42 protein-coding genes (1 of these 42 running past the window's edge) are annotated in these 46605 nt (G+C 46.3%); 24 read left to right on the top strand and 18 right to left on the bottom strand.

All coding sequences use genetic code 11. From position 1 onward, the window contains the following. The 3 genes from IEW69_RS15225 to IEW69_RS15235 form a co-directional block, all read right to left on the bottom strand. On the bottom strand, positions 1–1028 hold the 5' end (the start) of the coding sequence (locus IEW69_RS15225; protein ID WP_188627733.1) for an ABC transporter permease. 1348 nt of this gene lie to the left of the window's left edge; only the first 1028 of its 2376 coding nucleotides appear in the window; its start codon is at positions 1026–1028; its stop codon lies off the left edge, out of view. A 168-nt stretch (positions 1029–1196) separates the two neighbouring features. Next, entirely contained in the window at positions 1197–2333 is a 1137-nt protein-coding gene (locus IEW69_RS15230) for a DEAD/DEAH box helicase (protein WP_188627734.1), read from the bottom strand. A 96-nt stretch (positions 2334–2429) separates the two neighbouring features. Continuing rightward, the gene (locus IEW69_RS15235; protein ID WP_188627735.1) at positions 2430–2654 is read right to left on the bottom strand and encodes a CDGSH iron-sulfur domain-containing protein; all 225 of its coding nucleotides are present in this window, start codon (positions 2652–2654) and stop codon (positions 2430–2432) included. Positions 2655–3015: 361 nt separating this feature from the next. Between IEW69_RS15235 and IEW69_RS15240 the strand changes: the two genes are divergently transcribed. Then, positions 3016–3660 carry a DUF6266 family protein gene (locus tag IEW69_RS15240; RefSeq protein WP_188627736.1) on the top strand — a complete coding sequence of 215 codons (645 nt, stop codon included), beginning with the start codon at positions 3016–3018 and terminating at the stop codon, positions 3658–3660. 94 nt (positions 3661–3754) lie between these two features. Here IEW69_RS15240 and IEW69_RS15245 read toward each other — a convergent pair whose 3' ends face one another. Then, positions 3755–4960, bottom strand: coding sequence for a TlpA disulfide reductase family protein (locus IEW69_RS15245; protein WP_188627737.1), 1206 nt, complete (start codon positions 4958–4960; stop codon positions 3755–3757). Between the two features lie 121 nt (positions 4961–5081). Further along, positions 5082–6263 carry a formimidoylglutamase gene (locus tag IEW69_RS15250; protein ID WP_188627738.1) on the bottom strand — a complete coding sequence of 394 codons (1182 nt, stop codon included), beginning with the start codon at positions 6261–6263 and terminating at the stop codon, positions 5082–5084. A gap of 71 nt (positions 6264–6334) precedes the next feature. On the opposite strand from IEW69_RS15250, the gene IEW69_RS15255 reads away from it, so the two are divergent. The 4 genes from IEW69_RS15255 to IEW69_RS15270 all read left to right on the top strand — a co-directional run bounded on the left by IEW69_RS15255 (position 6335) and on the right by IEW69_RS15270 (position 12242). Continuing rightward, positions 6335–7309: an NAD-dependent epimerase/dehydratase family protein gene (locus IEW69_RS15255; RefSeq protein ID WP_188627739.1), complete on the top strand. Its 975-nt coding sequence runs from the start codon at positions 6335–6337 to the stop codon at positions 7307–7309. After that, positions 7306–8601, top strand: coding sequence for an HAD-IB family phosphatase (locus IEW69_RS15260; RefSeq protein ID WP_188627740.1), 1296 nt, complete (start codon positions 7306–7308; stop codon positions 8599–8601). The genes IEW69_RS15255 and IEW69_RS15260 overlap by 4 nt, the downstream gene beginning before the upstream one ends. A gap of 300 nt (positions 8602–8901) precedes the next feature. After that, positions 8902–9966 carry a branched-chain amino acid aminotransferase gene (locus IEW69_RS15265; RefSeq protein WP_188627741.1) on the top strand — a complete coding sequence of 355 codons (1065 nt, stop codon included), beginning with the start codon at positions 8902–8904 and terminating at the stop codon, positions 9964–9966. A gap of 155 nt (positions 9967–10121) precedes the next feature. Then, a complete protein-coding gene (locus IEW69_RS15270) occupies positions 10122–12242 on the top strand; it encodes a S9 family peptidase (RefSeq protein WP_188627742.1) in 2121 nt (706 codons plus the stop codon). 69 nt (positions 12243–12311) lie between these two features. On the opposite strand, the gene IEW69_RS15275 is transcribed toward IEW69_RS15270, so the two are convergent. The 3 genes from IEW69_RS15275 to IEW69_RS15285 all read right to left on the bottom strand — a co-directional run bounded on the left by IEW69_RS15275 (position 12312) and on the right by IEW69_RS15285 (position 18670). Beyond that, complete coding sequence (locus tag IEW69_RS15275) at positions 12312–14819, bottom strand: phosphocholine-specific phospholipase C (protein WP_188627743.1); 2508 nt, start codon at positions 14817–14819, stop codon at positions 12312–12314. 168 nt (positions 14820–14987) lie between these two features. Continuing rightward, complete coding sequence (locus IEW69_RS15280; RefSeq protein ID WP_188627744.1) at positions 14988–16766, bottom strand: hypothetical protein; 1779 nt, start codon at positions 16764–16766, stop codon at positions 14988–14990. 59 nt (positions 16767–16825) lie between these two features. Further along, on the bottom strand, positions 16826–18670 hold the full coding sequence (locus tag IEW69_RS15285) for an AsmA family protein (protein WP_188627745.1): 1845 nt from the start codon (positions 18668–18670) through the stop codon (positions 16826–16828). 137 nt (positions 18671–18807) lie between these two features. Here IEW69_RS15285 and miaB point away from each other — a divergent pair, with 137 nt between their 5' ends. The 8 genes from miaB (at position 18808) to IEW69_RS15325 (ending at position 27511) form a co-directional block, all read left to right on the top strand. Next, entirely contained in the window at positions 18808–20238 is a 1431-nt protein-coding gene (miaB, locus tag IEW69_RS15290) for a tRNA (N6-isopentenyl adenosine(37)-C2)-methylthiotransferase MiaB (RefSeq protein WP_188627746.1), read from the top strand. Between the two features lie 2 nt (positions 20239–20240). Next, the gene (locus IEW69_RS15295; protein WP_188627747.1) at positions 20241–21476 is read left to right on the top strand and encodes a sigma-54 interaction domain-containing protein; all 1236 of its coding nucleotides are present in this window, start codon (positions 20241–20243) and stop codon (positions 21474–21476) included. After that, positions 21477–21992 (top strand): LptE family protein, encoded by a 516-nt coding sequence (locus tag IEW69_RS15300; protein WP_188627748.1) that lies wholly within the window; start codon positions 21477–21479, stop codon positions 21990–21992. 18 nt (positions 21993–22010) lie between these two features. Then, on the top strand, positions 22011–23432 hold the full coding sequence (locus IEW69_RS15305; RefSeq protein ID WP_188627749.1) for a DUF8458 domain-containing protein: 1422 nt from the start codon (positions 22011–22013) through the stop codon (positions 23430–23432). 14 nt (positions 23433–23446) lie between these two features. Further along, positions 23447–23827 (top strand): preprotein translocase subunit SecG, encoded by a 381-nt coding sequence (gene secG / locus IEW69_RS15310; RefSeq protein WP_188627750.1) that lies wholly within the window; start codon positions 23447–23449, stop codon positions 23825–23827. Between the two features lie 205 nt (positions 23828–24032). Next, positions 24033–24323 (top strand): co-chaperone GroES, encoded by a 291-nt coding sequence (locus IEW69_RS15315; protein ID WP_188627751.1) that lies wholly within the window; start codon positions 24033–24035, stop codon positions 24321–24323. Positions 24324–24347: 24 nt separating this feature from the next. Continuing rightward, positions 24348–25988, top strand: a complete 1641-nt coding sequence (gene groL / locus IEW69_RS15320; RefSeq protein ID WP_188627752.1) for a chaperonin GroEL — start codon at positions 24348–24350, stop codon at positions 25986–25988. Between the two features lie 92 nt (positions 25989–26080). Then, complete coding sequence (locus tag IEW69_RS15325) at positions 26081–27511, top strand: L-serine ammonia-lyase (RefSeq protein ID WP_188627753.1); 1431 nt, start codon at positions 26081–26083, stop codon at positions 27509–27511. A gap of 51 nt (positions 27512–27562) precedes the next feature. Here the strand turns inward: IEW69_RS15325 and lipB are convergent, their stop codons facing one another. Then, a complete protein-coding gene (lipB, locus tag IEW69_RS15330) occupies positions 27563–28273 on the bottom strand; it encodes a lipoyl(octanoyl) transferase LipB (protein ID WP_188627754.1) in 711 nt (236 codons plus the stop codon). 31 nt (positions 28274–28304) lie between these two features. Then, complete coding sequence (locus tag IEW69_RS15335; RefSeq protein ID WP_188627755.1) at positions 28305–28952, bottom strand: 4'-phosphopantetheinyl transferase family protein; 648 nt, start codon at positions 28950–28952, stop codon at positions 28305–28307. Positions 28953–29017: 65 nt separating this feature from the next. On the opposite strand from IEW69_RS15335, the gene dcd reads away from it, so the two are divergent. From dcd to IEW69_RS15350, 3 genes are all read left to right on the top strand, one after another. Beyond that, a complete protein-coding gene (dcd, locus tag IEW69_RS15340) occupies positions 29018–29554 on the top strand; it encodes a dCTP deaminase (protein ID WP_188627756.1) in 537 nt (178 codons plus the stop codon). A gap of 148 nt (positions 29555–29702) precedes the next feature. Beyond that, a complete protein-coding gene (locus IEW69_RS15345) occupies positions 29703–30464 on the top strand; it encodes an enoyl-CoA hydratase/isomerase family protein (RefSeq protein ID WP_188627757.1) in 762 nt (253 codons plus the stop codon). 3 nt (positions 30465–30467) lie between these two features. Further along, the gene (locus IEW69_RS15350; RefSeq protein ID WP_188627758.1) at positions 30468–31343 is read left to right on the top strand and encodes an SDR family oxidoreductase; all 876 of its coding nucleotides are present in this window, start codon (positions 30468–30470) and stop codon (positions 31341–31343) included. Between the two features lie 12 nt (positions 31344–31355). On the opposite strand, the gene IEW69_RS15355 is transcribed toward IEW69_RS15350, so the two are convergent. Next, the gene (locus IEW69_RS15355) at positions 31356–32402 is read right to left on the bottom strand and encodes a 3-oxoacyl-ACP synthase III family protein (RefSeq protein WP_188627759.1); all 1047 of its coding nucleotides are present in this window, start codon (positions 32400–32402) and stop codon (positions 31356–31358) included. A 79-nt stretch (positions 32403–32481) separates the two neighbouring features. Between IEW69_RS15355 and IEW69_RS15360 the strand changes: the two genes are divergently transcribed. Continuing rightward, positions 32482–32763 carry an ATP-dependent Clp protease adaptor ClpS gene (locus tag IEW69_RS15360; RefSeq protein WP_188627760.1) on the top strand — a complete coding sequence of 94 codons (282 nt, stop codon included), beginning with the start codon at positions 32482–32484 and terminating at the stop codon, positions 32761–32763. A gap of 135 nt (positions 32764–32898) precedes the next feature. After that, on the top strand, positions 32899–35388 hold the full coding sequence (locus IEW69_RS15365; protein ID WP_188627761.1) for a TonB-dependent receptor: 2490 nt from the start codon (positions 32899–32901) through the stop codon (positions 35386–35388). Between the two features lie 122 nt (positions 35389–35510). Here IEW69_RS15365 and IEW69_RS15370 read toward each other — a convergent pair whose 3' ends face one another. The 5 genes from IEW69_RS15370 to IEW69_RS15390 all read right to left on the bottom strand — a co-directional run bounded on the left by IEW69_RS15370 (position 35511) and on the right by IEW69_RS15390 (position 39484). Then, positions 35511–36863 (bottom strand): rhodanese-like domain-containing protein, encoded by a 1353-nt coding sequence (locus tag IEW69_RS15370; protein WP_188627762.1) that lies wholly within the window; start codon positions 36861–36863, stop codon positions 35511–35513. A gap of 38 nt (positions 36864–36901) precedes the next feature. Continuing rightward, positions 36902–37315, bottom strand: a complete 414-nt coding sequence (locus IEW69_RS15375) for a DUF6691 family protein (RefSeq protein ID WP_188627763.1) — start codon at positions 37313–37315, stop codon at positions 36902–36904. Between the two features lie 15 nt (positions 37316–37330). After that, positions 37331–37888, bottom strand: a complete 558-nt coding sequence (locus tag IEW69_RS15380; RefSeq protein ID WP_188627764.1) for a YeeE/YedE family protein — start codon at positions 37886–37888, stop codon at positions 37331–37333. Positions 37889–37982: 94 nt separating this feature from the next. Then, positions 37983–38774, bottom strand: coding sequence for a sulfite exporter TauE/SafE family protein (locus IEW69_RS15385; RefSeq protein ID WP_188627765.1), 792 nt, complete (start codon positions 38772–38774; stop codon positions 37983–37985). A 68-nt stretch (positions 38775–38842) separates the two neighbouring features. After that, on the bottom strand, positions 38843–39484 hold the full coding sequence (locus IEW69_RS15390) for a Crp/Fnr family transcriptional regulator (RefSeq protein ID WP_188627766.1): 642 nt from the start codon (positions 39482–39484) through the stop codon (positions 38843–38845). Positions 39485–39611: 127 nt separating this feature from the next. Between IEW69_RS15390 and IEW69_RS15395 the strand changes: the two genes are divergently transcribed. Continuing rightward, positions 39612–40166 carry an NUDIX domain-containing protein gene (locus IEW69_RS15395; RefSeq protein ID WP_188627767.1) on the top strand — a complete coding sequence of 185 codons (555 nt, stop codon included), beginning with the start codon at positions 39612–39614 and terminating at the stop codon, positions 40164–40166. A gap of 16 nt (positions 40167–40182) precedes the next feature. Further along, positions 40183–40929: a lysophospholipid acyltransferase family protein gene (locus tag IEW69_RS15400; RefSeq protein WP_188627768.1), complete on the top strand. Its 747-nt coding sequence runs from the start codon at positions 40183–40185 to the stop codon at positions 40927–40929. Here the strand turns inward: IEW69_RS15400 and IEW69_RS15405 are convergent. Then, positions 40926–41675, bottom strand: a complete 750-nt coding sequence (locus IEW69_RS15405; protein ID WP_188627769.1) for a LytR/AlgR family response regulator transcription factor — start codon at positions 41673–41675, stop codon at positions 40926–40928. The genes IEW69_RS15400 and IEW69_RS15405 overlap by 4 nt on opposite strands. Next, positions 41672–42706: a sensor histidine kinase gene (locus IEW69_RS15410; protein WP_188627770.1), complete on the bottom strand. Its 1035-nt coding sequence runs from the start codon at positions 42704–42706 to the stop codon at positions 41672–41674. Before IEW69_RS15410 ends, IEW69_RS15405 begins: the two co-directional genes overlap by 4 nt. Before the next feature lie 222 nt (positions 42707–42928). Here IEW69_RS15410 and IEW69_RS15415 point away from each other — a divergent pair, with 222 nt between their 5' ends. The 4 genes from IEW69_RS15415 to IEW69_RS15430 all read left to right on the top strand — a co-directional run bounded on the left by IEW69_RS15415 (position 42929) and on the right by IEW69_RS15430 (position 46487). After that, positions 42929–43099: a hypothetical protein gene (locus IEW69_RS15415; protein WP_188627771.1), complete on the top strand. Its 171-nt coding sequence runs from the start codon at positions 42929–42931 to the stop codon at positions 43097–43099. Position 43100: 1 nt separating this feature from the next. Further along, positions 43101–44006, top strand: coding sequence for an ABC transporter ATP-binding protein (locus tag IEW69_RS15420; protein ID WP_188627772.1), 906 nt, complete (start codon positions 43101–43103; stop codon positions 44004–44006). A gap of 1 nt (position 44007) precedes the next feature. Next, positions 44008–44787 carry an ABC transporter permease gene (locus IEW69_RS15425; protein WP_188627773.1) on the top strand — a complete coding sequence of 260 codons (780 nt, stop codon included), beginning with the start codon at positions 44008–44010 and terminating at the stop codon, positions 44785–44787. A 131-nt stretch (positions 44788–44918) separates the two neighbouring features. Beyond that, entirely contained in the window at positions 44919–46487 is a 1569-nt protein-coding gene (locus IEW69_RS15430) for a M28 family metallopeptidase (RefSeq protein ID WP_188627774.1), read from the top strand. The last annotated feature ends 118 nt before the right edge of the window (positions 46488–46605 follow it).

Genomic DNA, 46605 nt, shown 5'->3' on the forward strand with positions numbered 1-46605 from the left:
ATGATCATTGCTAAAAAGGACAACAACAACGATTCCATCAGGAACTGACTGATTAAAGAACGCTGACTTGAGCCAAGCGCTTTCCTTACACCGACTTCCCTTGCCCGTTTTTCTGAGCGTGCAGTAGAAAGATTCATGTAATTGATACTGGCAATCAGCAGCACACAGAAAGCAAGGAAAAAGAAAAGCCGGACCTGATCAATTCTTCCCCCGACAAGTTGCCCGTTATTAAACTGGTCATACAATTGGAACTTGCTGTATGGAAAAAGAAAAACTTCCATCTGAGTATCCTCTTGATGTCCTTTGATCAGCTTTCTTAAGGAGGCATCTGCCGCGCTGAAATCTGCATCCTTCTTTAGTTTAAAAATTGTGGAACAATTGATACTGCCCCAGCCGGCGTTTATTTCACCAGGATATTCCTGATCGTGAAAGGCCCAGGTCTGCAGCGCTTCGAATTGCATACTCTGGTTTTTAGGCGGATCTGCAATTACAGCCGTTACGGTGAGGGGCTTGCGGTTGTCCCATACCAGGCTTTTTCCGATAGGGTCCTGATCGCCAAATAACTTTTTAGCAGCACTTGCGGACAGGACAACCGAATTGGGCTGTTTCAAAGCTGTTGCAGGATCCCCCTTGAGAAAGGCGTAATCAAATATTTGCAGAAATGATGGATCAACGTAGTTAAAAGCTAATTTAATTTTATGCTGCTCGTAACTGAAAAGCTTGTTTTCTTCATCACTAACCCTTGCGGCCAACTCAATACCCGGGATCTCCTGAGCCGCGGCAGCTGCGAGCTCATTAGGTGTGGCCTGTAAAGTGATGATGTTATCGCCAAGCTTTAAGTTGAGTTGCGCGAAGTAGATCCGGTCAATATCCTTGAATTGCTTATCATAACCCCATTCGTAATTAACGTATAGCAACAGCATCAGGCAGGAGGCAAGGCCAATTGCCAGTCCACCGATATTAATAAGGGAGAAGCCGGGGTTTTTACGAATATTTCTTACCGCTATTTTAAAGTTCAGTGCGAGCATATCATCTTTCTTGCTGGCTTTGCCATTAAGATGCCAGAACAATTAGCCACACCTATACAACTAAAAATGAGCGAAATACATTTATCATTCAAAATGTATGTTCGATATCGAACAACCATTGTACGGTACCGGACAGTAGATAAGGGATTTGAGCCGCAAAATGAAACCCTATAATTCATTCAGGTTTTTCGTGATCAATTCAACCTGCCTGCCCATTTTCTTCTGGATAACTTCAAAATGATGCAGCTCACTTTCACTAACTAAGGAAATGGCATCGCCAGGAGCATCTGCGCGGCCCGTTCGCCCGATCCGGTGGATATAATCCTTTGGTGACCGTGGTAGATCATAGTTAATTACGAAAGGAAGCGCGTTGATATCAATTCCCCTTGCCATTAAATCCGTGGACACCAACACCTTTAACTTCCCAGATTTAAAATGCGCTAAAGCTTCAGTTCTGGCACCCTGGCTCTTTTTGCTATGAATAGCTTTGGCGTCAATATTATTCTTCCGGAGCTTGTTAACAACAGCGTCGACCAGTTGCACGGAAGAAGCAAACACCAGTACCTGTTTCATTTCGTGGTGGTTGATCAGGTAACGTAGGAAAGGGCCTTTCTGATCTGGTGAAACAACGTACGCCAGCTGTCTGATCAAATCCAATGAAGCCTCTTCAGCCGCGATCTTAATCACTACTGGCTCCTTCAGCAGGACTTGGCGGATTTGCTCAATATCGTCGCTTAAAGTGGCAGATAATAATATATTCTGACGTTTTTCCGGCAGGAGTGCTATAATCTTGTCCAGCTCATCTTTGAAACCCAGGTTCAGCATCTTATCAGCTTCATCCAATACAAGCGTCTGAATACCCGAAAAGTGAACAGAATTGGAACCTGCTAATTCCAATAAACGGCCAGGCGTAGCAACCAGCACATTTACCCCTTGTAAGCCCATCATTTGTGGATTGATGGACACGCCACCATACACCGCCACTGTTTTAACAGGCTGAGGCAATGTCCGGCTAAAGGTTTTGAAAACATCCTTTACCTGTTCCGCCAATTCACGGGTGGGTACTAAAACAAGCACATCCGCATGGCGATTGTTCGTCCCAATAATTGATCCTTGTAAATTCATTAATAGAGGCAAAACATAGCTGGCGGTTTTCCCGGAACCTGTTTTAGCGATACCTAAAACGTCTTTTTTATTTAATATAGCTGATATCGCAAGTTCCTGAATAGGAGTGGGCGCTGTGAAACTTTGATTTTCCAATGTCTTTAACAAAGCAGGGGATAAACCAAGGGAACTAAATGGCATAAGGTGGTTTTTTATATTCCACGAAGATACAAATCCCCGAAATACAAAAACCCTGCAATCGTGTGATTGCAGGGCTTTATACATAAAGATTATGTTTTACACTTTTTTTGGAGGAAGATCGAATGCGATGGCTTCATGCTCAAAATGACCATTGTGCGCACCGTCACAAAATGGCTTGTTTTTAGACATTCCACAGCGGCAGATGCCCAAAGCCGTACGTCCCTGAAGGCCATACTCATTGCCATTCCTATCAACGATTTCAAAATCGCCTTCTATCTTCACTGATCCGTTATTATTGATGGTAAGTCTTGTTTTTGCCATTTGAATTGAATTAAGACTCAAAAGTAGAACATAACAGGCAGCCCAGGCAATTTGATTCTAATTTAGAAAGATTCTGTGGGGCTTGAATGGTCAAGTATTGTTGCATTGCAGCCTCTCCAAATCTCTTTAAGGCTTAGTAAGACTACAATCATTTATGTACCTAATACATCACCGCCCCGATCACACACCTGCCCCGGCCATCAGCCGCCTTTCGTTCGCCTATTGTTCGCCTTTCGTTCGCCTATGCTTCGCCTCCAGGCGAACGATACCCGGACAAAGCCCGACCAAAACCTGAATGATAAACAAATTCGTCATATTCTTAATCTTTGTTTATCTTATACTTTCAATTAACGCAATCAAAATGGCAACAATAAAGAACGGCATACTCGGCCCTGTAGAAGGACCCCTTTCCCGCGTTACGGGCTACATTCGCCTCGGCGTACCTGTGCTCCGCGCGAAGCCAGATCCAGAAAAAGTAAAAGCGCGCAGCGAAAAACAGATCGCCGCCAACAACCGCTTCAGCTTCGCAATGAAGTTCGTAAAACCCGCTACCCCCTTTCTCAACGTCGGCTTCTCCGTAAGCCGGGCGCAAGGCCAAACCGCGCACAATGTTGCCGTATCTCAGGCACTACGCGCCGTTGCAGGAGAAAATCCGGACTTCCACTTCAACTACGAAAACATCCTCGTGGCAGATGGAAGCTTACCGGAAGCATTAAACCCCAGCGTCGAACGCACGACAGCCCGCACCCTGCAGTTCTCCTGGGAAGCGCCAGAAAATCTAAGCTATCAATGTAGTCAGGATCAGGTGATGCTGCTCGCCTATCTCCCGGAAGAAGAAATGGCATTCTATACCACCAGCGGTGCGAGACGTGGCACGGGCCAGGAAACTTTAGCGGTTTGTTCAGGACAACCCGGGCAGGTATTCGAAACTTATATCGCCTTCATCTCTGATGACCGGAAAAAGGTATCCAAAAGCATATACACCGGGCAGATCGTTATTGAATAGGACCATCAATAACTTTGATATAAAACAAGAAAGGGCCGGTCATAATGACCAGCCCTTTAATTATTTCAAAACACCGCAGTGTTCTATAAAACCCTTATGATTTTGCTTTTTTAGCTTTGCTTGCTTTCCCTGCAGGTGCAGCCGCTGAAGCACTTGAAGCCGGGGCAGCAGTGTTCGCGCCCAGCAACTCTGCCAGTTTGGTCTGCAACGCTTCTTCCCTTAGGTTTCTGGCAACAATTTTACCTGTTGGATCTACCAGGAAGTTGAAAGGAATGGCCTGTACGCCGTACATCTTCGAAGCCTCATTATCGAAATACTTCAAATCAGAAACATGGCTCCAGGTTAAACCATCATCCTTGATCGCTTTTTCCCAAGCTTCCTTACCATCCGGACGGTCTAGAGAAACGCCAAGCACGGTAAAGTTCTTGTCCTTATAGGTGTTGTAAGCTTTTACCACATTCGGGTTTTCACGGCGACAAGGGCCGCACCATGATGCCCAGAAATCTACCAGCACATACTTGCCTTTGAAATCAGAAAGTTTGATTGGCTTACCGCTTGGATCATTCTGCGTAAAGTCAGTCGCCATAATGCCTACCTGCGATTTCTTCGCACCTTCAATAGATGTCTGGATGCTCTTACCCAGTGGTGTAGATTTCAGCTCTGCTGAAAACTTATTGAAAGCCGGTTCTGCAGTTGTTGGGTCAATATCGTAACCCAATACAGAACGGAATGCGTTCAAGGCTACATAAGAATTTGGATTAATGTTAATGAAGCCCTGGCTCAGGTCCTGCATCTCTTTTTCTATTTTCTCAGAACGTGCATAAATGGTCTGCATATAAGCTTCGTTCTTGCGGTCTTCATCTGTCTTCGATGCATATTCGGCCTGTAATGCTTCCATCTTTGCTACTGCTGGCTTCAGCATCGCCGTTAATTTGGCATTATCATCATTCACCGGAGAACCGGTAATCACCGCGTGCTTCACAGAGTCTTTTGCAGTGATGCTGATGGCTTTATTTTCGATGTAGAAGCCCAGCACGTCAAGCGGCGTTCTTGCTGCAGTTGCCTGCGCATGTTTAATGCGGATGTTGGCACTTACAGGCACTTCAACCTGCCCTTTGAAAGTGAAAGCACCATTTACAATATTGGTAGAATCGGCAAATTGTCCGCCTGGTGTTCTGTAGATCAGGTATGCTTTTGCAGGTGCGTTTAATGCACCTACTTTACCATTGATGGTAAAGCCTTGCTGCGCCATTGCAGCGAAAGGCAATATCATGGCAGCAGATAGAATTAATTTTTTCATTGATTGTGATTTGGTTGGTGTTAATCAGATTGGTTTATCTTATCAAATATAAAATATTGATAACACCATAACGATTCTTTACCACTAAAATTACAATCTCGACAGAAGCTGGAAGTGCCGCTTACAGCAGCTTTTGGTAAGTGCGCCACCACAGGTCCGGCATTTCGCCATTTACCGCCATCGTGTAATCTTCATAGCGGCAAGGTACCAGGTGATATCGTTCATTCTTAGACACACCCGTTGGGTAAGGCACCTGCATCCACCAGCGGTCCGACTTCTTGCTTTTCACAAACAACATCTCCCCTGTCCCGTCACTTAAGGTGGTGCGGTAGGTGATGTAATGCGACTTCGGACTTAATGGAAAATCCTTCTTACGGTTGTAGAAACCATCAACGAAGTACCAGACAATTTGTGCAAGCAACAGGGCCGTCTGACTATTACTGTCGTATGCCGGATTAAACTCATAGAATCCAATGGACGTTAGCTTATCATTCATGCCCGCATAACGCGCGATGCGGCAGGCTTGCTCTCCGTAAAAGCCGTTGGGGGTAGCATTGGCATTTGCACCCGCATCTGAAGAACGGATGGCCGAGATATCAAAACTCATCATATTGGAGTTCCGTACGATGGGTTCAGTTAAGCTGATGTCCGTTGTAAATTCACCAAGACGATGGGCATCGAAATAAAGCTTACTCATCACCTTCAAACTTTCCTGGTTCACAAAATAGGTCTGATAACCCAGGTTGCTGAAATTGAACAGGTAGTTCGGCTGGTGCAGGAAGATTTTGTTGAGATAGGTGTCGGAACGGGTTGCGATGCCTTCCTCATCATCTTCGTCGAGGTCAAACTTATTGTCCACAACAACCAGATCCACTTTTTGCTCCAGGCTTTCATAAGCCAGGTACTGCGGGTAAGTCAGATCCTGTCCCCCACCGATAATTACCGGCAGGATGTTAAGCTTCATCAGTTCTGCAACCGCCATTTTCACGGCGATATAAGTATCTGATATTGCAGCGCCCGCTTTTATGTTCCCTAGGTCGATGATCTTGCATTGGAAATCACCTTCATTCAGCAGGTAAAACTGCTCTCGAAAGGCATCCGGACCAAGCGAACAACCACTATTGTTTACGGATGCGCGGTCATCCTGCACCCCAAATATGGCGATATCGTAGGCGTTCTCTTCCAACTCTGGAAACCTGTCGGTATAAAAACTGGCTTTCATGCCCAGCTGGCTGGTCAGGAATCCGTTTTTAGGGCTAAGTTTGTCGAGCGATAAGGGAGAAAAGAAGTCGGATAGGCTCATAAATGTCAATATGTGGGCTCAAATATCTATTTTTGAGGCCATATATTGATGCACAACCTTAAATTAATGAAATGATCCTGATCACTGGTGCCACCGGATTTTTGGGCGCTGAACTGGCACACCAGTTAACATCGCAGGGCCTCCAGGTGCGTGCACTTAAACGCGAAACAGGAATCATCCCTGACCTCCTGAAAGGGAATTTAAACCTGGAATGGTTTACGGCAGACATCAATGAACCGGCGACGCTTGAAGAGGCCTTTGCAGGCGTTACCCAGGTTTACCATTGCGCCGCTGTGGTCTCTTTTGATCCGAAGGATAAAGCCAAAATGATTCATGTTAACATTGAGGGCACCAGTAATGTGGTTAACCTTTGTGTGGAATATGGCGTCCGTTTACTTCATGTGAGTTCGGTGGCTGCATTGGGGGAACCGAAAAAAGATCAGGAAATTACAGAGGACGATTACTGGGAATACAGTCCGCATGTACATACTTATGCCATTTCCAAGTATGAAGGCGAAATGGAAGTATGGCGTGGCATCTCTGAAGGACTAAACGCTGTGATCGTCAACCCATCCGTGATTATCGGGGCAAATGCCGGCTACCAGGGTAGCGGTGCATTATTCAAACTGGTGCAGGAAGGTTTATCCTTTTACACCAATGGTTCTACCGGGCTGGTGGATGTGACAGATGTTGCTAAATGCATGATCCAGCTGATGAACAGCACGCTCGAGGCGGAGCGCTACACCATCTCTGCAGCAAACCTGAGCTTCAAAGAAATGTTCGGGCAGATCGCCGAAGGTTTCGGTAAGAAACCGCCTTCCCGTGAGGCAAAACCATGGATGCTGGGTATTGCCTGGCGCGCCGCTAGACTTGCCTCCTTCTTCACCGGCAGATCCTTTGGCATCACCAGTGATACCGTTCGGAGCAGCACCAGCTATAGTTATTACAGCAATAAAAAAATTAAAGATACGATAGGCATAAACTTCAAACCACTGGATGAAAGTATCCGCGAGGTTTGTGCTGCACTGCAAAAAAACCATTCATGACAACAAAAAACTACTACATCATCGATTTCGACAGCACCTTTACACAGGTAGAGGCGCTAGATGAAATGGCTAAAATCTCCCTTAAAAATCATCCGCAAAAAGAAGAGATTTTGAAGCAGATAGAGGATTATACCAACCTGGCGATGGAAGGTAAGTTGTCGTTTACGGAAAGTCTTGCCGCACGTATCCGCCTGCTCAATGCGAACCAGGATCACCTGAAGCAGCTGATCACGCGCTTGAAGAAGAAGGTGTCTGCCTCTTTTTCCCGCAATGCGGAGTTCTTTAAAAAACATGCTGATGAGGTACTGATCGTTTCCGGTGGGTTCAAGGAATTCATCACGCCGGTAGTCAGCAAGTACCACATTAAAAAAGAAAACATCTATGCGAATACCTTTGTCACGGATGAAACCGGGCAAATTATCGACTACGACCATAACAATCCACTAAGTGAAGAAGGTGGAAAAGTGAAGTTGCTGCAAGGCATGAAGCTTGAAGGCAACGTATTTGGCATTGGCGATGGCTACTCCGATTTTCAGCTGCGTGAAAGCGGTCTGATCAAAAAGTTTTTCGCCTTCACGGAGAACATTGCCAGGGATAGCATTGTGAGCCGCGCAGATCATGTTACCCCTAGTTTCGATGAGTTCCTCTATGTAAATAACCTGCCGAGCGCCATCTCCTACCCTAAAAACAGGATTTTATGCCTGGTGATTGGGGATATTCCGGAAATCAGCATCAGCATGCTGAAGAAGGATGGCTTTTCCGTACGTCACAAAACAACTTTTGAAGAAAAGTATGTTGCCGATGTGCACATGGTTCTACTTGGGGCCGATGAGAAGATAGACCTGGAGAAGTTGAAGCGTGCCAACAAGCTGAAGACCATCGGACATCTGGGTAAAGCCAAGTCTTTGGATTTAACGGCTTGTACAGAGATGGGCATCGTGGTTTTCGATAATCCGAGGAACAATCCACGTTGCAGTACTTTTATACCGCAGCGTATGATCGACTTCATGAATACGGGTGCGACCTACCTGAGTGTAAACTTCCCGAACCTGCAGTTGCCAAGAATGGAGAAGTCGCACAGGTTGATCCACATCCACCAGAATATTCCGGGTATCATGGCGCAGATCAACACCATTTTTGCGGCACATGACATCAATATTGTTGGGCAGTTCTTGATGACCAATGCACAGATTGGTTACGCCATTACAGATATCAATGCTGAATACGACAAGGAGTTGTTCAAGTCTTTGAAACAGATCGAGCAGACCATCAAATTCAGGGTGTTGTATTAGGCTTTAAGTATTACTAATTTGAAACAAGTGTAAAAATAAGCAGTTTTAAAAGGCTTATTTTTACACTTTTGTACAAATAAGGCTAAAAACCCCAAAATTTCATGCTTATTTATACGTTTTGTCATTACTCAGCTCATGATATGACGACCCTGTCAAACAGACAATCTTGCAGGATGGCAAACTTTCTATCTCACAGATGCTTGACAGCAGCTTAGTGTATCCCAAACACCTGTAAATCTGAAATAAACCTGCATCGGAATATATTTTTGCCTAATATTGTACCGAATTAAAATTACCGCAGTGACAGACACTTTAGATATTAAAATAACCAAAACCAGTCAGTCGAAACTCGCTGAAACCGAGTTGACGGACCTTCCTTTTGGTAAGGTTTTCACCGATCACATGTTCGTTGCAGACTATATTAACGGCGAGTGGAAAAACTTCGAAGTTTTACCTTATGGTCCCATTCCGATGAGTCCGGCGATTTCTGCACTTCATTATGGTCAGGCTATTTTTGAAGGTATGAAGGCTTACCGTCTTCCTGATGGCAGCATCAGCGTTTTCCGTGCCGACAAAAACTTCGCCCGTTTCAACAAGTCCGCAACCAGAATGGCCATGACGAACATTCCGGAAGAAGTATTTATGAAGGGTATTGCTGCATTGATTAACCTGGACAGGGATTGGGCGCCAAGTGCAGCCAATAACTCGCTATACATCCGTCCGACTTTATTTGCGATGGACGCTGTTCTTGGGGTAAAAGCTTCTGCAGATTACAAGTTTGTGGTACTAACCACGCCTGCTGGTCCTTATTACAACAAGCCTTTACGTGTAAAGATAGAAACCCATTATACCCGTGGTGCAGACGGTGGCGTTGGTGCAGCGAAAACCGCTGGTAACTATGCCATGTCTATGTTGCCAACACAGCAGGCACAGGCGGAAGGTTATGACCAACTGATCTGGACCGACGCAAAGGAGCACAAGTATGTGGAAGAGTCTGGTACTGCAAACCTGATGTTCGTGATGGACAACAAAATTGTAACGCCGGAAGTTCGTGAAACCATCCTTGATGGTGTAACGCGCGATACGGTTCTGGAAGTTGCCAAAAGCCTTGGCTACGGCATCGAAGAGCGTCGTGTTTCTGTTGAAGAAGTGTTGGAGAAGATTGCCAGTGGCGTCCTTACCGAAGCATTTGCCGTAGGTACTGCAGCAACGATCACACAGATTGCTGAAATTGGCTTTGAAGGCACCATTCACACCTTAAATGATCCGGCAAATCGCCCGGTTTCCGCAGCCATTGCGAAAAAAGTAAATGACATCCGCTATGGCCTTGTGCCTGACGAATTTGGCTGGAACTGGACCATCTAAGCCCAGCTTATACCTTATTGAAAAGGCATCCCCTGCGGATGCCTTTTTTTATGCCTGTATGCCGGGATGGCGCGCCTGAATTCTTGGTAACATCTATCAAACATATTTTGCAGCATGGCTTTAACTTCTTACTTTCAACTTTTAAATTGTTTAATATGAATAAAACTTTACTGTTTACCTTAACTGCCGGCATTTTCTGCATGTCTACTGCCCAGGCGCAGCTTAAGCGACTAAGTCAGCAGCAAACGCTGGGTAATCAACCCTCCCTTACCACCCCTTTAAACCCGGTTACCGGATGGGCCGATGCACAGCACTACATTGAAATGGATGTAAAAAGCCGTAGCCTGATGTCTGTTGACGTGAATACCGGCAAGAAGGAAAGCTATACGCCACCACCAAAGAGCAATGTAAACGTAATGGTGAAGGATGCTGATGTATTTATCCAGTACGGAAAAGATGCAGCAAAACGGTTAACGAACGACAAAGACGAGGAGAAGAACCCTACCCTTTCTCCGGACGGTAAATATGTTGCTTTTACCCGCAACAACGACCTTTACGCGGTGGATGTGACCACAGGTAAAGAAATTCGCTATACCAATGATGGAACGGACGTGATCTATAACGGTTATTCTTCATGGGTTTATTTTGAAGAGATCTTAGGTCGCGCAACCAAATACAAAGCCTTCTGGTGGTCGCCAGACAGCAAGCATATTTCTTTCATGCGCTTTGATGATACCAAAGTACCAATGTTCCCGATCTATGGCTCTACTGGCCAACATGGTTATACCGAAAAAACCCGCTACCCTAAAGCAGGGGATGAAAACCCTGAAGTAAAGATCGGTTTTGTACCAGCGGTTGGTGGTGCAGTGGTTTGGGCAGATTTCAACGCGAAAGATGATCAGTATTTCGGCACGCCTTACTGGAGCTATGATGGCAGCAGCATGATGGTGCAATGGTTGAACCGCGGCCAGGATAACCTGAAATTCTATGCGGTGAACCCACTTACGGGCGCTAAAAAGGAAATCTATGATGAGAAACAGAAATCGTGGGTTGACCTGGACTTTGATGAGCGCATCACGTACCTGGAAGATAAAAAACATTACATCCTTAGAAGTGATAAGACCGGCTGGTCGCATTACTATCTGTACACTTTAGGTGGTAAATTACTCAACCCACTTACTACTGGTAAATGGCAGGTAACCAAATTGGTTCATGTAGATGAAAAGAATAAAGTGGTTTACTTTATGGCCCGTAAAGAGGCTTCTACCCGCACCGACTTCTACCGTGTTAGTTACAATGGCAAAAACCTGAAGCGTTTAACTTTCGGTGAATACAGCAATCAGGTGGAAATGGCACCGGATGGCAGCAAGTTCATCACCACGTATTCAAACGTTGCTACGCCGCAAAAGAGAACCTTGGTGGACAATAATGGTAAGATCATCAAAGAACTCGGGGACAGCAAATCTGCAGATTTCGCAGCTTACGAGTTTGGTCAGACCGAAATGATCACCATCCCTACAGATGATGGCTATAATCTGCCGGCAGTAATTACATACCCCACTGGTTTTGACAAGTCGAAGAAATATCCTGTGGTATTCAGCATTTACGGCGGACCGAATGCAGGTACCGTTACCAACACCTGGAAAGGCACTGCGCCACAATACTGGGCAAATGAGGGCGTGATTCAGATCGCGGTAGATCACCGTGCATCAGGCCAGTTTGGCAAGGAAGGCGTTGCTTTGATGCACCGCAGCCTTGGTAAATGGGAGATGAAAGATTATATGACCGCGGGCCGCTGGTTGAAAGCACAGCCTTGGGTGGATGGTAAAAAGCTATTGATTACCGGCCATAGCTACGGTGGTTACATGACTTGTATGGCGTTGACTTATGGTTCTGATGTATTCGATTTCGGTTACGCAGGTGCACCGGTGACCAGCTGGGAGCTGTACGACAGTCACTATACAGAGCGTTTCATGGATACGCCGCAGGAAAACCCTGAAGGTTACAAGAGTGCTTCCGTGTTGACTTACGTAGATCAGTACAAAGGGTTATTACGGGTAATGCATGGTGATATGGATGATAACGTGCACATGCAGAATACCATCCAGTTTATTGACAAGCTACAAAATGCAAATAAGCATTTTGAACTGATGATCTATCCTGGAGGCCGTCATGGTTGGGGTGGTGTGAAAACGCCGCACGACAGGGCTGAACGTTTCCGTTTCTATTACGAGAACCTATTGAATAAGCCAATGCCAGCTTCATTGGCAAACTAAATACGGGGTAAACCCGGTTAGTAAAAAGGCGTATGCATCGATTGATGCATACGCCTTTTTTATTAGCTATTAGACCATCCTGCCCATAAGCGGGTCCGTCCTGGTTATTGCACCCGTTTCTACCCGCCCGGCGAACTGTTCCTGAAACTGTTTGTATCCATCAACTTCAACGATAAAGTCATACCAATTGTGGTTAGCCTTAAGATCAAGCTTGATGCTGCTCCTGCCATTCGCTGGAACTTTAAGCTGCTTTGGACCGGCTTTGTAACTCACATCCCTGATGAGCACTTCTTCGGCTTTATTGCCTTTGTTAACGGCCGTGACCATGATATTGCCGGTAAGTTTCCCCGGTTTCTTTGGGTCTTCTTCATAGCGGCACAGGATGCTGATGGCCGGATTCTCTTGTGTGCCTTTGAAAGATCTGAAAAAGCCATTTGGACCATGAACATGCAGGTGGTATTCCCCGTCCTGGAAATCCTGGACTGCCCACTCATCCTGGATCACATCACCTGCGGCGACGGTATAATCCCACACTTTAAGCGTCTCTGCTTTGAAAGGTTGCTGTGCGTACACAATGAAGGGTGCGCCTGCGGACTGTTTGCCAAACTGTTTATTCGCCGCATTAAAATCAATCCGGTATCTACTGTTCTCATACGCACCATTTACGTACAGCTCGTAAGGTAATGCAGAAGCCATTCTGATCCCCTTTTCTTGTTGTGGGAAATCAGGCGAGATTGCTGGATTTTCATTGATGCGGTTAATCTCGTCCGCATTTAAGGCCTTGAAGTTGTCAGGTTCTTCCTTAAACTTGGCAGAATAGATGGTTTGCATAAAAGCTTTTTTATCTAAGAACTGCGGTTCTTCAATCTTTTCTCCATTGTATGGCCTGAATGCGGAAGTTAGATTACCGCAAATGGCTCGCCTCCATGGGGTGATGTTCTCCTCCGTGATCTTCTTATTGAACTTCTTCTCCAGGAACGTTTCTAAGAACTGCAGGGACGAGGTATGGTCGAACAGTTCTGAACATACATAACCGCCGCGGGTCCAGGGTGAAATGATCATCATTGGCACCCGGTATCCGAGTCCGATCTGACTTTCCCGGATTCTGTCTGCCTTCATAGAAGGGTTTGTCTGTGTATCTTTAGTAATGAAGTCCAGCTTAGGGTCTAAACCTGGCGACATTTTACCCGCGTTTTCTTTAAAGGGGTGTGTGGAAACATAAGGCGGCACATGATCGAAATAACCATCGTTCTCATCGTAGGTAAGCACGAAAATGGTCTTCTTCCAGACTTCCGGGTTTTTAGTTAGGATCTCAATCACTTCACTTACAAACCAGGATCCGAACCAAGGCACACCGGGGTGGTCAGAGAAATTCGCCGGCGTCATTAACCAGGATACTGTAGGCAGTTTACCGTCGTTTACATCCTTGCGGAACTGATCCAGGATATCACCTTTTGGGATGTTCAACTCCCGTTCTGTGCCCTTGTCTTCATAGGTTAAGGAGCTAAGGCTATGGAAGTCCGGGTCATTAGCGTTGATGTTAAAGGCTTTTTTATTTAGTTTTTTAGCAGACTCGGACAGTGCTTCATATGCTTCCATGGTGTAGAGCTGCTCTTCTGCTTCGGTTTTCTGTAAAAGCTTCTTGATGGCATCAATTTTCTTCAGCTGTTCCTCATCCAGGTTTTCTTTGGGTGATTCCGCAATTTGCGCGAGCAAAGCCTTCTTCTTTTCAGCCAGGTTGGTAATTGCACCAGGATGCAGGCGCACGTTGTATTGCTGGAAATACTCCAGGACATTCGTCCCGAAATTACTTAACCAGGCACTTGCCTCGCCATTCAGGCCGAAGCCCATGGTAAGCTCATTCTGGTACACCTTCCAGTCGATACCATTTTCCTCCAGACGTTCCGGGTAGGTTTTCCAGTTTAGGACCGGTTTATCATAATTACTGTTGTTCCAGACATGTGCGATGCCTTCAGGACTATTCTCCGTTCTGATGGTGCCAGTCATCCAGTAATAACGGTTTGGATGGGTACCCGCGATGACAGAGCAGAAATTCTGGTCGCACACGGTAAATGCATCTGCCAGGGAATGGTAAAATGGGAAATCTTCCCGCTTACAGTAGCCCATAGTTAAAGGCATGTGTGCGTAAGTGGCTTTGTACGGCTTTTTCACATCCAGCCATTGATCATATTTACCACCATTTCTTGCATCCGTCTGATCTGTCCAGTTGTGCGGGGTAGATCCCATCCATGCGATTTTCGTTTCCTTGATGTTCAGATGAAAAGGCGCATAGGTTTTGCCTTCTTTGTTGGATTGCAGCCAGACTTTATTCTTGTTGGGTTGATTGATGGCTCGCGGGTCATTGAAACCACGCACACCTTGTAAGGTGCCAAGTGCATGATCAAAGGACCGGTTCTCCTGCATAAGGAAAACGACATGTTCAGCATCATAGAATGTACTTCCAACTGCAGGATTTATGGCCAGGGCTTTTTGAAGTACAGGGGGTAAGGTATTGAGCATAGCGGCACCGCCGGATAGGAAGGCTGCCTTTTTGAGAAAATCTCTACGTGAATCCATATGTTAGCTGTAGGGTACTTAAGCATCTTTTTTACCTGCTTAATTCATGTTGCGAAAGTATCGCTGAAGTATTAATCCAATATTAAGGATCGCACATCAAAAGCGATATACGGTAACTTTTGCATGACAAGGTTTTCCTTACAGGTCCAGCATAACCGTTGGATGATTTTAGCGCCGCTTTTTCCGGTTCTCCCTTCGTTGTTCACGGTCGGCTTTGCGCTGCTCAAACTGCTCTATCTGCATCTTGATTTCTTTCTCTTTTTGTGGGGTGAAACCGATGCTGTGCCTTATGCCCTGGAATAGGGTTTTATGCAGAAAGCTAAAGAAGGATGCGGTTGGGGGCCGCTGATAATTGATTTTCGCAGAGACATAGTTCCCTTCGTGATCAGGGTTTGAAGAGTTGATGATAAGGTTGTTTGCAAGAAAAGACATGAAGCCTTTTGTGACCAGCCTGTTATCATCTTCTGAAGGTTCGAGGAGCCGGACACCCAGGTTGTGGTACTTGAAGTCGAGCGTACCCAGTGCCAGGTTTTCATTGGCACGGATGTCAAACCGGAGTTCATCAACATACCCACTTTTGATCTGCAGCATGGCCAGCGGCCGGGTGATCTTGTTCAGCAGCCTGCCATCCAGGTGCTTTAAATTTCCTTTATAATTGAAGAAGCCATTGTCGGCACTGAGGTGGAACTTGAAATCTACATTCAACGTCCCCTTATTCATGAATTTGGTATGCAAGTTAGCAGACATCACCGGGTTTAGAGCCTTGTATTTAGGGGCATTGGTTAAGTTTGTAATCGTGCCAGCGGTATTGTTGAAGGTTAGTCGCCCTTTCTCTTTACTGCGCTTATTGTATGCCGCATAACTGAAATCGATGTTCTCCAGCCGGAGCTTCTGCACGGTAACCACGCCTTGCAGTGTTTGCAGGAGTTGGTGCGGGAACTTACCACTTATGGCTTCTCCGCGGCCCGGCAGTTCATTTGTGGTAAAAACAGATACAAAACCATTATCTACCCGCATTTCTTTAGCGAAAAGCTCCTGTCTCGAGATGTACAGCGGAAAGTCGATCCCGCCCAGGCTGATCTCATTGAAGGAGATGTTAAAACGTTCTTTCGCGTATCCGGCAGCTTTAGCAAAGTCCATTTCAGGGTACTTCGGCACCACGGCGAACTGCCGCACCTTTAGCCTTCCGGTAGAAGCGCGGAAGTCAAGCCTGTTCATCTTGATGTGGTACAGGCTATCGGGAGTTTTGTACAGGTAGTCGTTCATATTCAGCACCACATCCTTAAGCAGATACAATCGCTTGGGGTCGGCAGCGGAATTCGGATCAATGAGCCAGTCTTCCAGGGTGACGTTCAGGTTGGACAGCGAATCTGCCACTGGCCTTTCACCATTATTGTTGATGTATTTGAACTTGATTTCCTGCAGGTTGATCTTGTCCACATGCAGTTCCGTCAGGTACTTGGAGATGTAATCGTAAGGGTTATACCTTGGTCTGGGTGGCTTATCTTCGTTGTAAACCTGCTGCCTGTTGCTCATGGTGATGTCCGGCCGGATAAAGAGTAACTGATCAATGTGCAACTTATTCTTGCGATAAAGCGTGATTGGGTGGAATCCGTGGATCATCAATCGCTTCACCCGGATGGTGTAGACGTTGTTGGGCCCGGTTTCTTTTAGGTTGAGCCGCTTGAGGGCGAGGGTATCCGGAATGATGTTCACATCGTACAGGGAGGCATTGCCAGTGATCCAGTTGGTGCGGATGGTGGAGAACTCAATGCGGTAGAGGCTATCCGTTGCCGTATAGACCAGGTCTTTCAGTTCTTTGGTGATGGTAGGCCTAAGCTTTTCTGCATAATACCAGGATAGCGCGGTGGACATAATGGATATCGGCAGCAGGATGGCTGCGATATATTTTACGATCCGGAAGTTTCGATGCGCGTTTTCTGACATAAGCGGCTAAAAGCTGCTAACAATATACACTATCCGGGGAAGGATTTCGATGCTGTCAACTAGTTTTTACCAGCTTTCTCTTTTTTGTCATCCGCTTTTTGCTTTTCCTCGCGTTCCTTCTTACGCGCTTCGCGGCGCTCCTCACGTTTTTCTTTCCGGTCTTCCTTACGCTCTTCCAGCTTATCCTCTATTTTCTCGTACGACTTCTCCGCGCTTTTCGGTTTGATGAAGCCGATACCCACCGTCTCCCGGATACCGGAAAAGACGCTCTTCCAGAGTAGGCTGAAGAAGGATTGTGAAGGGGAACGGGTGAATTGAATTGGGGCAACGCGTAAGGGCTCTCCTTTTTCCGGATTGGCATCTTTTACAACCAATTTATTGGCAAGGAAGGAAAGTAAACCTTTCTTTTTGGGTGCTGCGCCATCCTCCCCTTCTTTCAGCAGCTGCACTTTCAGGTTGGTGTAGTACATCTTCATGCTTCCGGTTGAACCGACGGCATTACCTTTCACATCGAACTCCACCTTCTGGATGTTGCCGGTTTCTATTTTCACCAGGCCCAATGCCGATGCAAGTGGGTTCAGCGCTGGCATGTTCATGGCGCCGATGCTACCGCGGAAAGTAAATGCGCCATCTGCTGCATTCAGGTTGAAGCGCAGGTGTGCATCCAGGTCTGCTGCTTTGATGATTTTCGCTTTAAGGTCTGCCGCCATGAAGGCGTTTTTGCTTTTCTGAAGGGAGTCGTTTGTCACGTTCTTGATGGTTCCGGTAAGGTTATCGATGTTGACGGTGCCACGTTCCTGTGCAATCGGGTTGTATTCGGTGTAGGCAACATCAACGTTTTTTAGGTTTACCGTATCAATGATCAGCGGCAGCTCCACCCTTTGCAGGGCGATCTGTGGGAAGTTCCGGCTTTTGTTGGCCTTTGACGGTGGCAGTTCGCGGTTCATGAAGATCTTCACTTTTGCCGAAGCAATAGTCAGCGCTTCCGCATACAGACGACCCTCCACATTGAAACGCTCGATATCCAGCCCCCGGAAGGAAATGGTTGGAAACTTCAGGTCATAGCGGTCGCGCTGCGTACTGTACTTACGGCTGAACGTTAGATCGGGGTACATGGGAATCATCTGAAAGCCTTTCAGTCGGATGTCACCACTGTTCGCGAAGCCAGTTAAGGTATCGACCTTGATGGTGTACATTTTGTCTTTGCTGACCGACTTATAGCCGATGAGTTCAAAGGCGACGTCTTTGCTGTAGTAGAAGCGCTCTTTGTCATGCTGGGAAACACTGTCGATCAGCACGTCTGTGATGCTGACATTTAGCTTTTTGACGGCATTGAGTACCGTTCCATTCTCACCCTTGATGTAATCGAAGTTCGCGTTGAGCACCTTGATGCTCCTGATGTGCACGGACTCCAGTGATTTGGATATCTTCTGGTATAAGTTGGTGGCGGTTTTCACCGTGTCAGGCTGCGGCTTAACATTGAAGCGCAACATGTTGATGGAAGGATGGTCCAGCACAATAGCATTCATGTTGATCCGTTTCTTGAAATAGGCGTCCATGATGCTGATGCGGGTGAGTTTAAGTTCATCAAGTCTGATCTCAAACAGGTGCACAGGCGCCAGATCCTGCTTTCTAAGCTTATGGAACACGGCTGTATCGGGGTATAATTTCACGCTATCCATGCTCACGGTACCCGTAAGGATGTTCAGGTTCAGGTCTGTAAAATCTATGTTGTATAAGTGATCAGAAGCTTCATAAACACCCGTTTTAATCTTCTCGGTTAGAAAGGGTTTCCACTTCGCGGCAATGTAAACCGCAGAAGCAATTACAAGGACAAGGAGGGCAATTAAGACACCTGCGATCCATTTCAGGAGCTTTTTTTTCTTTGGGTTAAGATTCGTCATGAAGCCGCTAGAGTTGAATTGTACTACTATAAGGAAAATGTAAAGCAAAATGTTTGGCAAGCCTTTTTAAATCTGACACTTTGTCATTTTAAAAATTAATTGCTTAATTTTGTATTTCAGTAATAAAGCATACCGTAATGATTGAATTAGAGCTAGCAGATAAGACACATGATGAAGCGCGCCAGGGAGAGGCTTTAATAATTGACGCCCCTCAGCGTGGGAATGCACGGAAACTGTACATTGAAAGCTATGGCTGCCAGATGAATTTCGCAGATAGCGAAATTGTGGCTTCGATTTTAGGAGATAACGGTTTTGAAACAACCGGTGATTATAAAGAAGCGGATTTAGTTTTTATCAATACCTGCTCCATCCGTGAAAATGCAGAACAAAGGGTGCGTAACCGTTTGTCGCAGTTTGGCGTGGAAAAGCGCAGAAATCCAAAGCTGATTGTTGGGGTTTTGGGCTGTATGGCGGAAAGGCTGAAGTCTAAGTTCCTGGACGAGGAGAAGCTGGTGGATATGGTTGTTGGTCCGGATGCTTACCGCGACCTGCCACAACTGATTAGTCAAGTGGAAGATGGCCAGAAAGCAATTAACGTACTGCTATCCCGCGAGGAAACCTATGCGGATATTAGTCCGGTGCGCCTGAATGGAAACGGCATCACGGCGTTCATTTCCATCATGCGCGGTTGCGACAATATGTGCTCATTCTGCGTGGTACCTTTTACCCGTGGTCGTGAACGCAGCAGAGACCCGCAGTCGATTGTTGCCGAAGCACAGGATCTTTTTGACCGTGGTTATAAGGAAGTGACTTTGCTTGGACAGAACGTGGATTCTTACAAGTGGAAGGGCGCTGATGATTCTGAAGCTGCAGGCATCCAGGTGAACTTTGCGCAGTTGCTGGAGATGGTGGCTTTAATTAGCCCGGATTTACGGATCCGTTTTTCAACTTCCCACCCTAAAGACATTACAGACGAGGTACTTTATACCATCGCGAAATACGACAACATTTGTAACTATATCCATTTACCAGTACAGTCGGGCAATTCCCGCGTGTTGGAGCTGATGAACCGGACTTACACCCGCGAGTGGTACATGAACCGCGTGGACGCGATCAGGAGCATCATTCCGGACTGTGCCATTTCTACGGACATCATTGCCGGTTTCTGCACAGAAACAGAAGCGGAGCATGAAGAGACGTTGAGCATGATGGATTATGTAGGTTACGATTTCGCCTTTACCTTCAGCTACTCGGAGCGTCCGGGTACATTGGCTGCAAGGAAACTGGTGGATGATATACCGGAAGAAGTTAAGAAGCGTCGCCTTGCAGAAATACTGGTTAAGGCACAGCAAACCTCTTTATACCGTTTGCAGCAGAATGTTGGTAAAACACTGCGCATTTTGGTAGAAGGCACTTCTAAGAAGTCAAAAACAGATTATTGTGGTCGTAATGACCAGAATGCTATGGTGGTTTTCCCGGCGACGGAGGAGATTAAGCCTGGGCAATATTTGAATGTATTGGTTGAACGTTGCACATCAGCGACCCTATTGGGTAGAATTGTGGATTAAATATGGACGTACAGGATATTAAAAACAGGTTCGGGATCATTGGCGGCTCGCCGCTGCTAAACCGGGCGATAGATATAGCGAGGCAGGTTGCACCTACGGATATGTCGGTTTTAATTACCGGCGAAAGTGGTAGTGGTAAGGAGGTGTTTTCGCACATCATCCACCAGATGAGTGCAAGGAAACACGGTACTTTCATCGCCGTAAACTGCGGTGCCATTCCCGAAGGCACCATCGACTCGGAGTTATTCGGGCACGAAAAGGGATCCTTTACCGGTGCACATGAGGCACGGAAGGGTTACTTTGAGGTGGCCAATGGCGGAACGATCTTTTTGGATGAGGTGGCAGAACTGCCATTGGGTACGCAGGCACGCCTGCTGCGGATTCTGGAAAGTGGTGAGTACCTGCGCGTGGGCTCTTCGAAGGTGCAGAAAACGGATGTCCGGATTATCGCAGCGACCAACGTGGACGTGTACAACCGTGTGAAGAATGGCAAGTTCCGCGAAGATCTTTACTACAGGCTGAATACCGTGCCTTTACGAATTCCGGCTTTGCATGAACGTAAGGAAGATATTTACCTGCTTTTCCGTAAGTTTTCAGCAGATTTTAGTGATAAGTACCGCAGTCCGGGGATACAGCTGGAGCCAGATGCCATTCAGGTGCTGAGCAATTACAGCTGGCCGGGAAATGTGCGGCAGCTGAAGAACATTGCAGAGCAGATCTGCGTGCTGGAGAAGGACCGTAACGTGACTGCAGCGGCATTGATGAACTACATTCCGAATGAGAATGGGGCAAATCTGCCGATGGCGATCAATGGCAACCAGAATAAAGAAGATTTTACCGAGAGAGATATTTTGTACAAGGTTCTTTTTGACATGAAAAAGGACATGGTGGACTTGAAGAAACTCGTTGCGGAGATTATTCAGAGTGGCGGCAATACCGCGCACATCATGGAAGACAATCCGCATTACATCAATCAGCTGTACCAGGAAATTGACCGTCCGAAGTATGAACCCCAGGCGCTAACGATCAATAAACCGGCACCAAACACGCCAATGGAATACAACTACGCACATGAGGCGGAGGAAGTTGAAGAGTCATTGTCGCTGGTGGATAAGGAGTCTGATCTGATTAAAAAAGCACTGAAAAAGCATAAAGGCAAGCGCAAGTTTGCTGCACAGGAACTCGGAATCTCTGAGCGCACCCTGTATCGCAAGATTAAAGAATTGAACTTAAATTAAATGAAGAAGCTATATATCCTGCTGTTTACGGTGGTTGCACTGTTCAATTCCTGCTCTATAAAATTTAATGGCGCTTCGATTCCACCGGAAATGAAGACGGTAACGGTGCAGTTCTTTGAGAATAATGCGCCCTTAGTGGTACCTTACCTGAGTCAGCAGTTTACGGAGGATTTCCGTACCAGGATCAGAAATCAGTCGAGATTGAGCATTGTTCAGAGTGATGGTAATGCAATCTTCGAAGGCCGGATTTCGAACTATGAGATCCGTCCGGTAACACTGACAGACAATGGCCAGCAGAACTCGCAAACGCAGGGATCTAACAGGCTTTCCATTACAGTGCAGGTAAAGTACACGAACAATATAGACGCGAAACAGAGCTTTGAAGAGTCATTTACCAGGTCTAAAGACTTTGTACTTTCGGGCAACAGCCTGCAGTCGCTTGAGCCGCAGTTGATCAAAGATATCAATGCCCAGTTGACGGAGGATATTTTTAACAGGGCTTTTGCTCAATGGTAATAATTGTATCTTAGCAACGTGGAGCAGGAATTAGACCATCATAAACAGCTTAGTTCTATCATTAATGATCCGGATCGCCTGAGGCATTCGGACATTCCTTTATTGAAGGAACTGGTTGCACAGTACCCCTATTTCCAGCCGCTGCGGTTAATTCTTGCGAAGCTTTCCATGGAAACCGAGGATGCGGAGCAAACCTTAACCACCACTGCACTTTATACCAATGGCGCAGTGCTGCATCAGTTTTTACACCGCAAAGCGGTTGTTCAGGCGGAAGCAGTATCAGGGATTGCAGCAGTGCCTTTGGCTGCAGCGCCGGGCGGAATTGCAGCGGGTTCTGGTGACGAGGACGTTGTTGAGGGCAAGTCGATCTTTGACGAGGCAGCAGAACTGGAAGCGGCAAGCTTACTTGAAGAAGTTTATGCCTTCGGAGATACAGATCCTAATCAACCTGAAGAAATCCACTGTGTAGAGGAAGTAAATGATTCCCCTGCTGACGATCAGGAAACCTACGAGGAAATTGCAGAAATCAATATTCATGATTACGACAGGCCCGTAGATCACAACAGTGCTGATGATTATACTTCATTAGAAAACCTGAATTCACCTGAAGATCCTGCTTCAGCAGATAACGAAGAATCTACATTCGAGGAGATCTCTGAAGTTAATATTCATGATTACGAGGTTTCTTCTCATGAGAAACCCGGTGCTGGAAACGCGCCTGTAATTGAAACCTTAGAAGATAATTTTGTAGAAAATATTGCTGCGACGGACTTCTTCACCTTCGAAGAAAAGTTCATTGCGGAAGATAAAGCGTCAGCGGAGCATTCCGGTCCGACCACCGAGCAGGCTGACAGGAAACCGGAGCCGCAGTTTGGTGGCCAGGGGCTTTCCCTATCCCGTGCAGCAAGCTGGATCCCCGATGCGGGCAGCAGTCAGGCGGAGAAGGACACCAACGAAATCACCAACTACGATGATGACTCCCTTCCTTACACCTTCCTGTGGTGGCTTGCAAAAACAAGGAAAGAGCACTCCACGATCTTCCAGCCTTACGCCACGCCAAAAAAGCAGACCCAGAATGAGCTGCATCAGCAGTATGTAGAGCACATCTTTCACATCCAGAGTCCTTTCAACGCAGAGGAAATCCTGAATAATGTGCCCGAACATCAGGCCGATCCAAAGGACGCTAAAATCATTGACGAGTTTATTAAGAAAGACCCGCAGATTACGCCACCGAGGCCGGAGCAGATCGACAATGAGAACAAGGCCAAACGCAGTGCGGAAGACCACAATGATCTGGTTTCGGAGACCTTGGCGAAGATCTACATCGAGCAGATGCTTTACCACAAGGCCATAGATACTTATGAAAAATTAAGTTTGAAGTTTCCGGAAAAAAGCCGTTACTTTGCCGACCTTATCCAATCTATAAAAAAGAAAATTTAACCATATAACAGACTATGCTTTTTTTAATTATTCTATTGATCATTATTTGTGTCGCTTTAGCAATCTTTGTATTGATCCAAAACCCTAAAGGTGGTGGATTGGCAACAGGATCGTCAGCCAGTAACATGTTCGGCGTACAGCGCACAGGAGATGTTCTAGAAAAAGGCACCTGGATCTTATTAGCAGTAGTTGTTGTAATTACCTTATCTATTACAACCATTGCTAAAACCGGTAACGGCGGTTCAACAGGAGGTTCTAAAATCGAGGAACAACTGAACAGAACTCCTGCTCCATCTCCAATTGGAAATGCACCAGCGACAACCGCTCCTGCTACTTCTGCTCCTGCAAACAACAATGCTGCACCAGCAGAAACGCCAGCGCAACCAGCACCGTAGTTCGCAATAAAGAATTTAAGCCCGTTAAGACCAGCTCTTAACGGGCTTTTTCGTTTCTGACAGTCTGACACGAGATCAGCGGGATTTTTAGGGCTTGCTGACAGCAAATGCAAATTTGTCAAGCTAAAACCCCTTGGCATAGAAACTGTGTATAGGCTGGTATAACATTTAAATTTTTACACTAAAAAATAATTAATATTAAGTTATGGCATTAAACCTTAAACCCATTTCAGGCACAGCGAACAGAGTTATCGTTGAACCTGCAGCGGCTGAAGAAAAAACTGCATCTGGTATCTACATTCCTGATACTGCGAAAGAAAAACCATCCAAAGGAACTGTAGTATCTGTTTCAGACGAAGATTCAGAAGGCAAAAAACCTACTGTAAAAGTTGGTGATGTTGTTCTTTACGGAAAATATGGTGGCACTGAGCTTCCTATCGACGGTAAAGATTACCTGATCATGCGTGAGAACGATATATACGCTGTAGTTCAATAATAATATTTTTTAATATATACAAAGATGTCAAAACAAGTAAAATATAACGTTGAAGCCCGTGACGCCCTGAAAAGAGGTGTTGATATTCTAGCGAATGCTGTAAAAGTAACTTTAGGACCAAAAGGTCGTAACGTAATTATCGACAAGAAATTTGGTTCACCAGCGATCACTAAAGATGGTGTTACCGTTGCAAAAGAAATCGAATTAAAAGATCCAATCGAGAACATGGGTGCTCAGATGGTGAAAGAAGTTGCTTCTAAAACTGCTGATATTGCAGGTGACGGAACAACTACTGCTACCGTTTTAGCGCAAGCGATCGTTACTGCTGGTATCAAAAACGTTGCTGCTGGTGCAAATCCAATGGACTTAAAACGTGGTATTGATAAAGCAGTTACTGCGATCGTTGAAAACCTTAAACAACAATCTCAAACTGTTGGTGAAGACAACAACAAAATCAAACAAGTTGCTTCTATCTCAGCTAACAACGACGAAGTTATCGGGGCGTTAATCGCTGAAGCTATGGGCAAAGTTGGTAAAGACGGTGTTATCACTGTTGAAGAGGCAAAAGGTACTGAAACTGAAGTTAAAACAGTTGAAGGTATGCAGTTTGACCGTGGATACTTATCTCCATACTTCGTTACCAACGCTGATAAAATGGAAGCGGAATTAGAAAACCCTTACATTTTAATTTACGACAAGAAAATCAGCAACATGAAAGAATTGTTGCCGGTACTAGAAAAACAAGTTCAAACTGGTAAACCACTTGTAATTATTGCTGAAGACCTTGATGGTGAAGCACTAGCAACTTTGGTTGTAAACAAGATTCGTGGTTCTCTGAAAGTTGCTGCTGTTAAAGCACCAGGTTTCGGTGATCGCAGAAAAGCGATGTTAGAAGATATCGCAATCTTAACTGGTGGTACCGTGATCTCTGAAGAAAGAGGTTATAAATTAGAAAACGCTGACCTATCTTACTTAGGTACTGCTGAGAAAGTAGTGATTGACAAAGACAATACAACCATCATCAACGGTGCTGGTTCTACTGACGATATCAAATCACGCGTTTCTCAAATCAAAGCGCAAATCGAGACTACAACCTCTGATTACGATAAAGAAAAACTACAAGAGCGTTTGGCTAAATTAGCTGGCGGTGTTGCAGTACTTTACGTAGGTGCAGCTTCTGAAGTTGAAATGAAAGAGAAAAAAGACCGTGTTGATGATGCTTTACATGCAACCCGTGCGGCTGTTGAAGAAGGTATCGTTGCTGGTGGTGGTGTTGCTTTCATCCGCGCTATCGAAGCTTTAGAAGGTATGAAAGGCATCAATGATGACGAAACTACTGGTATTGCTATCGTTAAACGTGCAGTTGAAGAGCCACTTCGTCAAATTTGCCAGAATGCTGGTATCGAAGGTTCAATCGTTGTACAAAAAGTTAAAGAAGGTACTGCTGACTTCGGTTACAATGCCCGTACTGATGTATACGAGAACTTAATTGCAGCTGGTGTTATTGACCCAACTAAAGTAGGTCGTGTAGCATTAGAAAATGCAGCTTCAATCGCAGCGATGTTATTAACTACTGAATGTGTATTGGCTGATGATCCTGAAGACAACGCCGGTGGCGCTGCAATGCCTCCAATGGGCGGCGGCGGTATGGGTGGTATGATGTAATCATCTTTCAAAAAAACCATATCGAAAAGCCCCGCACCTTGCGGGGCTTTTTTTTGCGTTATTATTGTATAAACTATTTAGCTTTATAGCTTATGCTACGAGAAGAAATCTCTGTTTTTGATATATTTAAGATTGGTGTAGGTCCGTCGAGTTCCCATACCCTTGGCCCTTGGCGCGCAGCGCAACAATTTACCCTTGCACTGGAAAATCAGGACTACCTCACCCAGGTGGTACAGATCAAGATTCTGCTTTACGGCTCCCTTGCGAAGACTGGTAAAGGCCACGGCACGGACGTCGCCATCCTACTCGGCTTAACCGGCGCAGATCCCGTAACCTTCGACGTAAACGCCATCGACAGCACCATTGCCAATATCAAAGAACAACAGATCTTAAACCTCGCAGGCATTAAGCATCTTGGCTTCGACTATAATGAAGACCTGATTTTCTTATATAACGAGAGTCTACCCTACCATCCGAACGCCGTAACCTTCCAGGCATTCCTGGAAAATGGAAAGGCTTTCTCCGAGACCTACTACTCCATTGGAGGCGGTTTCGTGGTTAAAGAAGGCGAAGCCGGAAGGGAGAAAACACTCGTAGAACTTCCTTTCCCGGTAGAGAAAGCCGCTGACCTGCTGCACTGGTGTTTAACCACCGGGTTAAAGGTTTCAGAGGTGGTTATGGAGAATGAACTCTCCTGGAGAACGGAAGAAGAAACCCGCAAAGGTATATTACAGCACTTTCATGTGATGAAAGACTGCACCTACCGCGGATGCCATACCGCAGGTGTCCTTCCTGGGGGATTGAATGTTGGCCGCAGGGCCGCAGCGCTGAACAAGCGACTCATCAACGGGCAGCCGTATGATGATTATGCAAGCTGGCTGGAAGCCATCCGCAAGGGCGGCAACGGCTTCAACTACATCCTGGACTGGGTAAGCTGCTTCGCACTTGCTGTAAACGAGGAGAACGCATCTTTTGGACGCGTGGTTACCGCACCAACAAATGGCGCCGCAGGGGTCATACCGGCCGTACTGCAGTACTACATGGCTTTCTGTGATGGGTATACTGAAGAGAAGATCGTTCAGTTTATCGCTTGTGCTTCAGAGATCGGTAGCATCTTTAAGAAAGGCGCAACCATATCCGCAGCAATGGGCGGCTGTCAGGCGGAAATTGGAGTATCATCTGCGATGGCTGCAGCAGCACTTACGGAAGTTATGGGCGGCTCACAGCGTCAGGTACTCATGGCGGCTGAAATCGCTATGGAGCACCATCTGGGCATGACCTGCGATCCCATAGGGGGGCTTGTTCAAATCCCTTGCATCGAGCGAAATACAATGGGTGCCATAAAAGCCATCACCGCAAGTCAGCTGGCATTACAAAGCAATCCCGATAAAGCGAAAGTAAGTCTGGATGCCGTGGTGAGCACTATGTGGGAGACTGCACAGGATATGAACTCCAAGTACAAGGAAACTTCTGATGGTGGCTTAGCAACCAAGAATATTCCGATCAGCTTGCCAGAGTGCTAACGCCGCGGTAATCCTAAAATAGCAAGCCGATGAGTACCACCGGCAGGAAGTTTAGCCCTGTGCTTTCGTGTACAGTTCCATTTTGAACAATGCCGCGATGTGCATTTTTAGCTGCTCCTTTACCACATCAAGATTTAAAGGCTGACCAAGTTCGCGCTCCATAGAAGTTACATCCTTATCATCGATGCCGCAAGGCACGATGTTCCTGAAGTAATCCAGGTTGGCATTTACGTTAAATGCGAAGCCATGCATGGTTACCCAGCGGCTGCAACGCACGCCCAGCGCGCAAATCTTGCGTGCTTTCTCATTATCCGCGTCCAGCCACACACCCGTGTAGCCCGGATAGCGGCCTGCAATAATTCCGTAGTCTTTAAGTGTTAAAATCACTGCCTCTTCCAACGTGCGGAGGTAAAGGTGTATGTCCGTGAAAAAGTTATCCAGATCTAAGATCGGGTAACCAACGATCTGTCCAGGGCCGTGATAAGTAATATCTCCGCCGCGATTGATCTTGTAATAAGTAGCTTCTTTTTCTTTTAGTCCTGCTTCATCAAGCAGCAGGTTTTCCTGATGACCGCTTTTACCAAGCGTATAAACATGTGGGTGCTCACAAAAAATCAGGTAGTTCGGTGTCTCCAGCGACGTGTTGTCCGTGCGGTTTTTCCCCTTCAGCGCCACAATGGAACTAAAAATCTCATCCTGTTTATCCCAGGCTTCCTGATAATCAATCAGGCCCCAGTCTATGTATTCTACTTTTTTGTTCATGTTGAAAAATCCAATGGCGTATGCCTAAATGCTATAACGCTGCAGCAACATACCCCAGCATATAATTTTCTTCCACTTTGAAATATGGCACTTCCAGTAGCACCTCCCCTTCGGGTAAAACCGCTCTGGCCTGCACAACACCTTCATCCTGCGGGGTAAATGGATAAATGTCTATATGCTTCTTAAACTCCAGGCCTTTCTTGCCATACCACTTGTAAATCGCCTCTTTGGCGCACCAGCAGATGTACAAAGCAAGCGTATTATTCTTATCCGCAAGCCCGGCAAGCTCAGCAGGTTTCAAAAACTTGTGCTTAATCTTCTGGATCTTGTCTTTGATGAGCTCGATATCAACGCCCACCTGCTTGTTTTTGCTGATCATCACAGAAGCATAATCAAAGGAATGGCTGAAAGAGATCTGATAGTCGCCATTCACCAGGTAAGGTTTCCCCTGGTCATCCATACGGCTGTCGATGTAATCGTTTGTTTGCAGCATCCTGCGTAAAAGCAGGCGCGTACTCAGCCAGTGCAGCAGCCTTTTCCCGTTGTTCAGGGAAGCAATAAAATCAAGTTCATGTGTTTTTAACTGCAGACCGCCGAAGAGTTCTTCTTCCGTTTCTTCAATTTTCCAAACCGCAAGTCTGGTATGTTCGTCAATGATCTTGTTTAGAATTACAGGCATCTCTATTTTAGAAAATCAATGTAAAAGTATCTAAATTAACCATAATTTAGCGCAAATCTTAATAAATGATACTATCAGACAAGCGCATACTGGAAGAAATTGAGAAGGGTACAATCATCATTGAACCGTTCCAGCCGGAGTGTTTAGGCACCAATTCCTACGACGTGCATTTAGGCAAATACCTGGCGACTTACAAAGACCGGGTGCTTGATGCCAAGGCGCATAATACGGTGGTTCATTTTGAAATTCCGAAGGGTGGTTTTGTACTGCAACCCGGCACGCTGTATCTCGGCGTGACGGTAGAGTACACCGAAACCCATGCCCATGTGCCTTTTCTGGAGGGCAAATCCAGTACGGGCCGCCTGGGTATCGATATTCATGCAACAGCCGGAAAAGGCGATGTAGGCTTCTGCAACACCTGGACGCTTGAAATCTCCTGTGCACAACCCGTACGCATCTATGCGGGCATGCCCATCGGCCAGCTCATCTATTTTGCCGTAGAGGGCGATATCGAAACCATGTACAACAGCAAAGAAAACCCTAAATACGCCAACAAGACAACGAAACCTGTCGAGAGCATGATGTTCAAGAACACGTTCTAAAAGCATCAAGCTACAAGCATCTAACACTCGCATCACGGGATTATTAACAGGCACACTCGGTAGTCAAAGCGAAAACCTAAATATTTTCTTATATAAGCTAAAGCCTCAATAATTGTATATTGAGGCTTTCTTATTTAAGCCAAATATCATGAACACCATAAAAGTAACGGTAAAGGACCGCCTGGCCATCATCACCCTGAACCGCGGCAAGTCGAACGCCCTCAACCGGGAGATGATTACCGAGCTCAACGACATGATCCTGAACATCGACGCAGACGCCAGCATTGGCGGCGCCATGATCACCGGAACGGGCCACTTCTTTTCTGCAGGCCTCGACCTCATCGAGCTGTACAACTACGACGAAGCTGAAACGCGCTCCTTCTGGACGCTCTTCTTCCAGTTTACCGCAAACCTATGCAAATTCAAAAAGCCACTTGTGGCAGCCATAAACGGCCATAGCCCTGCGGGCGGATGTGTTATCGGTATCGCCTGCGATGCCCGCATCATGGCGGAAGGCAAGTACATCATTGGCTTAAATGAAGTGCCTGTCGGCATCATTGTGCCCCACAGCATCTTCAAACTATACGCATTTTGGCTCGGCGAAGCCGATGCTTCCAGAAGCCTACTCGAAGGCAAGCTATTCAACCCGGAAGAAGCATTGAAAATCGGGCTGGTAGATGAAGTCGTAAACCACGACAGCATCCTGACCGCTGCCGAACGACGCGTCCGCAAATACATGGCCTTTGAGGCCAATACCTGGCAGCAAAGCAAGCTGAACATCCGGCAAGAACTCATAAATACCATTTCTGCAGATCAAACCGATACGCTGAACAATATGCTCGCGCAGTGGTGGTCGCCCGCAACCAGAAGCATCCTAAAGACAATCATTGATAACCTTCAAAAGAAATAACGCATGTACAACCAACCAATGCTTAGGGATGATGCCTTAAAAGGGAAAACAATTGTAATCACGGGCGGTGGCACCGGTCTCGGCAAAGCCATGGGCACCTACTTCCTGCAACTCGGCGCCAACCTGGTGATCACGAGCCGAAAGGACGATGTAATCCAGAACACCGCAAGGGAAATGGAGCAGTCCACCGGCGGCAAAGTGCTGGCCGTTGCCTGCGATGTCCGCGAATACAGTCAGGTGGAAAATGTACTTGCAGAAGCCATTAAGACCTTCGGACAGGTGGATAGCCTGATCAACAATGCAGCCGGGAACTTCATCTCCCCAACAGAAAGATTATCGGCAAATGCCTTCTCTTCCATCATAGACATCGTGCTCAAAGGTTCCGTGAACTGCACGCTGGCCTTCGGAAAACATTGGATCAAGGAAAAACAAACCGCCAGCGTACTCAATATCGTCACCACCTACGCCTTCACAGGTTCCGCTTACGTGGTACCATCGGCCTGTGCAAAGGGCGGTGTACTGGCCATGACCAGATCCCTCGCTGCAGAATGGGGCAAGTACGGCATTCGTACCAACGCCATTGCGCCGGGACCCTTCCCGACCAAAGGTGCATGGGAAAGACTGCTCCCTGGCGATCTTGCAGAGAAGTTCGACTTCAAAAATCGTGTGCCCTTAAAACGCGTGGGTGATCATCAGGAGCTGGCAAATCTTGCCGCATTCCTGGTCAGCGACTTCTCCGCCTACATCAATGGCGAAGTCATCACGATAGACGGTGGCGAATGGCTGCAGGGTGCAGGTCAGTTTAACGGACTGGAAGCCATACCAAACGACATGTGGGACATGCTGGAGCAAATGACCAGAGCGACAAAAGGAAGTTAATACTTCCTTTTGTTACCACCTGATCAATGCACTCGCCCAGGTAAATCCGGAGCCAAATGCCGCCAGGCATACCAAATCCCCTTCTTTAACCTTGCCCGCTTCCCACGCCTCGCATAGCGCGATCGGAACGGAAGCGGCCGTGGTATTCCCGTATTTCTGAATGTTATTGAAAACCTTATCATCCGGCAGGCCAAGCAACTGCTGCACATACTGACTGATCCTTAAATTGGCTTGATGTGGCACCAGCAGGTCGATATCCCCAGCCTTAAGGCCATTCACGGCAAGTGCTTCATTGATCACCTCCGGGAACTTGGCCACCGCTTTCTTAAACACGGCCGGGCCGTCCATAAAAGGCAATGCCGCACCGCTCTCCAGCTGCTCACAAGTCATAAATAAACCACCAAGCTCCTGCTCCGGATAACCCGGCTGCTCCGGCATCCACTTGTTCGCATGCGAGCCGGGGTAGTACATCGCCAGCAGCTCCGCATCGGCACCATCGCTATGCAGGTGCGTGCTCAGAATACCCTGCCCTGCTTTGGCAGCCGGCTGCAACACCACCGCACCGGCACCGTCGCCAAAAATCACCGACACATTGCGGCTCCGGGTTTCAAAATCCATCGCAAAAGAATGCTTCTCACTACCCACCACCAGGATGTTCTTATACATACCGGTTTTGATGTACTGATCGGCCACAGAAAGCGCATACAGAAATCCTGAACACTGATTCCGAACATCCAGCGCACCAACTTCCTTCATCTTCATCTCCCGCTGCAGCAACACCCCACAACCCGGGAAATAATAATCCGGCGATAGCGTTGCAAAAACGATAAAATCGATGTCCTGTGCCGTTATACCTGCACGTTCAATGGCAATCTTCGCCGCTTCCACGCCCATCGTGGTCGTCGTTTCAGCATAACGGTCAGCAAAACGGCGTTCCTGGATCCCGGTTCTTTCCCGGATCCACTGGTCGCTGGTTTCCATAAACCTAGACAGATCATCATTTGTATAGACGTTTTTAGGCACGTAGTACCCGATTCCGGCGATTTTGGAGCTTTGCATTCTAGCTTATTTATGTTGATTTTAATGTTAAAAATACATTAACTACCACATTAATTCGAATTAACCTTATTTTTGTTTTATGGCTACAGAAACAAAAGAAGAAACATTTACCTTAGAAGAGATCCTGAGCTCGATTAAAACGACCAACCGTTTAATTTTATGGAACGATGATGTAAATACTTTTGATCATGTGATCTACTGCATGATGAAATATCTGGACTATACCGAGAGTCAGGCCGAGAAAATCGCATGGGAAGTGCACAACAAAGGCAAGTGCTCCGTACTTGAAGGTTCCTATACCGAAATGGAAATTTACCGCAAGATTCTGCAGCAGGAAGGCCTCACCGTTACAGTAGATTAGGTTTTCTTTTCACTAACAAGAATATTACCTGAATAAGGGCCATTATAGCTGTAATAAAATAGTTACCCGTCTGTTATTAAACTTAACCACCGTTACTTTGTCAACCTTTAAAAGACACGATAAAGTTCCGATTAGATGAAGAAGTTCTTATACCAATTTTTATTACTAACCATTACCCTTTCCGCAGTTACGCTGGAATCTCTCGCCCAAAATACCGGCACTGCACAGATTAACGCTAAACTCGTTGACGCAAGTAACAACCAAGCCGTTCCATTTGCTACTGCTGTTGTTTTAAGCAGCCAGACAAAAGCCACTGTACGTGCGGCACAAACAGACATGGAAGGTAATCTATCCATGAAAAACCTCCCTGCAGGCACCTATACTTTCAAAATCAGCTATGTGGGTTTTCAAACCATGGTGCGCGATGGCATTACGCTGTTGAACAATCAGGTGGTTAACCTGGGCACCATTAAAATGTCGGCTTCCAAAGGTACCGAACTTAATGAGGTGGTGATTCAGGGCGAGAAAGCGGCCATGCAGTTGGGCATCGATAAGAAGGTTTTTTCTGTAGATAAAAGTCTGGTAAGTGAAGGTGGTACGGCTACAGATTTACTTGCAAACGTACCTTCGGTGCAAACCGATATGGACGGCAACGTGAGCCTTAGAGGATCCTCTGGCGTACGTGTGCTTATCGACGGTAAACCATCCCTTATTGGCGGTGGCGATGTATCCGTAATCCTGCAATCCATCCCGGCAAGCTCCATTGAAAGCGTAGAAGTGATCACCAACCCAAGCTCAAAATATGATGCGGAAGGTCAGTCGGGTATCATCAACATCGTGCTAAAGAAAAACACCAAATTAGGTTTAAACGGTAACGTGGCTTTAAGTGCCGGTAACCGCGACAACTATAATGCAAACACCAGCTTAAGCTTTCAGAACAATAAGGTAAACCTTTTCGGAAACTATAGCTTCCGCTCTGGAAACCGTTTAGGTGGTGGTTTCAACAACATTCAATACCTGAACACTGTAGCAGGCGGTACCGCCTTCGCAGACCAGAACACCGATTCACGTTCGCATGATCAAGGTCACAACGTTAAAGCAGGATTGGATTATACCATTGCACCGAAGAGCGTTGTGAGCTTTTCTGCCGGATTAAACGTTAGAGATAACGACCGTAATGAGATGTTGTACATCAACCAGTTCAACGCTGCAAACCTGCCCGTTAAACTGAGCAACAGAAGCAACGACAATGAAGGTAAGGGTAACAGCTTCGATTTAAACCTCGACTTTGTACAGAAATTTAAAAAACCTAAAGAGGAGCTAACGTTCAACCTGAACTACTCCGAAGGTAACAACGATAACTTCCAGTTTTACGACACCGACATTTACAACCTTGGTGGACAGCTGGCGAATGATGTACTCCTGGAACGCAACTTGAGAGACGGCTGGAACCGCAACTACAACGTACAAGCAGATTATGTACGTCCACTTGGCGAAACAGGTCGCATTGAAGCGGGATACCGTTCACAGTTCAGAGACTCGAAAAGTGCAACAGACGCAAGTACGTTCAGTGATTCTACTGGCACTTACCTGCCAAACTACCGCGTTTCCAACGAATTCGAAAGCGGCGAGCAGATCCATGCCATCTACCTGAACTACCAGAACCAGATCGGCAACTTCGGTTACCAGTTGGGCCTTCGTGGTGAAGATGCAGAGCTGAACACCACCTCTGGCAGGTTCCAGAATGCTGGTGGTACCATTTATACGCCGGGTAAAATTGCATACACCAGGTTATATCCAAGTGTATTCGTAAGTCAGAAGCTGAAAAACGAACAACAGGTACAGTTAAGCTATACCCGCCGTGTAAACCGTCCGAGGGGTTGGGACACCAACCCATTCCTGGATGTATCTGATCCACTAATGTGGAACCAGGGTAATCCAAACCTGAAACCAGAAGATGTTCATGCCTTTGACTTTGGCTACAGCAAGTACTTCAAAAAGGTATCCATCATCAGTTCATTATACTACCGTCAGACCAACGACCTGATTCAGCGTGTACGTTCAGAGCCGAACAGTGAAGGCGTAACGATCTCTACACCGCAGAACTTAACGCGCAACCTGGCCACAGGATTGGAGTTGATTAGCCGTGTGGATGTGGCCAAACTGTGGAACTTTACAGCCAACGTGAATTTGTTCCAGAGCAAAATCAATGGCGCACCGGAATATGGTATCATTGAGCGTTCAGGCTTTACCTGGAATGCAAACTTAACCAACAACTTCAACCTGCCATACAACATCACGATGCAGTTGAGAGCAGATTACCGCGCGCCGGAAGTTATGGCTCAAGGTAAACGTAACGCCATGTATGGCGTAGATGCTGGCGCGAAGTACGACTTCCCAGATAAGAAATCATCACTGAGCTTAAACGTGAGAGACGTGTTCGCAACCAGAAGATGGAGCATGACAACAGAGGCAAACAACTCGATTGTTGACTTTGAAAGATATATGCAAGGCACCATGGCCAACCTAACTTACTCCTACCGCTTTGGTAAAACCACTTTTACGGCTAAAAAGCCGAAGAGAGATCAAGAGCAGCGTGGTGGCGATGATGAGCAGCAGTTCTAGAAAATAATGTATTTCGCCTAGCGGAAATAAGAAAACGCCTGCATCAGAAATGCAGGCGTTTTTTTATGCGCTAATTTCTACCTAAGCAAACCCTTATCAACACCATGGCAACCATGCTGCAGCTATTTAACAAATGCTTTGATGTGGTCACTTAAATCGTACACCGTTGCGTTCAGGTTATTTTCCAAAATGCTACTTCCTGCTGCGCTCCGGTACCCACCAGCGCAATGCACCACAATTGGCTTGTCTGTCGGGATCTCATCTATCCGCTTCGATAGTTCCGGTAAAGGAATGTTGAGGGCGCCGTCAAATACAGGCTGACTTTCCGCTTCGGGCTTATTACGGATATCTACAATGGTGTATGCGGATGGATGCGCTTTGAACTGCTCAACATCAAGGTCTGCAGATGTCTCCGCGCCAAAGTCCAGTACAAAGGCGGCTTTAATGAAAGGTTCATACCCAATCTTGGTCGTTCTTTCCACCAGGATCGCTAAAGCATCATCATTTTCAGCGGCTAAATAGAATGGATCACCGGGAGCGACCAGTGCACCTAACCAGGTTTCAAACTTCTCGCCATCCATAATGTTGATGGAATTTTTCAGGTGCTTCTTCTTGTAGGCGACCGCATTCCTGCTGTCGACAATGATAATTTGATCCTCCAGTGCCCCTGCCTTGTCAAAAGCATCAACTTTCTGCGCCTGTACAACTTTTTCCAGGCTTTCCTGAAATCCAGGGGCACCCTTTTTATTCAGATCTACATCATAAGGGAAGTACTTGGGGATAAAGGGCTGGTCGGCGGTTAAAGCCGACACGAATTCAGCCTCAGACATAGCCTGCAATGACCAGTTACTGGCTTTTTCGGCACCAATGGTGCTGCTGTTTGCTTTGCTTAAGGCCTTCCCGCATAGGGTGCCGGCACCATGTGCAGGGTAAACCACCACATCGTCGTTAAGCAACATCAGTTTATCTCTTAAGGAGCTGTACATCTTTCTGGCAAGCTCCTCCCTTTTCAAGTCCAGGTTTTCCCCCTGTTCTCTGAGGTCCGGTCTTCCACAGTCGCCGATAAACAGCGTATCTCCGGTAAACACCGCCCGATCTTTGCCGTCGTGTTCCAACACAACAGATATGCTGTCTGGCGAGTGGCCTGGCGTGTTCATTGACTTCAGCTTTACAGTTCCCATCTCCAGCATTGCGCCTTCATCAAAGCCAATAAAAGGATATTCAGGGTTCATCAGCTTGCTGGCGAAAATCCTGGCGCTTTTTTCTTTATAGATCTGCAGGTGACTGCTCACAAAATCTGCATGTGGGTGTGTTTCAATGACGCCTATAATTTGCGCGTTATGCTCCTGCGCGAAGTCATAGTAAGGCTTCGGGTTCCTTGCAGGATCGATCAATATCATTTCAGCATTGGTGTCACACAAGACCGCGTAGCTGTAATGTGCAAGATGCTTATCCTCGAATTGTTTAATTTTCATGTCGCAATGATTTAGTTATCTATTCAGGAGGGCGATAATTAGTGTGGGAGTTTATTTTTGAATACACCGTACAGGAATGTGCCAATTAGTGCGCCAAAGATGACGACCAACATGCCGAAATAGCCATGGCCAATGTTCACAAACATCGGACCCGGGCAGGCGCCGGTTAAAGCCCATCCAAGACCAAAGATGGTGCCGCCGAGCATGTATCTGGCAAAACCCTTGTCCTTGTCCTGAATTACAATCGGACTTCCAGTGTAGTCGTTAACGTAGAATTTCTTGATCAGGAATACCGCAATGGATCCTAATACAACGGCAGTACCCATCAATCCGTACATGTGAAAGGACTGGAAGCGGAACATTTCCTGCATACGGTACCAGGAGATGGCTTCAGATTTACTCATGATGATCCCGAAGAGGATGCCGGCGAGTATAAATTTTAAAGATTTCATGTTGTCGCTTTTGGTTTAAAACAGGTGTGGCAAAATCAGGTAAGTTGTGGCAAGACCACCGATGAAAAAGCCGATTACGGCTATGAGGGAGGGCAGCTGCATGTTCGTTAAACCAGAGATGGCATGCCCCGAAGTACATCCACCAGCATAACGTGCACCGAACCCAACAAGCATACCGCCGAGTATAAGGATCAGAAAGCCTTTAAGGGAGAAGATCGCCGCTGTGCCATACAGTTGTCCGGGATTCAACTGCCCATCGAAGGCCAGGCCAATCGCCTTCAGATCTGCGATGGTCGCTTCAGCCAGCTGCAATGGTTGATCGTCCTTTAAAAGCGTGGAAGATATCAGCCCCCCTAACACGGCACCGAATATGAACAGTAGATTCCAACGCTGTGCCTTCCAGTCGAAATCAAAGAACTTGACGCGTTTACCCGCACCAGCGATGGTACAGATGGTGCGCAGATTGGATGAAACGCCAAAGGATTTTCCAAAGTAAAGCAGTAGCACCATAATGAAGGCTATTGCAGCACCGGCGGTCCACCATGGCCAAGGTTGTTTAAGTAGTTCAAGCATATATTTTAAGATTAGATTTTGTTAATGAACAGCAACAAATTTCAGCAAATTAAAAGCCGCTAACGGTGACTTCTGTCACGCACCGTTTTTTAGCTTAGCCTAAAAGTTCTTTAAGCAGAATATAGCTCCCCATCAGGAGCACAAACCAGCCAAACCCTTTCTTGAGTTTTGTGCCGTCGAGCTTTGCACTTAAGAAAGTGCCCAGAAACACCCCGGATATCGCAATTGCGGTTACGGTCAGGAGAAAGAACCAGTTGATGTTGAAATGGCCCAGGTCGCCAATGAAGCCAATTAGTGAATTCATTGCAATGATTGCTAAAGAAGTTCCAATGGCCACTTTCATGGGTAATTTCAGGCGCATCACCAGCGCGGGTATCAGCAGAAAGCCTCCCCCAGCACCCAGGAAGCCCGTAACTACGCCAATGCCTATGCCATAGATCAGCATTTTACCAGCAGAATTGGATGTCGTTTGCACCTCAGCAGCGAAGTTCTGTTTATCGCGGATCATGGAAAAAGAAGCTGCCACCATAAGCACTGCAAAGAGCAACATCGTCACCACATTTAACTGCACTTGCAGCCCTCCAATGGAAAACAGATTTGCAGGTAAAACCGGAACGAGAAACATCCGGATCAGAAATACGGTGGTGATTGACGACAAGCCGAACAACAAAGCCGTTTTTACATCAACGAGCCTGTGCCTGTAATTCTGAAAAGCACCAATCAGACTCGTGGTGCCCACAACAAACAGCGAATAAGAGGTAGCCAGTAGCGGGGTAACGCCAAACAGATATACGAGAACCGGAACGGTGAGCATGGACCCTCCCCCTCCAATCAGTCCGAGTGATATGCCAATTAATGCAGAAGCGAGATAAGCAAGGATTTCCATACGCTTTAGTTATGGTGCAAATATGGAGACCGACCTATTCGCAAACGGTGACCTGAGTTACACTTCGCTTATTTAAGGTATTCAATATAGCTACGGTGCAGGACCACCTTGTTTTGTTGCTCCATTTTTTTGAGCAGGCGCGAAATGACTTCTCTTGAAGAATTCAGATCCCTGGCAATTTCACCATGCGTGATCAGGAGATTTCTGGTATTCAGATCCCGGTGTTGCTTTTCCAGGTAGAACTCCAGCCTTTCGTCCATGGCCTTAAAAGAGACATGATCAATAACCACCAGCAGCTCTTCAAACCTTGCCCGGTAAGTTTCCAGTACAAAGTAATACCAGGACTTATAGGATTTCATTAATTCGTCCATCAAAGCCGTAGGTACTGCAAGGACGGTTGTTTTATCTACGGCTTTCGCCTTAATCTCACTCGTCTGCTGCCGGGTGGAACAAATCATGGACAGCGCACAGGCACCACCAGGCTGGATGTAGTACATGAAAAACTCAAGCCCATCCTCACCTTCCCGGTAGAGTTTTACCAGACCTTCCACTAAAAGCATGGTAAAGCGCATGTTCTGCCCGGTGTTCATCAATAGATCGCCGGCGCTAAAGGTTTTTAAGGCCGCATGTGCTGCAAGAACATCCACAAGTGCCGGTTCGAATTGGGGGAAAGCGGCAAGCAAGTGCTGCCTAATTAAATCCTGGCTCATAAAAGTGTTCGGTTAGTTTGAAACAACTTGAATAAGCGCTAACATACCGATAATGTTTCAAGCGCAGAACTGCACCACGGTTTAATCAGCAGATTGAATAGAATGTGGCGAATTTGTATCTTGCGGCATGGAAGAAACAAACCCATGGACAATAACCGATCAGCGGCAGGTGTATGACAACAACTGGATTGGCTTAACAGAATTTGATGTGATCAATGGCTCTGGTGGCAAGGGCATCTATGGGAAAGTGCATTTCAAGAATACCGCCATCGGCGTTGTTGCGCTGGATCAGGCCTACAACACCTGGTTGGTGGGGCAGTACCGCTTTCCGCTGGATGCGTACAGCTGGGAAATCCCTGAAGGTGGCGGTCCGTTGGGCGATGATCCTTTGGATGGTGCAAAACGAGAATTGCTTGAAGAAACGGGCATGACCGCAATGCACTGGACGGAGATACAGCGTATGCATTTGTCAAACTCCGTGAGTGATGAAGCCGCCATCATCTATGTGGCGAAGGGTTTAACGATGGGTGAAGCACAGCCCGAAGAAACCGAGCAACTTAAACTTCGCAAACTACCCTTTAGAGAAGCTTTCAACATGGTGATGAACGGTGAGATTACCGACAGCATGAGTGTTGCAGGCATTATGAAGACTTATATCCTGATTCAGGAAGGCAAAATTTAAATATTCAGGACACCGCATGAACAAAATACTGGGTTACCTACTCTCCCCAATCTTTTATCTTTTCTTTGGCTTAAGCCTGGTTATTTTCCACCCCATACAATGGATCTGCCATCGCTGGTTTGGCTATGAAGCGCACAAAAAATCTGTGGATTACCTGAACTTCTTTCTGCAGTACAGCCAGATCTTTTTGGGCTCCTCTTTGAGCTTTAAAAATGAGCAGGACCTCCCGGCGGGTGTTCCGAAGATCTTTATTGCCAACCATCAAAGCATGTATGATATCCCTGCCTTTTTCTGGCACCTGCGGAAACATCATGTGAAATTCATTTCCAAGATCGAATTAACGAAAGGCATACCCTCCATTTCTTTCAATCTGAAGTATGGTGGCGGCGCCAACATCGACCGTAAGGACACCAAACAGGCTGCAGTAGAGATCATCAAGCTGGGCAGGCGGTTGAAAGAACATAACTGGTCGGCCGTGATCTTTCCCGAAGGTACACGGGCAAAAGACGGCAAACTGAAGCCTTTTAAAGTAGGTGGTATTGCGACGTTGCTGAAAGCTGCGCCAGATGCCCTGGTAGTCCCGGTTGCCATTGAAAACTCCTGGAAGCTGGTGCAGTATGGTGCTTTTCCGCTGAGTGTTGGGGAAAAGCTACGCTGGACGGTTTTAAAGCCCATAGACACGAAGGGCAAAACGCCGGAGGAGATTACCCTTGAAGCAGAAGAAGCGATCCACAGCGTGCTTAAACAGCCGCTTGAAGCTTAGATATTGTTCCCCTCAATACGACGGAAGAACTCATCGCGGTAAGTATCGCCTACGGGAATCATTTTACCACAAATGGTGATCCTGCTGCGCTCTATACTTTCGATCTTGTCTAAGGAGATGATGTAAGATTTGTGGACGCGGATGAACTGTGATGATGGCAGCGTCTCTTCCATCTTTTTCATGTTCTGCAGCGTGATGATTCTTTCGTTTTTGGTAAATATGGAGATGTAATCTTTTAAACCTTCAATGTACAGGATGTCATCGAGTTCAATTTTTTGAATTTTGTGCTCCGTTTTTACGAAGATAAAATCCTGCACGGGTTGTACCGGCTGTGGCTTAGGCGTTTCTTTAATAACGGGCTGCACCGGGCGGGCAGAATCCTGAACCTTAATCAAGTTATGTACTTTTTCTACGGCTTTGTAGAAACGGTCGAATGCAATGGGCTTCAACAAGTAATCGGATACGTTCAGGTCGTAGCTTTCCAGGGCATACTGGGAGTATGCTGTGGTTAAAATGAAGCTAGCTTTTCCGCCTGCAATTTTCAGGAACTGAATACCGGTAAGTTCGGGCATCTGGATGTCCAGAAACACCAAATCAATATCTCCAGCCTGCACAAGCTGCAGCGCTTCAATCGCATTTTCTGTTCTTTTAACGAGCTCCAGGAAAGGCACTTTGGAAACATAATCTTCTATAATGTCCAGTGCCAGTGGCTCATCATCAACGGCAATACACTTCAGTTTTATCATATATCAAGCATTAATTCGCTGGTATAATGGCTAGTCGAATTTACAATATTTAATTTATATCTACCCGGGTAAAGGAGCTGCAAGCGCCTTTCAACGTTACTTAGCCCTACGCCGCCCATCTCATCTTTGTTGTGGTTGTGCTTTTTGTTTGTGATGCTGAAATGCAGGATCTTCTTGTTGGCAATGATGTTGATCTTTATTGGATCATTCGGGTCATTGGCCACACCATGTTTGAAGGCATTTTCAACGAAGGAGATCAGAATTAAAGGCACAATCATCTGTCCGTCTATTTCCCCGTTCAACGTAAAATCTACAGCCGCACCATCTTTAAATCGCAGTTTTTGCAGCTCTATATAACTCTGCAGGTACTCGATCTCTTTACTTAGGGATACCCAGCCGTCGTTACTTTCATAGATCATGTACCGCATGATCTCGGATAGCTTCAGTACAGCATCCGCAGTTTTATCTGATTTCTGGTAAGCCAGCGAATAGATGTTATTCAGGGAATTGAAAAGGAAATGCGGGTTAAGCTGCGATTTGAGGAACTGCAGTTCCATATCTTTTTTCTCCGTTTCCAGGTGGCGGTTTACGCGTTCATTCGCAAACCAATCTGCCGCGAACTTTAGCAGGCAACTGATGACCACGAAAAAGCCCGACATGAAGATGGCTCTGATGATATAGGTGGACACCTTTTCATAGACTTTCTTGGTGGTTGCGCCATCCGTATAGTTCAGTACGATCTCCGGGTTGAGGGTGCCGATGACGGTTTTTACGGCAGACATCAGCACAATCAGCGTTGTGATGGCCAGGATATACATCCAGTACTGCTTGCGCCTTTTGATGAGCTGCGGGATCAGTAGTGTATAGTTGATGTAGAAGATGGAAACGTTGATGATACCATAATAGCCGAAAAAGACAAGCATGTGGTAGCCAGTGAGTGGCGTTTTGGAATACAGCACCGGCAGGCTGCAGATGGAAGTGATGAACAACCAGAAAAGAACATTGACAATGAATGATCCCTTATTTTCCATTCAGTTTTTATTTATATAATCAGATCCAAAGTAAAAAAACTATAAGCTGAAGGAATTTTCATTCGACGAACAGACGTTTTTTTTCTACCAACGGGTAAAATCGGTTATTTTCTTCAAAACTATTCAATATTGCCATTGGTCGAGAATTAAATCGCCTTGGTCTAACAGTTTTTCACAGGCAACTTTTATTCTGTCTATTTGATTCAACAAAACGATACAGATATGAAAAGGTTATCCAACATCTCGCCATTTATACTTTTATTAGTTCCAGTTTTCTTCATGATGATTTTAGCTTTTGCTGCACCTGTAGCTTCAGAAAATCCAAACGATGAAATGGCTGTAAAAGCGAACAAGGTAAAAGTTGTTAACGTGTCAAACGTCTTAGCTAAATAGGATGTCTGAACTGGCCATTGAAACCAAAGGACTGAACTATCATTTTGGAAACCAGAAGGTAGTAGACGACCTGTCGTTGCAAGTGCAACGTGGCAGCATATATGGGTTTTTAGGACCAAATGGTGCGGGTAAAACCACCACCATTAAGATCCTGCTGAACCTGCTGAAGTCGCCCGCAGACACGGTATTCATATTCGGCCAGGAGTTAAACACCCACCGGATCGCTAGTTTAAAGCGCATGGGTGCCCTTGTGGAGCAACCGGCAATTTACGGCCACTTGTCTGGCAAGGAAAACCTGTACAACCGATGCATACTGCTCGGGGTAAAACGCAGCCGGGCATTGGACATGCTGAAACTTGTGGGTTTAAGCGATGCGGCCAACAAGAAGGCTTCCCAGTACTCGCTGGGTATGAAACAAAGGCTGGGCATCGCACTTGCACTGCTTGCCGACCCGGAATTGCTGCTGCTTGATGAACCGACCAACGGACTTGATCCAAACGGCATTATAGAAATACGAAACCTTATGGTGGAACTGACCACCAAACACGATAAAACCATCTTGGTGTCCAGTCACCTGTTGTCTGAAATTGAACGGACCGCCACGCACCTGGGCATCATCCATAAAGGCAAAATGCTATACCAGGGCCATATTGAAGGCCTGCAGGAGCTTAATAAACCAACATTACTGGTACAGGTGACGGCGCTTGAAGCTGCCGCCACATTCCTGAACAGCAAAGGCTATGAGACCAGCATTGCTGGAAATTGCCTGCAGCTACCTTATACCTCCGCTGCAGAAAGCGCGAAAGTTAATTCGATGCTGGTGTTGAACGGCTTTGAAGTGTCCGCACTGCAACTGCAGAAGAAAGATCTTGAACATTTGTTCCTTGATATAACCAACCCTAACTAACATGCAGGCGCTCCTGATTTCTCTACGATCTGAATTTTACAAATCCAGGAAGACCCTGGCATTCTGGGCAGCCATCCTGTTGCCATTGGTGATCTGTGGTTTAATTGCCTCGGGAACTTTCTTACAGGCGGAGAAAATCCTGCAACGCAATTATCCGCCGAACGTACTGTGGCTGAACTATGCCGGCGCAGCACTTGGCATTATGGGTAGCTTGATCCTGCCCTTTTACGTGATCTTCATGGCTTTTTCGGTGAACAACATCGAACATAAGAACGACACCTGGAAGACCCTGTTCGCACAGCCGCTGAACAAGTTCTCCATCTACGCAGCGAAGTACCTTTTTGCAGTGCTGCTGATTTTCATTTGTCTGTTTTTATTTCTGCCGCTGACCTATGGCTCGGGGTTGTTGTTACATGCACTGGAACCGCGATTGAAATTCGACGCTTACTCACCCTGGACGCTACTCTCCAGATTATATCTGAAGCTGTTTTTAGCTTCTTTAGGCATCCTTTCCCTGCAGTTCTTCATCAGTCTGGTTTGGGCCGATTTTCTGAAACCTATGGGTTTTGGATTTATCGGACTCATCAGCGGTCTGATCACGGCTTCCAAAGGCTGGGAATATGCTTATACCATCCCCTATGCACATCCGGTAATGGCACTTTCGCTCAAAAAACCTGGACCTGTGGAGATCTTTACGCAGGAAATTTACAGCAGCTTAACCTATGCGGTTGTATTTTTTGTAATCGGGTACTTTATTGTAGCTAAAAAGAGCATAAAATAAGGACTTAGTCCTTTTCAAAACATGTTTCTAGTGCTATTTGCTCAGTTTTGAATACCGATTAAGTAAAATTGTCGTGAGAGAATTATTATCATGGAGATTTAATCTATATTCAGATATTAATTTAAATGAAAATGATTAAAAGATTTACTACGACAATTTTTGCCATTGGTTTTTGCTTTACTGCCTTGGCGCAGGAAGCAGTTGATATGGCGGCGGTACAGAAAATCAGGAAAGAGGGATTGGAGAATTCAAAGGTTATGGACCTTGCTTTCCAGATGACTGATGTAGCTGGACCAAGACTTTCTAACTCTCCTGGGTTGAAGCGCGCTCAGGAATGGGCAATGAAGCAATTCAATGAGTGGGGATTGAAGAATGTGCAGCTTGAAGCCTGGGGAACCTTCGGTAAAGGTTGGCAGGTTGACAAGTATTATGCGGCAACCACGACGCCATACTACAGACCAATCATTGCTTCTCCAAAAGCATGGACGCCAGGCACCAACGGTGTAATTAAATCCGAAATCGTATTGATCAAAGCAGATTCATTGCCACAAATGGATCAGTATAAAGGTAAACTTGCGGGTAAAATCGTAATGTTCGATAACAGCAGCATCCGCATGCTGGAAAACTCTTACAAAGCAGATGTAAAGCGCTACACGGAAGAGGAGTTGGACAAAATGGCCAAAGCACAGGCGCCTACCCCGGGTGCGCAGGCACCAGCAAGAGCTGCAAACCCAGCGATGGCGGCCATGATGAAAATGCGTGCAGCAAGAATGGAAATGACCAAAAGAATTCAAGAGGAAAAGGCAGGCTTAATCCTGACTTACGCTCGTGGTAGCTATGGTACTTTCTTCACCAGCAATGGCGCTTCTTATGCATTGGATGCACCAGCCGTTTCTCCCGAGCTTGAAGTTTCTTCTGAAGATTTCTTACGTATCTTAAGATTATTGAGAGCCGGACAGAAAGTAGAGATGGAAGCGGAAATCAAAACTTCTTTCTATGATCAGGATCCTAAAGGATATAACGTGATTGCAGAAATCCCTGGTACAGATAAAAAACTTAAAGATGAAGTGGTGATGTTAGGTGGTCACTACGATTCATGGCATGCAGGTACCGGCGCAACAGATAACGCTGCTGGCTCGGCTGTAATGATGGAAGCGATGCGTATCCTTAAAACCATTGGTTTCAAACCGAAACGTACCATCCGCATTGCGCTTTGGAGCTCTGAAGAGCAAGGTTTACATGGTTCGAGAGGCTATGTTGCGAAGCATTTCGGCGATCCAAAGACCATGCAGTTAACTGCAGATCAGAAAAAAGTTACGGCTTATTATAACTTAGATAACGGTACTGGTGCAATCAGAGGTATTTACGCTCAAGGGAATGCTGGTGTAGCGCCAATTTTCCAGGAGTGGTTGAAGCCTTTTAACGACATCGAAGCGAAAACTGTTACCATTGGCAATACCGGCGGTACGGATCACCTTGCATTTCATGCAGTTGGTATTCCGGGCTTCCAGTTCATTCAGGATCCAATGGATTATGACACCAGAACACACCATAGCAACATGGATACATACGACCGTCTGGTTGCGCAGGATTTGCAAAGATCTGCGACAATCGTAGCGGCATTTGTTTACCATACTTCAGAGCGCGCAGCGCCAATGCCTCGTGTGGAGTTACCTAAACCAAATCCTGCAGGCAGGTAAGTTGATTTAGCGTTAAATAATTCAAGAGCCCTCAGGAAGATTTTCCTGGGGGCTTTTATTTTTACTGAGAATTTTAAAAAGGTCAATATATTGTTGTTATGCAAAATGTGTTGACTGT

The organism is Pedobacter quisquiliarum (assembly GCF_014642175.1).
In the GTDB taxonomy this organism is placed as follows: Bacteria; Bacteroidota; Bacteroidia; order Sphingobacteriales; family Sphingobacteriaceae; genus Pedobacter; species Pedobacter quisquiliarum.

Bases quoted from the DNA above. Each gene is read 5' to 3' on its own strand.
- IEW69_RS15230 (WP_188627734.1), bottom strand. From the start codon at position 2,333: ATGCCATTTAGTTCCCTTGGTTTATCCCCTGCTTTGTTAAAGACATTG.
- IEW69_RS15235 (WP_188627735.1), bottom strand. From the start codon at position 2,654: ATGGCAAAAACAAGACTTACCATCAATAATAACGGATCAGTGAAGATA.
- IEW69_RS15240 (WP_188627736.1), top strand. From the start codon at position 3,016: ATGGCAACAATAAAGAACGGCATACTCGGCCCTGTAGAAGGACCCCTT.
- IEW69_RS15245 (WP_188627737.1), bottom strand. From the start codon at position 4,960: ATGAAAAAATTAATTCTATCTGCTGCCATGATATTGCCTTTCGCTGCA.
- IEW69_RS15250 (WP_188627738.1), bottom strand. From the start codon at position 6,263: ATGAGCCTATCCGACTTCTTTTCTCCCTTATCGCTCGACAAACTTAGC.
- IEW69_RS15255 (WP_188627739.1), top strand. From the start codon at position 6,335: ATGATCCTGATCACTGGTGCCACCGGATTTTTGGGCGCTGAACTGGCA.
- IEW69_RS15260 (WP_188627740.1), top strand. From the start codon at position 7,306: ATGACAACAAAAAACTACTACATCATCGATTTCGACAGCACCTTTACA.
- IEW69_RS15270 (WP_188627742.1), top strand. From the start codon at position 10,122: ATGAATAAAACTTTACTGTTTACCTTAACTGCCGGCATTTTCTGCATG.
- IEW69_RS15275 (WP_188627743.1), bottom strand. From the start codon at position 14,819: ATGGATTCACGTAGAGATTTTCTCAAAAAGGCAGCCTTCCTATCCGGC.
- IEW69_RS15280 (WP_188627744.1), bottom strand. From the start codon at position 16,766: ATGTCAGAAAACGCGCATCGAAACTTCCGGATCGTAAAATATATCGCA.
- IEW69_RS15285 (WP_188627745.1), bottom strand. From the start codon at position 18,670: ATGACGAATCTTAACCCAAAGAAAAAAAAGCTCCTGAAATGGATCGCA.
- miaB (WP_188627746.1), top strand. From the start codon at position 18,808: ATGATTGAATTAGAGCTAGCAGATAAGACACATGATGAAGCGCGCCAG.
- IEW69_RS15295 (WP_188627747.1), top strand. From the start codon at position 20,241: ATGGACGTACAGGATATTAAAAACAGGTTCGGGATCATTGGCGGCTCG.
- IEW69_RS15300 (WP_188627748.1), top strand. From the start codon at position 21,477: ATGAAGAAGCTATATATCCTGCTGTTTACGGTGGTTGCACTGTTCAAT.
- secG (WP_188627750.1), top strand. From the start codon at position 23,447: ATGCTTTTTTTAATTATTCTATTGATCATTATTTGTGTCGCTTTAGCA.
- IEW69_RS15315 (WP_188627751.1), top strand. From the start codon at position 24,033: ATGGCATTAAACCTTAAACCCATTTCAGGCACAGCGAACAGAGTTATC.
- groL (WP_188627752.1), top strand. From the start codon at position 24,348: ATGTCAAAACAAGTAAAATATAACGTTGAAGCCCGTGACGCCCTGAAA.
- IEW69_RS15325 (WP_188627753.1), top strand. From the start codon at position 26,081: ATGCTACGAGAAGAAATCTCTGTTTTTGATATATTTAAGATTGGTGTA.
- lipB (WP_188627754.1), bottom strand. From the start codon at position 28,273: ATGAACAAAAAAGTAGAATACATAGACTGGGGCCTGATTGATTATCAG.
- IEW69_RS15335 (WP_188627755.1), bottom strand. From the start codon at position 28,952: ATGCCTGTAATTCTAAACAAGATCATTGACGAACATACCAGACTTGCG.
- dcd (WP_188627756.1), top strand. From the start codon at position 29,018: ATGATACTATCAGACAAGCGCATACTGGAAGAAATTGAGAAGGGTACA.
- IEW69_RS15345 (WP_188627757.1), top strand. From the start codon at position 29,703: ATGAACACCATAAAAGTAACGGTAAAGGACCGCCTGGCCATCATCACC.
- IEW69_RS15350 (WP_188627758.1), top strand. From the start codon at position 30,468: ATGTACAACCAACCAATGCTTAGGGATGATGCCTTAAAAGGGAAAACA.
- IEW69_RS15355 (WP_188627759.1), bottom strand. From the start codon at position 32,402: ATGCAAAGCTCCAAAATCGCCGGAATCGGGTACTACGTGCCTAAAAAC.
- IEW69_RS15360 (WP_188627760.1), top strand. From the start codon at position 32,482: ATGGCTACAGAAACAAAAGAAGAAACATTTACCTTAGAAGAGATCCTG.
- IEW69_RS15365 (WP_188627761.1), top strand. From the start codon at position 32,899: ATGAAGAAGTTCTTATACCAATTTTTATTACTAACCATTACCCTTTCC.
- IEW69_RS15370 (WP_188627762.1), bottom strand. From the start codon at position 36,863: ATGAAAATTAAACAATTCGAGGATAAGCATCTTGCACATTACAGCTAC.
- IEW69_RS15375 (WP_188627763.1), bottom strand. From the start codon at position 37,315: ATGAAATCTTTAAAATTTATACTCGCCGGCATCCTCTTCGGGATCATC.
- IEW69_RS15380 (WP_188627764.1), bottom strand. From the start codon at position 37,888: ATGCTTGAACTACTTAAACAACCTTGGCCATGGTGGACCGCCGGTGCT.
- IEW69_RS15385 (WP_188627765.1), bottom strand. From the start codon at position 38,774: ATGGAAATCCTTGCTTATCTCGCTTCTGCATTAATTGGCATATCACTC.
- IEW69_RS15390 (WP_188627766.1), bottom strand. From the start codon at position 39,484: ATGAGCCAGGATTTAATTAGGCAGCACTTGCTTGCCGCTTTCCCCCAA.
- IEW69_RS15395 (WP_188627767.1), top strand. From the start codon at position 39,612: ATGGAAGAAACAAACCCATGGACAATAACCGATCAGCGGCAGGTGTAT.
- IEW69_RS15400 (WP_188627768.1), top strand. From the start codon at position 40,183: ATGAACAAAATACTGGGTTACCTACTCTCCCCAATCTTTTATCTTTTC.
- IEW69_RS15405 (WP_188627769.1), bottom strand. From the start codon at position 41,675: ATGATAAAACTGAAGTGTATTGCCGTTGATGATGAGCCACTGGCACTG.
- IEW69_RS15410 (WP_188627770.1), bottom strand. From the start codon at position 42,706: ATGGAAAATAAGGGATCATTCATTGTCAATGTTCTTTTCTGGTTGTTC.
- IEW69_RS15415 (WP_188627771.1), top strand. From the start codon at position 42,929: ATGAAAAGGTTATCCAACATCTCGCCATTTATACTTTTATTAGTTCCA.
- IEW69_RS15420 (WP_188627772.1), top strand. From the start codon at position 43,101: ATGTCTGAACTGGCCATTGAAACCAAAGGACTGAACTATCATTTTGGA.
- IEW69_RS15425 (WP_188627773.1), top strand. From the start codon at position 44,008: ATGCAGGCGCTCCTGATTTCTCTACGATCTGAATTTTACAAATCCAGG.
- IEW69_RS15430 (WP_188627774.1), top strand. From the start codon at position 44,919: ATGATTAAAAGATTTACTACGACAATTTTTGCCATTGGTTTTTGCTTT.